The organism is Paenibacillus radicis (ex Xue et al. 2023) (genome assembly GCF_024722015.1).
In the GTDB taxonomy this organism is placed as follows: Bacteria; Bacillota; Bacilli; order Paenibacillales; family NBRC-103111; genus Paenibacillus_S.
Map to the genome: position 1 here is coordinate 1 of NZ_JANQBD010000049.1, position 41,330 is coordinate 41,330.

Sequence of the window (41,330 nt, forward strand, 5' to 3'; positions counted from 1 at the left end):
AACCTTGACATTCGTTTGGTGATGATGGCGGAGGGGAACCACGCGTTCCCATCTCGAACACGACCGTTAAGCCCTCCAGCGCCAATGGTACTTAGACCGCAGGGTCTTGGGAGAGTAGGACGTTGCCAAGCAAACAGGCCCCATAAAGCCTAATTACTATTTACTTTATGGGGACCACATACCTTATATTCCCTGATAGCTCAGTTGGTAGAGCACTCGACTGTTAATCGAGTTGTCACAGGTTCGAGTCCTGTTCGGGGAGCCATATGCTTCCATAGCTCAGTAGGTAGAGTGCATCCATGGTAAGGATGAGGTCACCGGTTCGATTCCGGTTGGAAGCTCCATTGCAAGGCCCGTTGGTCAAGTGGTTAAGACACCTCCCTTTCACGGAGGTAACAGGGGTTCGAGTCCCCTACGGGTCATTGTTATGACACGAGGTTCCATCCTCTCAGCGTCGAGCGTGCCGCTGTAGCTCAACTGGTAGAGCAACTGACTTGTAATCAGTAGGTTGGGGGTTCAAGTCCTCTCGGCGGCACCAGTGATATTCGAATAATGGGGATTAGCCAAGCGGTAAGGCAACGGACTTTGACTCCGTCATGCCTAGGTTCGAATCCTAGATCCCCAGCCATTGTATGAGACATTAGCTCAGCTGGTAGAGCACCTGACTTTTAATCAGGGTGTCGTAGGTTCGAATCCTACATGTCTCACCATTTTTACAGCGCGCGTATGGCGGAATTGGCAGACGCACTAGACTTAGGATCTAGCGGGCGACCGTGGGGGTTCAAGTCCCTCTACGCGCATTCTTTTTTGCGGAAGTGGCTCAGCGGTAGAGCATCGCCTTGCCAAGGCGAGGGTCGCGGGTTCGATTCCCGTCTTCCGCTCCAATCTTTACAATTGAATTTGCGCCCTTAGCTCAGCTGGATAGAGCGTTTGACTACGAATCAAAAGGCCGGGAGTTCGAATCTCTCAGGGCGCGCCATTTTACTTTAAAGATAGTATGCTTATGCAGTGAACTTCTTAGTACACTACATATACCATCGGGATGTAGCTCAGCTTGGTAGAGCACCTGGTTTGGGACCAGGGGGTCGCATGTTCAAATCGTGTCATCCCGACCATTTTTATGCGGGTGTAGTTCAATGGTAGAACTCCAGCCTTCCAAGCTGGTAGCAGGGGTTCGATTCCCCTTACCCGCTCCATATTTAACAATCCAAGAGACCTTAGGGTCTTTTTTTGTTGAATCATCGGTCAGACGCGCCAGTATGGAATTGTATAGGGGACGTCCGGGTTCCGAGTGATTATCCTTAGTTGAATACGATTTGTTTTGTTTTTGCTTACGTAAGTAGCAATCCTTATTGAGTAATATCCTTAAACAATAGCTTAGTATAGCTGATAGTTATAAGGGTTAATAATTTCCTTTATAAAAGTACTGCATGGTAATGCGTTGTTGTGATAAAATGTTCATTATGATCTTAGGTAAGGATGGAGGAAGAATGATGTCGGAATCAGTCAACTTGAATAACAAAAACACGTCGAACAATTTATTGCGTAGAGACGTTCGTTTTCTGGGGCATATTCTAGGAGAAGTACTCGTTCACCAAGGCGGTAATGAGTTATTGGTCATCGTAGAGAAAATAAGAGAGATGAGCAAAAATCTTCGCGATCAGTATGCACCCGAGCTGTACGATGAATTTAAAGAAACAATAATTTCCCTGGTCCCTGAGAAGAGGCATCAGGTTATTCGTGCGTTTTCTATTTATTTTCAACTGATCAATATTGCGGAGCAGAATCACAGGATTCGCCGTAAGCGCGATTATGAACGTTCTGCCGGTGAAAATGTACAACCAGGGTCTATTGAGGATGTTGTGCGTGATTTGAAGAACAAAGAAATTTCCACTTCGGATGTACATAACATCATCCAGGGCATTTCGTTAGAATTGGTTATGACTGCCCATCCTACAGAGGCAACCCGCCGCGCAGTGCTGGATATCCATCAACGGATTGCTAACGATGTTATGGAATTGGACAATCCTAATTTAACGTTCCGTGAGCGTGAGCAGCTTCGTGGCAAGCTATTGGGTGAAGTTATTACTCTATGGCAGACGGATGAGCTTAGAGACCGGAAACCAACAGTTATAGATGAAGTTCGTAATGGCTTGTATTATTTTGATGAAACATTGTTTGATGTGTTGCCTGAAGTGTATCAAGAGCTGGAACGGTGTTTGCAGAAATATTATCCGGAAGAGGCATGGCATGTTCCCGTATTTATGAAGTTCGGTTCTTGGATTGGTGGAGATCGCGACGGAAATCCTTCCGTTACTTCTAAAGTAACTTGGGAAACACTAACGCTTCATCGTGAATTGGCACTTCAGAAATACGAAGAGCTGCTGCGTGATTTCGTACAGCACTTAAGCTTCAGCAAAAATATTGTTGAGGTAACAAGTGAACTGTTGGATTCGATTCAATCGGACCGCGAGTATTTGGATTTGCGTTCACATGAAGTATGGCGTAACGAGAAAGAGCCATATCGAATTAAGGTTACTTATATGATTGAAAAAATATTGAACGCAGCCAATCCAAACATCACTTCGGAACGCAAGTACAATTCTCCTGAGGAATTTATAGCTGATCTGAAAATTATTGAGCGCAGTTTGCGGAATCACTTTGCTGATTTTATTGCTGATTCGTATATTGCCAAATTGATTCGTCAAGTAGAACTATTCGGCTTTCACTTGGCTTCACTGGACGTAAGACAGCACAGTCAAGAGCATGAGAATGCGATGTCAGAGATTCTAGCGAAGATGAGTATTAGTGCTGACTACGCGGCATTAAGCGAGCAAGAGAAGATTGAATTGCTCAGCAGCTTGCTGACGGAGCCTAGACCGATTACTTCGTCTTATATGGACTATTCAGCAGCTACTCTTGAGTGCTTGAATGTGTACCATGTAATTAAGAAGGCCCAAGAGGAATTTGGACGCAACTGTATTTATAGCTACTTGATTAGTATGACGCGTGGCTCAAGCGATCTTCTTGAAGTGCTCGTTTTTGCGAAAGAAGCAGGGTTGTACCGTATTGAGGCCGATGGCTCGATAACATGTACGCTGCAAGCCGCTCCATTATTCGAAACTATAGATGATTTGCATGCTGCGCCTGATATTATGCGTACGCTATATCAGATTCCGGCCTACCGCAACAGTCTGGTAAGTACGAACCATTTGCAGGAAATTATGTTGGGATATTCCGACAGTAATAAGGATGGCGGCGTAATTACAGCTAACTGGGAGCTGAGAGTTGCTCTGCGCAGCATTACTGATGCCGCTAAGGAGCACGGCGTGAAGCTTAAGTTTTTCCATGGCCGCGGCGGAGCATTAGGCCGTGGCGGAATGCCGCTTAATCGCAGCATTCTGGCACAACCAGCGGATACGATTGGCGGGGGCATTAAAATTACGGAGCAAGGCGAAGTATTATCTTCCCGTTATTCCATGAAGGGGATTGCTTACCGCAGCTTGGAGCAAGCTACCTCCGCGCTTATTTCAGCCGCTCTTGGTGCACGCAACCCTCAGAGTGAAGTATCTGAAGAGCACTGGGAAGATATCATGCGGGACATTTCTGAGAAGGCGCAAACGAAGTACCAGGATCTCATCTTCCGTGATCCGGATTTCTTGACCTTCTTCAAGGAGTCTACTCCGTTGCCTGAAATTGGTGAGCTTAACATTGGCTCCAGACCTTCTAAACGGAAAAATAGCGATCGTTTCGAAGATTTACGTGCAATTCCTTGGGTATTCTCATGGACCCAAAGCCGTTATTTGCTCCCCGCATGGTATGCGGCTGGCAGCGGAATGTACAGCTTCCATCAAGGGAATGAAGCAAACCTGGCGGTATTGCAGGAAATGTACAACAACTGGTCTTTTTTCCGCTCGCTAGTTGATAATTTGCAAATGGCTCTAGCCAAAGCAGACCTGCTTATTGCCAAGGAATATGGAAGTATGATCAAGGATAAAGCAATAGCCGAGCGTATTTTCACTGAAATCAGCGAGGAATACGATCGTACCTCCGATCTTATTCTCAAGATTAGCGGACAGCAGGAAATTCTTGACAATGTTCCTGTTATTCAAGAGTCGATCAGGCTTCGTAACCCGTATGTGGATCCGCTTAGCTACATGCAGGTACAGCTTCTTACAGAATTGAGAGCACATAGAGAGCACAGCGAAGAAGAGGATATGATTTTGCTGCGCGAAGTTCTTCTTACCATTAATGGAATTGCAGCAGGTCTTAGAAATACTGGCTGATATGTTATAGGGAGAAACTTCCGTGAAGAAGTCGGGTGGCCTGTTACCAGGCTATCCGGCTTTTTTTGTATGAGAGATCGCTCTAATGAGGGGGGGAGAAAAAATGGGGATTTCTAGATGGCTTGCCGTTCTTCTAGTTATTATTGGCGCATCGAGCTATGGGCTCCTTTCACCGATCATTAAAACAGCTTATAACGCAGGCTGGCAGGAAATGCACATAACCTCAAGCCAAATGACAATGGGAGCGGTAATACTGTGGGTGCTGGTGCTTTTTCAACGAAAAGCTTGGAGCAATCCGTTCAAGGGTCCTTGGATTCAGCTTTCATTGGTTGGCATTTTGGGATTGTCGATGTGTACGTTATTATATAATGCAGCTTTAGCTGAACTCGATGCGACAGTAGCTATAGTCCTATTGTTTCAGTTTACCTGGATTACTATTATAATGGAGTCTATTGCTAACCGCACATGGCCAAGGCGCAATCAATGGCTTGCTGTAGCAATAATTATGATGGGCACCTTATTTTCCGTTGAAATATTTCAAGCTGACTGGAGCCGATTTACGGTTAAAGGGCTATTGCTAGGATTTGGTTCATCTGTCGCTTACAGCTTTTTTTTGTTTATGGCTGGGCGGTTGAAGACCACGATGCACCCGCTAATGAAATCCGCCGTAATGCTCACTTCGGCTTTGCCGCTGTTGTATCTCATATACCCTCCTTTATTTTTTCTCCAGCCAAGTGGAGGATCTCTCATTGCATGGGGATTGCTGCTCGGAGCCTTGGGGCAAGCTATTCCAACTATAACGTTTATGATCGGTATACCGCGAATCGGGAGCACATTGGCAGCAATGCTTGGGGCCATGGAATTACCGGTTGGGATTGTTGCTTCTTTATTCATTTTGGGGGAGACTGTACATGTAGGGCAATGGTTTGGTATGCTTCTAATATTGGCAGGAATTATCCTTGCGGAGAAAAAGAAACCATCTTAACGGCTACGATGCTGTAAAGTTGTAACGGGCGCGTATGTTTGGAGGGAATGTCGGTTGGATCATATAGATGTCAGACTCGCAAAATTGGCCCGAAAAGGTGACAGGGCTGCTTTTGCAGAGTTGGTTGAATTGTATAAGGATAAAATCTTCCATCTTGCTTATCGGATGCTGCATAATCGTCATGAAGCGGAGGAGATTGTGCAAGAAACATTCCTTAGAGTGTACACCAATTTAGAAAGATACGATGAGAATCAAAAATTTTCAACGTGGATTTATAGAATAGGAACCAATCTGTGTATTGACCGTTTGCGGAAACGAAAACCGAATTATTCTTTGGATGCAGAAATGAACGATGGAGAAGGTACCGATTGGTATTCCATGCTGCCGAGTCATGATGATACGCCGGATGATCAGGTTATTTTGTCAGAAACACAAACTGAAATCCGCAAATCCATTGATACCCTTCCGGAGAAATATAAATCGGTTGTTATTTTGCGCTACCTACAGGACCTGTCACTACAGGAAATCAGTGAGGTGCTGTCCATGCCGGTTACAACGATAAAAACGAGACTGCATCGCGGCAGGGAATATTTACGTAAAAAGTTGGAGCATGTTTTGTAGTTTTTTTGAAACATATCTATTTCTGATACGTATGGTATAACAAGCTAAATTGGATTTAGAAAGGAGAGGCTAATATGGAATGTAAGGAAGCCCTCCCTCTGATACACGAGTATTTGGACGGCGGTTTGCGTGGTACGGAAGCCTTAAGCCTGAAAGAGCATTTGCTTATATGTCCGACTTGTCGCGAGCGATTGTCTCAGCTTGAAAGGGTTGAGGCAATGATACAAGCTTGGCCTAAACAGCAGGTATCTCCGGGGTTAACTGAACGTGTAATGCAGTCTTTGCCGCCCGTTAAAAGCTCAAGACCATGGTGGCGCTGGGTAAGGACGCATCCTGCGGCTTCGGTGGCTGCTGTGTTTGTTCTCGTGATGATGGGAAGTTTCATGTCGTTGTGGAATGAAGACTCGGAGCTTCTAGTAAAGGGAACGGATCTTCAATCTGTAGTCATACAAGGGGATACAGTACTGGTACCAGTGGGAAAAACGGTTGCGGGTAACTTGATGGTAGAGAACGGTAAATTGCAGGTTGATGGGGATATTAAAGGGAATATTGTGGTGATTGACGGCTCTGTGAATTTGGCGTCTACCGCTCATATATCAGGCCAGGTTACACAGATTGATGAAGCGTTCGGCTGGCTCTGGTTTAAAATGAACGATTGGGCAGCTAAAATATCGGAGGCCAAATAGGCCAAATGCACCAATTTCAAAAATCCTCCCTAAAAGCATTGCGAAAGGGAGGGTTTTTTGTTCATATTGTGTTATGATTTAATGTATTGAAGTAAAATAGAGATTATAGATAGCTGCGTATCGTTTGGGGGCAGATGTGATGGATTTCATACCAGCCATCAGTATTAAAGATATTATTGATATAGTAATTGTAAGCTACGTTATTTATAAACTAATTTTGCTTGTTAGAGGAACGCGGGCCATCCAATTATTAAAAGGGATTTTTGTGGTGGTCGTGACCTGGGCGCTTAGCACCTGGTTTAAGCTTAACACGCTGCAATGGATGATGAATCAAATGTTCACGTTTGGGGTTTTGGCCGTGATCATTATTTTTCAGCCTGAGCTGCGCCGGGCTCTGGAGCAGTTGGGCCGTGGTACTTTATTTAGCCGTAGCGCTACTGAGGATGACCAAGAGATTAATCGCCGGGTTGGCGAGGTGCTCAAATCGGTCAATTATTTGGCGCGTCGCAAAATTGGGGCTTTGATCGTGTTTGAGCGGGAAACCGGCTTGAATGATTACATAGAGTCCGGTATTTCTATAGAATCCCACATCAGCTCGGAGTTGCTAATCAATATTTTCATACCCAATACACCGCTGCATGATGGAGCTGTTCTGCTTCGCAACAACCAGCTTATGGCGGCCGGCTGTTATTTGCCGCTATCCGAAAATCCTTTTATAAGTAAAGAATTAGGTACGCGTCACCGCGCTGCAATTGGCATGAGTGAGGTATCCGACGCGATTTGTGTAATTGTCTCTGAGGAGACGGGACAGGTATCCCTGGCGATGAATGGGCATGTAATCCGAGATATTAAAGAAGAAACTTTACTTTCCAAGCTGTTCGAGGAATTAAAATCCAAAACCAAAGCCAAGGAAAAGAAAAACTCCATTTGGAAATGGAGGAAGCGATAAATGGATCAATGGCTGCGTAATACAAATGTAGTTAAAGTGCTGGCGCTGATTATTGGTATTCTGCTGTGGGCTGTCGTTCATATGGAGGATAGTACTCTTGCAGGGACAGGCAGCAATGGAGTTCGTGAGGAGCAAATTTCTAATGTTTCTGTAACTCCCAAATATGATAGCAGCCAGTTTTATCTGGAAACGGTCGAACCCGCACAAGTTATTGTAACCATAACAGGAAAAGATGCCGCGCTCAAAAAGGCGATGAATGCGAGCAATTACTCCGTAGAGCTTGATTTAACGAATGTGAGTAAGGGAGAGCACATCGTTCCTCTTACCGCTGTAGGCTTTCCAACGAATGTGACGGTCAAAATCAGCCCATCTAGTGCGAAGGTTATTATAGATGAGAAGTCTAACAAGCAAATGCCGGTAACCGTTAATGTAACAGGGATTCCTGCGGTTGGGTTAAAAGCGGGTCAGCCCATTGTGAAGCCGAACAAGGTGACGGTAACCGTACCGAGTGCAAATATCGAAGCGGTTGAATCGGTAAGAGCAGATGTGAATGTAGAGAAGGCTCAATCCCCGGTTACGAATAAAGCACGCCTCATTGCCTACGACAAGAACGGTAAAGCTATGGAAATGGTAGCTATAAATCCAGCCGTAGTGGATGTAGAGGTTCCGATTACAAGTCCGTTTACAACGGTGCCCCTGCAGCTGAAGCTGGTGGGTGAGCCGCCGCGGGGCTACAGTGTCGCCTCTTTGGTACAGAATACCGATAAAGTAACGGTGTATGGGCCACAGGATGTGCTAAACCGGTTGGAATTCTATGAGGGACCTAGCATAAATCTAGTCGATCTGAAGGAAGAGAAGGAGTATTCGTTCAACTTGGATATTCCGTTACGGAACAAGGTTACACAGTTGGACCCAAGCAAGGTAGAGGTTAAGATTATTATTGTCCCCTCTGTAACGAAGACATTGGAGCAAATTCCGCTGTCCATCGTCGGGCAGAATGACGGCTTTGACACGAAAGTGGTGCTGCCTGAGGGAGGAAAGACAAGTCTAACCATTGAAGGAGCCTCTGCGTTAGTTGAAAAGGTAAAGGCTGCGGATGTTCAAGGGATTCTTGATGTAAGCAACCTGCCCCCGGGACGCCACGAGCTGCCTGTAAGCTGGAACCTGCCTACATTTATAAAAAAAGCACCCCAGCAGGACTTGAAGGCTACCGTTGAGATTAGCGCTCGTCCGGCTAATGCGGCAAAGCAATAGTATTTTATAGAGAAAAGAATTAATGGGGTTTATAAAGTAATTTAAAAAGGGAGATAGAGATATGGGGAAATATTTCGGCACAGACGGAGTACGCGGGATAGCAAACAAAGAGCTTACTGCGGAATTAGCTTATAAAATTGGCCGCTGCGGCGGATATGTATTAGCAGGACAGGTAGAGAAGCCTACTGTGGTTATTGGCCGCGATACCCGAATTTCGGGAAGTATGTTGGAGGCTGCGTTGGTAGCGGGGCTGCTGTCCATTGGCGCTAACGTAGTGCGTTTGGGTGTCGTTTCGACTCCTGGAGTTGCTTATTTAACTCGGCTTATGAAGGCGGATGCCGGAGTTATGATATCTGCTTCTCATAACCCTGTAGAGGATAATGGTATCAAGTTTTTTGGCGGCGACGGCTTCAAGCTGTCCGATGACACGGAGTTGGAAATCGAGAGACTGATGGATGCTGAAGCTGATGAGCTGCCGCGGCCAACAGGCGGAGATCTGGGAACAGCTACCGATGATGATCAAGCTAAATTCAAATATTTGGAATATGTCAAAGCTTCGGTAAAATCCTCATTTAAAGGCTTCAAAATTGTGCTCGATTGTGCTCATGGTGCTGCCTACGAGCTAGCACCGAAGGTGTTCGAGGAACTGGGAGCCGAAGTTATTACAATAGGTGCCGAGCCCAATGGCCGCAACATTAATGACCATTGCGGATCCACGCACCCTGAGGCTTTGCAGAAAGCCGTAGTAGAGCATAAGGCTGTGCTGGGGCTGGCTTTTGACGGCGATGCGGATCGACTTATTGCTATTGACGATACTGGAGCGGAGGTAGATGGGGATTTCCTATTGAGTATCTGCGGGTATGCGATGAATCAGGCAGGCTTGCTGAAACATAGTACGATAGTAACTACGGTTATGAGCAATATCGGCTTCTTCAAAGGCATTGAAGCAGTGGGGCTGAAGGCTGCCAAAACGGCTGTTGGCGACCGCTATGTGATGGAGGAAATGCGCAAGGGCGGCTACAATCTCGGAGGAGAACAGTCAGGCCATGTGATATTCCTGGATTACAATACAACTGGAGATGGCATTCTTACAGGGCTGCAGCTAATGGATACGTTGGTACAGGCGGGCAAGCCTTTAAGCGAATTGAAGCAAATTATGCGCAAATATCCGCAAAAGCTGGTTAATGTACGTGTAGCGGATAAAAGCAAATGGAAAGACAACCCGACTATTGAGAATGCGATCCGTAAGGTAGAGCAAGAGCTCGGAGATAATGGCCGTGTGCTAGTTAGACCGTCAGGTACGGAATCGTTGATTCGCGTAATGGCTGAAGGTCCTGACAGAGCTCAGGTAGAAGCGTATGTGCAGGATATAGCCGACATTATTGAAAGAGAGCTTTCTTAATAGGTAAGTTATACTGCTGATTAAGGTTCTCAGGCAATGGGTTGTTCTCTGGTAATTGCAATATCCTTCATTCTTACATCCCCCTGAAGCGAGTCAAAGGGGGATTTTTCATGAATTTTGAGTATGAAAACCGTTTGAAAATTGTTGTTGCACTTGGTTATGAAAATGAATAAGATGTTAGTATGCTTTTTTTATTTTGGGATATGGAAAGGTGGGTAGAGGTAGTAATCTTAACAGCGCCAGAGCTTGTGGGGGTGTCGGCCAGGATTACCAGTCCTTTTTGAAAGGATGGCAGGTGATTTTTGTTGTGGCAGCCGCTCGCAAGTTGACGAGGTGAAGGTGTTCGAAACATTCGGCGGGGACCTTCCGGTAGACGAAACTACCGTTAAGTTGGAAAGCAAACCATCTGGGCGACCGGATGCACAAGAGTCCAACATGATCGATCGGTTATTTGTTTTTCTAAATTCAGGAGGTTCTATCCCTTATGTGCGGTATCGTTGGATATGTAGGTAATCGTAATTCTCAAAATATATTAATTGAAGGCTTGAAAAAGCTTGAATATCGTGGTTATGACTCTGCAGGATTAGCTGTATTTACAGATGAAGGCTTGCAAATCAAAAAAGCTAAAGGCAGATTAGTCAATTTGGAAAACAAATTGGACGTAGAGCCTTTGAACGGATTCATTGGTATTGGACACACACGTTGGGCAACTCACGGTAAACCATCGGATGTTAACTCGCATCCTCATACGGATAATTCACAAAAGTTTTCTGTCGTGCACAACGGAATCATTGAGAACTATGTAGCTTTGAAAGAAGAATTAACAGCATTAGGGCATGTATTTGTTTCTGAAACCGATACAGAGGTAATCTCTCATCTTATTGCTAGCTTGTATGAGGGAGATATCGTTAAGGCCGTGCAAAAAGCGGTTACTCGCATGACCGGCGCATTTGCTTTGGGCGTGTTGACGGAATATGAGCCAGAGAAGCTGGTAGCTGTCCGTTTGTCGAGTCCATTGATTATCGGTGTTGGAGAGGGAGAAAATTTCATTGGCTCCGATATCCCGGCTATTTTGGATTATACGCGTAATGTGTATATTTTGAATGACGGTGAGATGGCGGTATTGACGAAAGACGGTGTCGAATTGATGACGCTGGAAGGGAATTTTATTTCCCGGGAATTATTTTATGTCGATTGGGATATTATTACCGCAGAAAAAGCCGGATTCGATCACTTTATGCTGAAAGAAATCCACGAGCAGCCAAAGGCTTACCGTGACACTATGGGCAGTCGGATCGATGAAAGCGGAACTAAGGTTATATTGAACGAAGTTAAGATGACAGCAGAGCAGGTCAAATCGATTCAGCAGGTGCATATTATTGCTTGCGGTACTGCGTATCATGCAGGTTTGGTCGGCAAAAGCATTATTGAGAAGCTCGCACGTATCCCGGTAGAAACGGATGTGGCCTCTGAGTACCGTTACCGTTCTCCGATCATCACGCCTAACACGCTGGTTATCGTTGTCAGCCAATCGGGTGAAACAGCAGATACGTTAGCTGCTCTTCGGGAAGCGAAGCGCTGTGGAGCACATGTTGTTGCTATCACTAATGTTGTTGGCAGCTCAGTTGCGCGTGAAGCGGATGATGTTATCGTAACCTGGGCTGGACCAGAAATAGCTGTTGCTTCAACTAAAGCTTATACGTCTCAGCTGATTGCATTCTACTTGTTTGGTTTGTATTTGGCGCAAACGTTAGGTTCACAAGATGGAGAATATATTGCCAGCGTAGTTACTGAGCTGAAGGAGCTTCCGGCTAAGGTGGAACAAATCCTGGAGCAGGGTGAAGCTTTCAAGGATTGGGCGGAGCAAGTAGCGTCGCATAACAACTTGTTCTTTATTGGCCGCGGATTGGACTATGCGGTAGCATTGGAAGGTTCCTTGAAGCTAAAGGAAATTTCTTACATTCATTCCGAGGCTTACCCAGCCGGTGAATTGAAGCATGGCACATTGGCCCTCATCGAAGAAGGCATTCCAGTCATCGCCTTGGCTACACAGGATGATCTGTTTGAGAAAACAGTGAGCAATATTAAGGAAGTGAAAGCGCGCGGCGCTTACGTCTTCGGATTGCACTCCGAGGGTGAAACGGAATTGGTTAAGGCTGTTGATCAAGTATTCTCGATTCCAAATACACTGCCACTGCTTAGCCCGGCATTATCCGTTATTCCTCTTCAACTGCTTGCTTACTACGCATCTCTTGCACGTGGCAATGACGTTGATAAGCCTCGTAACTTGGCGAAGAGCGTTACGGTGGAGTAAGTTGTAAAGTGTGATTGCAATTATTGTCCAGTGACATTAATCTTGGTAATTGAATGGCCTTAACAAGAAAGGTCCCGATGATATCAGAACTGATATGTCGGGACTTTTCTAACTTATTAGCCTGTAAAAAGAGTGTGTTTTTTGAAATACATGGGGTCAAATATTCGAAAGTTACGAAAACTAAATAATCTTAATCAAGTAGAGTTTTCAAGTTACATAGGTATTTCTCAGGGGAATCTAAGTGAGATTGAGCAAGGCAATTGCAAATCCATCTCTCGATACTTTATTGGCTATAAAAAAGAAATTTAAATGTAGTATTGATGATTTAGTTTCCGATGTTGAAAATAATTTGGGATATTCTTTATTATCAGAAGAGGAAGTGTTACTGCTTAAATTAAATAAATCCTTAACTCAATTTGATCGCAAAGAAGTATTAGAGATAATTAAGCTAAAGATTGAATTGAGGAAAATGGAAAAATGACTATTGGATTATTAATATGTTTTGAAGTAACAATGAAGTCATGAAGTAGACAATAAAGATTTGAAGTAATTAGGCGTTCACTCTACTGGGTGAACGCTTTTTTAGCTGCGTGGAGGAGGTAACGGACAGGATTGTTTAATTCAATTCACGAATCTAATAAACACAACGAATTTACAGCAACTCACATATTTTAGAATAGAGGTGGGTCTTGATGCAAGTTCATGTTAAATCAATTTTTACTATTCGTGGCAAGATAGCGGTTGGGCGAGAATGCAAGCTACCATCATACAATGTTAATCAAGATGGAATGCTTCTAAAAGTCGTTTTATTCCCTGATGAGAATAAAATTGAAGTGTATTATCAATCTGAGATGAACGAAGAAGATTTTGAAAAAAACAACGATAATCAGTTTTCTCTCAAATCACTCAGTCCATACCATGATCGATGTGCCCTAGGAGTTAAGCTCTCACGAAACTGATGACATGCAAAAAGCCATTTGCTATGTCATTTATTATGCGGACGGGATGGCCATGAAGTGGCGGTTTGACCGCGATGATTATTTTTCCACATCAAATGATTATGCTAATATCTGGTTTGCTTGTTTATCAAGCACTCTAAGAATTAAATCGTTATTATTTTCCCAAATAATGATTATATTCAGTTTCATATGGAACAAGGTTAATAGTATATTGATGTTAATATGTTAATAAACGGATATTGACTGGAACGACCTTACCCCAATACATTTATCTTTGTAAGTGCTTTCATTATTGCTAAGAGGGGGGCTATGCAATTGCTCGTTATTTGTTATTGACAAAATTGAAAAAAACGATTGCAGAGAGGCTTTACACGAGTAGGCTTTCATTGAAGAAACGTACCTTTATGGTGTTTACAATGCTTGCCGTTTTTTCTCGAACGTGTTTACGTACCAACAGGCACCCTCAGCTGGTGCACTGCCAAATGAAACACTACCTGGCTGAGTTTTTATTCTTGTGCCGCCAATTCGACAACAGCCATGGTGCCATACTGAAAGAGAACGCTTACAAAATATGAGTGAGGAGAATTTGACTATGGTACTGCGAAAGATGAAAAAGAAAATCTTAGCTGGTATATTAAGTGCTGCCATGATAGTCGGAAGTTTGACTGGGGGATTGATAACGGTGTCAGCGGCTGAACAGGAGGCCAACTTAAGTGTTAAGAGTCAGGAGGCATTCGTTCCGGAAGCAGGGGACTCGCTTTTAGTGACAGCAAATAAGGACACATCATCGACAGTTACTGTGGCTGAATCGGTCTATCCGTCGACAGTTACTGTGGCTGAATCGGTCTACGATGGGCTGGCTTTCCCCAGATACGCCTCGTTAGATCCGAATAGCGCAGAAGCAATTACCTTTGACGGCGCCACGGTAAGCTGGAACGGCAAAACCTGGACGCTGGGGGCCAACACAATCTTTTTGGATTGGCGCTTGACGGACGCGCAGCTGGCGGCGAGCAACGGCCACGCTTTCCGCTCCATACAGGATGCCAAATGGGGCACGACGCTTACGATGGGAACACCTGAAACAACCGACGACGTTGTCATCCCCAAGGGCCTTGTAAACGGCACGGAGGCCAGCCGTATGACGATTCTGACGGCCCCCGGCGTTTACTGGGTTGATAACCCGGACGATAATAACATTCGCCCGCTGCGTAACGCGAATGACCCGGAAACTAATGATACCACTACAATGGGCAACGCCACGCCTATCGGTATGACGCTGACGACGAACTACCTTTATTTCTTCGGATTGAGCAGCGATTACAGCAAAGTGGTATACGCCTCCGCCCGCGGGCAGCAAGCGGGCGCAAACGGAAACTTCACGATGTTTAACCTTACGGGCACAGGCGGCGTGTGGACAGACAACGTCACATTCGCCAACTACACGAACATAGACTTGAACTTCCCGCTTAACAACAAAGCGCAGGCGTGGACAAGCGCGAACCCCACACTTGCCGCCAATATTCTCGGCCTTAAAGACGGCGGATTCAGCCGCCCTATGCGCAGCGAAACGAGGACGCAGGCTCAGCTGTTTATGGGCGCCAACGCTTCGGGCAGAGGCGGCATCTCTGTTAACAGCGCGTTTATGAGCCTCCACAATATGCTGGCCCTCGGCCAAGCCGTAATGATTAATTGCTATATCGTCGCGGGTGGCCATTCGGGCAACCCTTCTATCTATATGAATAGCGAACTGCACTTTTATATGACCCAATTCAACAGCGGCACCCAATTCTATAACAGCGATATCTATGTGGATCCGTTTGAGGTGAGCGTAAACGGCCTTGCCGCGGCGGATACATACATATCCGGGCTTAACGACGCGACTGACGTGAACAACGCGGTTATGGTTGATACGCGGATACATCGCGGCAATACGCTGCTTAACGGAACATCCGCGAACCCTGCGCCGCAAGGCGGTTTCAAAGCCCTGTTTAACTGGGCGGGCAAAGGACCTATGAACCCCGCCAGCCGCAATTACCAATCCAATGTGACGTTTGACGGCGCGCCTTACCTTGTGCAAGAAGCAATAACCCCGGGAGTCGCAATCAATATGACAGGCGACCTGCTTAAGGCGTATAAGCTTGAATCGAACGGTAAAGCTTACTACAACGTAAAAAATATCATAGGCACTACTAACTACACGGCGATTGCCGCTAAAATCGCGGAAGCCGCTTTAGTCGAGAGGAACAGCAACTTAAGGCAAGCTATGTATGATTCGCTTACCGGCGGCAAGAACTATAACACAATCGCCACGAACGCTACGCTGACCCGCAGCGGCAGCGGAAACCTGCGTAAAGGCAGCGGCGCAAACGCGACGACCACGCTCACAGCCGCAGTGGCCACCGGGAAAACCAATCCCGGCGACTGGGAATTTTCCGCGTATTCCTATACCCACGAAGCGACGGGCATAAACAAGGCGACGAGCAAATTAATCACGGGCACGGATGTGATATCGCTCCAATCTACCGGCACAAACACAGCCACGGTCACGGCTAACTTAACAGGCGTTACGGACGATGTGAACCTGTATGTTATAGCGAGAAGCCCTTCCCTCGGAATCGCGCGCGGCATACCCCTGACTGTTGAGGCCGAATACCAAGCGACGCCTGTATTGGCTGCGGGGGTAAGTCTGCTTGACCCTGTGAACGGTGTAGCCAAAGTAAATTACACAATAACCGGCTTCACAGGCACGGGCGCGCAAGCGGGATTACTTGATAGAACCGTTGTTGACTGGTTCCGCGTCAACGCAGCCAACCCGGCAGTTAGAACCCCTGTAGTCGTCTCGCGTGACGGCAGCGGCCCCGTGAAGGATTATGCGGTAAACGAAGGCGACATAGGGTATTACTTGCAGGCCGAAATTTCGCCCAAATATAACCACAGCGAAGTCGGCGCCAAAACTACTTTGACTATGACTCGCGTAATCACGGCGGCGGACGTTAAGACCCGTTATTGGACCGACACAATCAAAGACGGCTTTACGGCCGCAAGCGGCAAAGAAGTGATATGGTATGATCAGCCGCTTCTTGCCAATATTCCCACAGACAATCAAAATACGGCAATTCCCGGCACGATGATGATGGTGAACGGGTGGAGGAACGACGCGAAAGGCGGCAGCAACAACACCGTCACGTGGAATTTCTCCGGCATTGAACCGAAAGGCGGCGCAAGCGGAAACGCTGGACCCGCTGCAGCCACGTCTCGTTTGTTCTACGTGCCGCCCACCTATAGTGGCAAGTTCGGTGATATGATGGAGGAAGTAGGCCTTGTATCCAGCAAGGGCGGCTCCGGCTTCGGCAGCTCGCCAAGTTTCCTGGATATTTATATCAAAGCCGATACATTGAGCAACCCCGACCCCAACAGTTATATGAGGCAGAACAAAGATAATAGGGCTTATTCACCCGGTATTAAGAACGGGTACGGTTTGCGGATACAGCGCATGGACAATGCAGACGGGATTAGTAAATACGCACTGGCAGGCTCGAACACGGGCGGCGCCGGCGCCGGCACAAACGTGTTCCTTATGAAATTTAATAACGGCGAGGCATACGCCGACTCGGCAAGCTCACTCGGTACAGACTTCGGCACTAAGCTGGATCAAACTATTACCGATCTGCAAACCGGCGTAACTTACCCTAAAGGCCCCAGAGGCGCAATGACCAGTATTTATGATGGTATTGAGGGTATGGTTGACGACGTGCGCATAACGATAAGCATGATTCAAAAACCTGATGATCCGACCAAAGGCATTTTAACGGCGATCGTCTATGCCAATGACGCGCAAGACGGCGTAACGCTTGGCGGCGAGGCTTATGGCTATATGAGCAACATAAAGCTGGAAGCGGAAGTTGACTGGAACGATTTCGGCGGCTTCGGCACCACATACGCCAGCAGCACCAACGCGCCTACCTCGCTTAACACCGCTAATATCAACTCCGCCATTTATACATCATGGAGGGCAGAGGCGGTTAAGGTAGTTGACGTGACCAACGTGACCCACAGAAAGTCGAGTCGAAGCACTGGGGGGGGCACGACAACACCTGCGACGCCTACAGAACCAACGCCATCGATAGAAACGACGCCAACAGAAGCAGCACCATCGAAACCATCGACGAATCCTAGCACACAGCCGTCTTCTGAAGGTAAAAAATTCACCGATGTGAGCATAAATTATTCATGGGCAAAAGAAGCGATTGAGTTACTGGCTTCAAAGGGGATCATTCAAGGCACATCTGACACCACCTTTGATCCGGATAAAAAAATAACAAGAGCTGATTTTATCACCTTGTTGGTTAGAGCGCTTGATATGAAAGCTGAGTTTAGCTCTAATTTCAACGATGTGAGCAGTAGTGACTATTATTACCAGCCTCTAGGTATTGCTAAACAACTTGGTATTGCCACTGGAGTAGGGGATAACCTCTTTAATCCAAAACAAGAAATCTCCAGACAAGACATGATGGTACTGTGTGCAAGAGCGCTTCAATTATCAGAGAAGCTCAAGCTTACAGGAAATACCTCGGATCTTGCCAGCTATAGCGATAGAGGATCTGTTGCTTCTTACGCTGAAGAAGGTGTGGCTTCCATGGTGCATCAAGGAATTATAGAAGGAAATGGAGCTGGCCTCAATCCTCTCGGAAATGCTACAAGAGCGGAAACAGCGGTAATCATCTTTAGAATCCTTAAGAAATTGTAAAAAAGAAAGTTATAAACTGTAAGATTAGTTATGAATAGGTGTTTGCATGGTTATGGAGGCTGTCCCGCAAGGTTGGAATGACCTAGGGCAGCCTCTTTGTCTATTTAAAAGTCTTCTTAAGATGTCCAGCACCTCAAAATATTCGAACTGGAGGTAACCAGACCAAATGCGGCGAAGCGCATGGCCTGCTCCTAACGATGCAGTGGATGCCGTTATTTCGATGGATCGCTTGTCGGCTCGAACGTATTTACCGTTACCGATACGGATTTGTAGCCGGTAAAATCGCCCTTGCCTGCGGTTTCGAATGTCGTCGCGGTGAAACTTTCGGCGCTGCCGCTGCCCGTCTGCTTCAATTCCGCCGTACCAAGCGCCTTGCCTGCCGCATCATAGAAGTTCAGCGTGGCATCGTATCGGTAATTGCCCGTATGTTTCAGGCTGACCCAGCCGCGTATTTTCGTAAAACCGTCCTGCGCGGCCATCCGGAAATCGCCGACGCCCAGTCTGTTCGACGAATCGTAGACATCGACGGTAGGCGGAACCGGCAGCCCCATCGGAACCGGACCTACATTAGCCAGCGAAACAAATGCATATCCCGTCACGTCGCGATCGGCAGTCGCCTTGAAATCGCGAATCTGATCGCCCTTGGCGACGAACGCCGCTTGGATCGGCACTTTTCCTATATACTTGCCCTGATCGTCATAGAATAAAAGATCTCCCGTAACCGTAACGTCGCTTCCCGGAGCAATGCCGCTTTTTCGCGAGTTCGCCATCGCTTCCCAGTGATCCTGCCCGACGAACAGCTTGCCTTCGACCGCGGACCCTTCGGCTGTTTTGGTTACCTGCAGATGGCCGGCGCGAATACCGCTGTTCATGTTCGTGACGTGAAAGTCGTTGTCGACTTGGATCGTCGTGCTGTCTTGATCGTAGGCAACTACGGCGCCCAAGCTTTCAGCGACAAAACGGATCGGGACATACGCATGCCCGTCCACATTGATGGTCGAGTAGCCGTCAGGCAGCTGCCTTGCTTCGCCGTTAACCTCATATTTCGCCGGGAATATCACCGCATTAATGGCATTATCCGCATAAACCGCCGTCGCACCGGCCAAAATGGCGCCAACGACGAATCCTATCGCATATTTCCTCATTATACAATCTCCTCCTGATTTGCAAAAATAATGCAACGCACTACCGAGTTTAGACGCAAAAAGACACCGGAAGTTGCAAACCGGTGCCGCACACGTTCTCTGATAATAAAGTTGTTTAAAATCATTGAACTATTGTTTCCTGTTAGCTTAATGGGCTGCAATCCTATAGTATCTACTCTCATCGTGAAATTCAAAGCCTGTCAACACAGCAAAGCCAACCGATCGAAAAAGGCGGCAGCCTCCTGATGATGCTAATACCGTAGCGACGCAACAAAAAAGCCGCCGTTTTTTTCCTCGGCGGCAGTATATATGTTATTCGCGTTCCCGGAGAAGATTGCGCAATCTTCGATCGATTAGCCACAGCGCCCCCCAAGCCAGTATGGCGACATAGACGGGAAACAGCAGATGAGACCACAACGGATTATCCAACCTGAGATGTGCAGCCACCGCGCCTCCTAAGTAACCCGTGAGCAGTAGCGCCCCCAGGAACCGAGTTCGCGGAATGGCATACAGGACGGTGCAGAGCAATACTAATACGCCCAACGTTGCAAGGTGGTGCTCCGCGAATCCAAGCGTGACCGTGCCTTCTACCACTGGTACGGGCTTGGCGAATTTCCCGATCCCATCGAACAGCATGAACAGAATGACAATCCCGCTCATGGCACGCGCTGTCCATAGCCTCGCATTAGAGATTTCTTTTACTGGCGGTGTCCCCGTTTTCATATTCGTCTCGATCATCGGGATTCCTCCGTATATTTCTTGAAATTATCCAAAATCGCCTGCCATCCCGCCTGCTGCATTTCAATGGAATGCGTGCTTTCCGCGCCAAATATTTCAATCACCTTGGTTTCGTTTCCTTGATTCAGGAAGGAGATCTCAACCGTTCTCCCATCTTCCATTGTGTATGAAATCTGCTCATGCAGCTTCACGACATCGTATGTTCCAAAGAAGTCAAACCCCATGCTGCCGTCTTTTGCTTCCATTCGGGTAAGGAATTTGCCTCCAACCCGCAGATCATTCTCCGCCTTCGGTGCGTGCCACGACTCTGAAGCTTGATTCCACTTCTTGATGTGTTCCGGCTCGGACCAGTACCTCCATACCTTCTCTACTGGCGCTTGAATGACGACTTGCACGGTAATTTTCGTCGATTGATTCGTTTCCATTGTAATAACATCCTCTCTTTTTTTGTTTTCACTTCTATAGACGAAGCCAACCGACGAAATTCATCGGTCCAATCTATCCGGAAGTCCGAAACGGGCAAATAATTTTCGATTGATGAAATTTTGGACGTGGAATACTTTGTTGTCTTTCACTTCTAAGAGGTGAATCCCCCAAGGGACCAAGCCGTCCTCTTCCCTGCTCCACATATACTGCGCTAACGCAGGAAAACCGCCATTCGCCGAAACCGGCACAAACCGGGATCCCTCGCAATGCCAACGCGTAAGCGTGAAGAACTTGAACAAATCGTCCTTGCCGCGCACCCACATAGGGAAAGGCGGCATCGACATCCGACCTTCTTCATGAAACAAGGCAACCAGGGCATTGATATCGAATTGCTCGAAGGCTTCCACATAACGCGACAGCAATTCCTGATCAGGTGCCTCTTCGCTCCTATTGAATTCATCGGAACGGAGTTGTTCCCGCTCCAACGTATCTCTGGCTCTCTGCAGAGCGCTGTTTACCGCTGCCGACGACATGCCTAACGTCTCTGCGATCTGCTTTGAAGGCCACTCGAATACATCCTTCAGAATCATCACCGCACGTTGACGGGGAGGTAAGAGCTGTAAAAGTGTAATAAAACAAATATGCAGCGTATCTTTACGGATGAAAATATCTTCCGGATTATTCGAAAATTCAGGGGCTGGCCAAATCCAAGATGAGTCAGGCAACGTCTCGCGAGGTTCAACAATGGATTCCGCTGGGCCGGAGAAGTCTACGGGGCGAATGCGGCGCTTCGTTTGTCTTAGCTTGTCCAGGCATATATTTGAAGCGATCCGGTAGACCCACGTTTTAAACGAGGATTCCTGTCGGAAAGAGCTCCAGCTTTGCCAGACGCGGATGAAAGTTTCCTGCACGGCATCGTCTGCGTCATCGATAGACCCTAGCATCCTATAACAGAACGAGGCTAACCCCGGCTTCAACTCGTCAAATAACTGAAGTTCTGGTGCGGTTACTTTCATTGCGGTGTCCACCCTTCATGGAACGAATTCTTCAATACTATAATACATATTCAAGAATTCGTTTGTATATAAAAAAGAGTAGCGCCACCAGATGGTGAGCAACTCTTTCTTCGTGAGGTATGGTTTACATCTCCGTGTAGATCTGGAAGGTCACGCCGAACTTTATGGCTTAGTCCTGACCCCCGCTATTCATGTTGATTCTACGATCGTCTCACAGGTCGTCGGAAAATGGAGCGAAACCAAAAAGGGCACGTTGATGGAACTGACGCCGATGGTGTCCTGTATCGTGCGGTGTTACTGTTGGCAACTATTTGCTATTGGATCCGGAGCATATTAATTACATAGCAGATAGACAAATTTCAACCGTTTCTTATCAAGTGAATGGAGATACACTGACAATAGCTGAACAAACGTTTACTAGAATAAATTGATAATCAAACACTAGTAGAAGGGCAGACAAGAACTTTTCCTTATTGTTGCGTATCGGTGATAACCGACGAGTAGTGCATAGGTTTTGCAAAAAAAACTAAAACAAACACAACAATAACGTAAATTTTTCCAAGCCAAAAAAATTATCTATAGTATATAATAAAATTTGAAAACGCATTCATTGGAATTGAAGGAATGTTCTTTAAAAAGAATCAATCACAGTAGGGTTTGTAATTATGAAGTTAATTCAAGAAGATATTTATTTATTATTATGGAGAAGGGGCTAGTAACATGCAAAAAAGTAAAATTTTTAATATGCCGATTAGTTTTTTGATTACATTAACACTTGTTTTTCAGGCTTTCGGCGGTATGGTTTTACCCGGTACAACTGTCCGGGCAGCCGGTCCGGATATCTACTCGACTTCGGCGAACCAAACGCTCGACCCGAGCGATCCTTTGGATGTGGTACTCACAAAGCCGTACAGAGGCTCGACGGTAACCAAATCGGGAGCCACGGGTACCATTACTATTGAACTGCCGTACGGCACGTTCTATCAGATGCTGCACCCAGTTGTCAATCCAGGCTCGACTGTCAAGGTTTATAAGAGCGGCGGCACTGAAATCGTCAGTCTCACCGGCATTAACAATGGCGATTACGAGCTGGGGCTAAAGGATTCGCAAGGGAATAGAGTAGTGCCGGGCTGGACCGGCGGAACCTATTTCCTAGACGTTACAAATGGTCCAAACACAAGAAGATACACAATCACCGTAACCATACAGCCAATATCGGATTTTAAAATAACCCGAAGTTTACAAGGCGGGGGAACCGAGGCCGTGAATAAGCCGGGCCAGTTGGTCGCACCGATGAACATCCGCGCGAACGAGAACGGCATGGACACTTGGGGCTCCACTTATATCGGCTATGGGGATACCGGCTTAAACTCCTTGGAGGGGCCGATGAGGCCGTCCTCATACAGCGGGAAGAATTGGTACGACTCGTTCTGGGGGTCGGATATCTACGTCCATACGACGAACGACGTCAATAAATTCAAGCCCGCCGGCGTTTCGAACGATCTGCCCAAGGATGGCAGAGGGATTCCGCTCCGTTGGTACGGCGATAACATGTACGTGCAGACGATCGCCAAGGACAATTCCGACGGCAGGATTGACGCCTATGGGGTGGACGTAAAATACGACGGCACGATGACCGCGAGCGGCAAAATCTCCGGGTTTGACAAACTCCAGTCGGATATTATCCGTATCCACAAGTTTGACGCGCCCGTCAACGCGCCCGGGCATGAGGACGGCGACCGCGGCGCGGCCAGCAGCACGACCCAGCGGCTGGAGATGAAAACCAACTACACACCGGAAAACGTGGTCGCCAACGACGGTCCGGGAACGATATCGACCCATTTCTGGCGGCTGCTGGTTCCCTCGGAAACAGTGAAGCGGCAGAAGAAGGTAGGTAGCAACAACATAGGAACCTGGTCTCCCAACAACTACGGTTTTATCTATCAGATCAAGGAGGCCAAGGGCAACGCGAACGGATCCCCGACTGTAGATATTGCGCTTAACAACGGCAACCTGTCATTTGATCACAGTCGCAACAATTCGACGCCGAGCGGCATGCAATCCGCCGGGGGGATAAACACTGGCACGTTCCTTACTCTTACCAGTGACAAATTCGTCGACCGCTGGATCGATATCGAGTTGACAACCGAAACGGCGGATTTCGGGCATCTTTACGTAAGGGTAACAGATACGGATACAGGCGCCCTGCTCGGCGAGGGAACGCTTAATGAAGCCGATCTGTTAAGGCGCAACATAGAGCTGCAGCTTCCTACACCCCTTCCAGCCCCTGCCCCCGGACCTGTATACAGGGAAGGAAACTACAATACCCTGAAGGACGATCAGGGGCGCAACGTCAATTTCGGGCGTTCCAAGTGGGGCATTTACGGCGCCTTCCCCGCCACCGGCACTGGCCGCGAAGAGTGGCAGCCATCGACGATTTATATGGCGGACATCACGATCATCAAGCGCGACCGTGATACATACGTGTTCCCGAACGGTTACAAGCCGACCGACAGGGACAGCAACCTGCGCATCATGGGCTGGGAGCATCAAAACCAGATGAAAGTGCCTTTGGGTACCAAGATTACAGACCTAACGCTGAAGACCAAACTGGACGTCACCTTATCCAACGGCTTTACAGTTAAAGTACCGGTCAAGTGGGATACGTCCGGCTACAGCCCGACCGTCCCGGGCATCTACAGGATTTTAGGCGAGTTGCAGCCGCCGGGCGGTATCACAATACCCGCCGCCCCTGACAATTATTACCCCGATTATTACAAGCCGTACTTTGAAATCAACAACTCCACGGTGCATGACTGGGGTAAGGCTGTTATGGGCGCGAATATCAAAATTGTTTCGCATAACGAAGAGTCCCGGAAGGAGAACGTCCTTGAGGAAGACCGCACCGCCATGACCACTTCGGAAGGGTACGCGTTCTTCCAAAGCGGCTCGTCGTTTGAGCTGGATGCAGGCAGAACCCCTTGGCGCTATTGGGTTGCCTTGGATTTGGGCCGGCAGATTGATATTTCACGCATAGAAATAGAATTTGGCACGATGGGCTCTCCCGGGCGCTCAAGGAACAGCTCCGCCTGGTGGACGAACGACGCGGCGGCCTATGAGTCACTTATAGAATCCTACAACAAATTCTATGACCCGACAGACCCGGCGCTCGCGGCCGGGCAACCGGAGCCGAATCGCCAGTATTATTTGGCTAACAACTGGCCGACGAAGAATCCTTTTGGCGTTGAGAATTTGGTGAATTACAGCGGTCCATGGAAATACTTTGAAGGCAGCGGGCGCCAGCCTAGTAACGTCAATAGCCAAGGTACATCCACCGCATCAAACTGGAAACCAACAACCCAACCGGCGTTAAAAGGCGGGACTCTCGGAACCAACTACACGCTTGGGCGCAGGGCAACCGACGTCCTCGCAGGCAACGGCGGCCAGCCGATTACCGCGCGGTATGTGATGGTCGTAAACGAGCTTAACTTCTTCTCTTCGGTCACCGGGGCGCCTGGGACAGTAGGCGGTTCTTCACCGGGCCCGATGCAGTTTTTGGACTTCGCCGTCATTGGCGAGTTGCATGACGATCTCACAGATCTGATGGTGCTGGAGACGCTGACGGTCGGTGGCGTGTCGGTTACAGGGTTCGATCCTAGCACCAAGAACTACACGGTGAATGTGGCGGCGAATTATCCAATCCCGACAGTAGCGGCGACGCTCAGCCCGGCTTCGATAGCTGCAGGCGCAGTGGTTGACATTATTCAAGCGACCGACGTCGAAAAAACTGCAGTCGTGCGGATAAGTCGCACGGGCGGGAAAGACGTGTTTTATCTTGTTAAGCTTAATAAAGTGCCACCGGGCCCGACGGGCTTAAGCGCGCAAGCGGGCAACGCACAGGTCGGCTTGTCGTGGAATACGGTGACCGGAGCGACCTACACGTACAACGTGAAGCGCAGCTTGTCGGCAACCGGGCCATTCAGCACCATCGCGTCCAGCGTGACACAGGCGACCTACACCGATAAGTCGGTCGCGAACGGAACGACCTACTACTATGTCGTTACCGCTCTGAACCAAGGACAGGAGACCGCGAACTCGGCCATAGCGAGTGCGAAACCGGAAGCTCCGGGCCCGACGGGCTTAACCGCGCAAGCGGGCAACGCGCAGGTCGGCTTGTCGTGGAATACGGTGACCGGAGCGACCTACACGTACAACGTGAAGCGCAGTTTGTCGGCAACCGGGCCATTCACTACCATCGCGTCCAGCCTGACGCAGGTGACCTACACGGATAAGTCGGTCGCGAACGGAACGACCTACTACTATGTCGTTACCGCTCTGAACCAAGGACAGGAGAGCGCGAACTCGGCCACAGCGAGTGCGAAACCGGAAGCTCCGGTCGTGCCGCCGGCCCCGACGGGCTTAACCGCGCAAGCGGGCAACGCGCAGGTCGGCTTGTCGTGGAATACGGTGACCGGAGCGACCTACACGTACAACGTGAAGCGCAGTTTGACAGAAAGCGGTCCGTTCACGATTGTAGCAACGAACGTGACCGGTTCCAGCTTCACGGATAATAGCGTGGCGAACGGCACTACTTACTATTATGTTGTATCTGCGGTAAACGCAGGCGTTGAAAGCGCGAATTCTTCCGTAGTTGTCGCAGTGATTCCTCTTCACAGAAGCAGCAGCAGCTCTTCGGGAGGCACACCGACCGACTCGGGCAAAAACGAACAGAAGGTAACAACCATCAATCCGTCAGAATGGCAAAAAGCGATTGATGCGTCGAATTCGGCCGCCGATACTCCGAAGATCAAATTAGAAGCTTCGGGCACGGAAAGCTCTGCGCAAGTTCAGTTGACCGCCTCTTTACTTGCCGACGCGCAGTCTAAATTGCCGACAGCGGTTCTCTCGGTGCATTTTGATAATGTCACTTACGACTTGCCGATCAAAGCGCTGAACTTGGACGCAATCGCCAACTCACTCGGAGCTGCGGTTAAAGACATCAAGATCAATGTGCAGATTGAGAAAGTTACCGGTACGACCGCAACGGCCATTGAGAATAAAGCGAAGCAAGCGGGCTTGACCCCGCTTACCGGAGCCCTGGCATTTAACATTACTGCGGAAGCGGGCAATAAGACGATAAGTGTCAATGAGTTCGGGACGATCTATGTGTCAAGAAGCATCGTCATCGGTAAGTCCGTCGATGTCAGCAAAGCAACTGCTGTCATGTATAATCCGGTAACCGGCGAAATGCGCTTCGTACCAGCCGTCTTCTCCGGAAGCGGAACGAATACGCAGGTTACGATTCAACGTCCGGGCAACAGTATCTACATGGTGGTGGATTCCAATAAAACATTCACCGACCTTGACGGACACTGGGCAAAAGATGATGTGGAACTGCTAGCCTCGAAATTGTTGATTCAAGGCATCACGGATACTGGCTTCGCACCGAACAATCAGATTACCCGTGCCGAATTTGCCGCATTATTGGTCCGCGCAATGGGGCTATCGGAGGATAGCGAATCCAAATTCTCGGATGTCAAATCGACCGACTGGTTTGCCGGCTCAGTAAATGCGGCAGCCAAAGCCGGATTGATCGACGGTTTTGAAGGGGGCGTCTTTAAACCGGCTTCCTACATCACCCGCGAGCAAATGGCTGTGATGATTTCCCGGTCACTGAGCCTCGCAGGCAAACATCCGGAAGGGGATGTCAAAGGACTTTTTACCTTTGCGGATAGCCAAATGATCGGAACTTGGGCAAAAGATGCTGTATCGCAATCCGTAAACGCCAAAATCATCAATGGGATGACAGATCAGACCTTTGCGCCAAACGAAAATTCAAGCCGTGCGCAAGCGGCGGTCATGTTGAAGCGTTTGCTGAAATACACAGGATTTATAAATTAATCGATGTATACCTTCGAGAACAGGGGTGGGCTTCCCCTGTTCTTTTTCTTTTTTTCCGGATCAATGACAATAACATACAATAAATGTAACTTAACTTGGAAAATTGTTGAAATATGTTGAAGTATGGGCAATCGAGTGGATCAAGCCTTAACATCGATGGTCAGAACAAGATAGGAGCACCCGCGCACTAAGTTAGGGATAATTCACGAAATTTCGGTTCTTGCAGCGTTTTCATTGGAAGATCACCTATGTTTATTACGATTTTCATTGCTACTCCGGCTTTTTGCCGGAATTTTTCTGTAATTTCATAGGGTTATGTAAAGAAAACACAATATAAACTAAATTTTCTCAATCCCATTATTCCGCAACGTGAACTATAATAGGTCTGTTTGATGAAAGCGCTTTAATTATACTAAAAACTGGAGGACAAGCAATGAACAAGAAGCGCCTTGCGTATATTATGGTCTGCTTATTGTTGCTATACAGCAGCATGCCTTTGAGCACAGGTTACGCCATCAGGTATGACAATTACAGCGGCTTTACAGTCGGTGACCAAGGGAAACTGCCAAGCAGCGAAATACATCCCAAGCTTTGGTTTGGCCAGGATCAATTAGGAACGGTGTATGCCAAGAGGGAGGCTGACTCCTATGCGGCGTCCTTGTGGAACTCCATTGCTGCTAGCTCATATTTGACGGCCGATTTTCCAGCCGTACCGGCTTGCCCGCCAGCACTTACCAGCGATGCAGCAAGCAGCATCCATCGCTACTATGGGGATATGGCGCGGTTTGCCAAGTACAACGCGTTCATGTACATCATGCAAGGCAATGGAAAGTATTTAACTCGTGCGACTGATGCGTTGAAACGGGCATATGACGGTCCGATCTACAGCTGTTCCGTCATCGGCCCCCTCGAATCAAGCAGCCCGGTGGACGAAACTTACCGCGCGAATTGGGCGCAAAATTATGCGGCTGCCTATGACTGGGTACATAATGCGCTTTCGGCGGATGACGATGCATGGATTCGTCAACGTCTCGCCAATGAAGCGCAAGTGACAAGCGATAATCTTTTGGCATGGGGACCAAGAAATCATAACCATCGCTCCAAACCGGCATGGGGACTTGGTTCTATGGCTTTAGCGCTTTCCAGCCATCCAAGCGCATCGACCTGGCTGGACAAAGCAATCGACGCCTTCAATACGAATACGTCCTATTATTTCAGCGAAGACGGCTTATACCGTGAAGGCTCCCACTACTACATTTACTCGCTGATTAATTTCGTTCCTTTCCTGTACAATTACAAAAACGTGTCCGGCATGAACTACTTCCCGCTCTACCGACCGGCATTTCAATGGGAATTGTATACTTCCAACAACAAAGGGTGGATGCCCAACTTCGAGGATTCTTACCTGCACTACAACTTTCTCGGACTCATTGCGGGACAATATATGAGCGATGATGATAAAGTGCCTGTCACCCTGCACCCCGACGCCAAATGGGGCAATATTTTCCAATGGCGTTATCAAAATACCGACAAGTCGCCATGGAGCTTCAAAGCGGCAGACGGCTCACTAGTGGACGGCGAATTCGGGAACAACACCGGTGCTAGCTTGGACGATACGATGGATATAGACAAATACCTGACCTACGATCCGAAGTTGGAGCCGATTGCGCCGACGGGAAGCGGTACCCAGTTTCTCGACAAAGGGGGCGAAACGGTATTCCGCAATAACTGGCTGTATAACGACCCTAGCAGCCGTTACCTCAATTTCCATGCGGTTGCGGAAACCGACAACCACAATCATTTTGATACGCTCAGCTTCTCTATTCATGCAGAAAATCAAATGATGGCAAGCACCTCTGGATATAGCCGTTCTGCTTACGGCGACGAGATTCGCAGGTCTTGGTACCGTACAGCGGAAGCCGACAATATGGTAACGATGGATGTGAAAGATTCGAGGGGCGTTACGCAGCAGACTTGGCCGGTGGAATTTGAAGAAAATGTAACCCCAGTTTCCAAGTATAACATCGACACCGACTATTTTGATTTTCAACAGAAAGAAGCAAGGTTCGTCAATATTGTAAATGATACGACAAAAAGCGAAGTAGCGACGAGTTTTCCGCCGGACAGCGAAAGTCTGGGCTACATTAAACGTTCTGTTGCATTCCCGGGCCAAGACTATTTTGTCGTCATTGACCAATTGAGCAGTAAATCCGGCGCAGCGCAAAATTACAACTTATATTTGCACGGAGGACGAGGCGCGATGACTGGCTCCGACAACCATCGCCTTTGGACCTATGAGGCCGACAACTATGGAGCGGCCGCTAAGTTTTCGACCTGGATTTTCTCCAATGGCGCAACCTTAACGGATAAATCCGGAGAACTCACTTATATAAAAGGCGATTACGCGAATTTCGGCTATGTGCAGGCTCGCAAAAATGCCGTCAACACGAACTTCATGCAAATTTTGATACCACTTGGCAAAAATACGGCGGAGCCTAAGGTGACGGAACTGAGCGACAGCACTCGTGTCGGCGGGACTGTAGTGAAAGATGGAAATCTCGACACGTTCCTTGTTCAACAAGGAACCGGCGTAGTTGCTTTAGACCAATTAACGACCGATGCGGATTTCGGATACGCAAGAGAGAATGGTTCTCTTCAACATTGGGCTGCTCGCCAAGCGACGACGGTAAGCTATAAAGGCATCGAGCTGTTCAGCTCCACGGATCGTATTACGCTCTCAATGGATTTGAGCAAATTGGATCATTCGAAGGCTACCATTTCAACCAATGCCTCGAACTATGCTATAAAAATCAAAAATCCATTCGGCAAAACGGCTTCAAAGGCAACTTGGGTTACCGCTGCAGGGATAACATCGGACATCCCGCTTACATCGGCAAACGGCTACACGCAAATCGCCGGATTAACCGGAGGCGGCGATTTAACCGTAAGTTATACGGAGGATGGTGAACCCGATAACACTGCGCCTGCGGCGATCGTGGATCTGGCTGTTACAGCCGGCAGCTCGAATGAAGTGAACTTGTCCTGGACATCGTCAGGGGATGACGAGAATACCGGGACGGCAGATTACTACGACTTCCGATACAGCATGTCTCCGATCACGGAACAAAATTGGGCGGCAGCGGTGCAAGTGACCGGAGAGCCTGCTCCTGCCACAGCAGGCACAAAGCAATCGATGAAGGTAAGAGAATTGTCCGGAGGTGCGACTTATTATTTTGCCATGAAGACGTTCGACAAGGCGGGTAACGGTTCAAAGCTTTCCAATACAGTTTCCTCATCGACTCAAGTATTTGACCTTTCTCCGGTTAAATTATCGGATTTTGCAGGAAATCCTGTGACGAATTTGGTTGGAGGGGTCTTTGTATCGGCAAAAGTCGACGTTTCGAACCGTTCATTGCTAGCGGCTTCCGCGCAATTGGTTATCGCACTGTACAAAACAGATCATACTCTGATCAAAACAGTTAATGCCGGCAAAATGGTGAACAGCGGAGATACCGATACGTTTCAGGTCGGCATGCTGCTTCCTGACGCTTTGCCGAACGGAAGCATGATAAAAGTGTTTGTGTGGGATGGATCGGATACACTGGAGCCATTATCGAACGTGGTCACATTTCCATACTGACGGATAGCGGGAGGTTGAACAATGAAAAATAGAAAGTGGCAAAAGCATCTGTGCATGTGGCTCAGTTTTATCCTGCTTGTCGGACTTCTCTCAGGATTGCCCGCCGCTTCGGCAGCGACTACACCGTTTACTGATGATTTCGAGGGGATGATGGTGTTTACAGTACCTTCTTCAGCTCCGGGCAACGCCAGGGGTTGGCAGTCCAACACAGGCACTAATAATCCGTGGAGCGTAGCGAAAGACGAAACGTCCAACTACGTTATGAAGGCGACGAACACAACCGCAGGATCGACTTTCACATTATTTAACAACAGCTCCATGTCGTCTGCAGGCATGATTCACACCGCCAAGATGAAAATTAGCAATACGGCGGTCCGGACAGGGATTACAGCAAGATATTTGGACGGAAACAACTATTACGCGGTTACTCTTAACAAATCAGGCAGTAACAGTCTATTTGAAATCCGTAAGAAAACCTCATCGTCAACCACGACGGTAGCATCAGCGCCATTTGCTTACGATACGTCGACTTATTACACCTTAACTATCGCAACTGTAACCTCCGGAAGCGATGTGACGGTTATCGGAACAATAAAAGGCGGACCAACGCTTGTTTACACCGACACGGCTGGACAACCGTCGCCCGGAAGTAAATTCGGTTTCTACATAGCCGGCGTTGCCAGTGAAAATCAAACCGCCTATTTCGACGATGTGTATGCGACCGATAATTTGATCCAGGCGCCGACAAATGTAACGGCATCGCCAGGGGACGGTAAAGTAGCCTTAAACTGGCCTGCTTCTGCGGAGGCTACGAGCTATACGGTAAAAAGATATGTTCCCTGCACTGGCGGCTGCGCTTCGGGACAAGCGGGGTATTATACGACCATTGCCGCTAATGTCATGTCCACAAGCTACGTGGATAAGGGGTTAACGAACGGTACCCCATACGCTTACGCGATAAGCGCAGTCAAAGGGACCGACGATGGTTTGCTTTCCTCTCAGGTCAGCGCAATCCCGCAAGCGGAGGACACGTCGGAGCCCTCGCTGGCCTCGGTCGCTTTGAGTGGATTGACGACGACGCTGAATGTCAACGCTACAAGTCAGGCGGTTGTAAAAGCCGTCTACAGTGACAGCTCGAGCTATTACGTCACAAACGGCGTGATGTTTAACAGCAGCGCCCCATCGGTGGCCGCTATCTCCGCAACCGGCTTGGTAACGGCTAAAGCGCCGGGGATGACTGTTATTACAGCGACTTACAAGGGAATCACCTCACCTGGATTTCCCTTAACCGTGAATGATTCCGGTCCGACTTTGAACTCAGTTTCTGTTACAGGGCCTTCGGTCTTGGACGTGGGAGGCGTCGGACAGTTTTCAGCAACCGCAATCTACAGCGACAGCACGACCCAGAATGTGACTGCAAGCGCCACCTTTGCAAGCAGTTCCGAAGGGGTGATATCTTTCGGGCCAAACGGTTCCGCATCGGCGCTGAATGCAGGGAGTACACTTGTTACGGCTACTTATCAAGGCGTAAAATCATCCGGTCTTAACGTGACAGTAAATCCCGCAAGCGGGCAACCGCTGCTCATCGGTTCGGCAGACGATACTTACGTGGAGTCCAGCAAAGGGAACTCCCCACAGGGTTCACTCAATAATATGAAAGTCAAATTGAACAGCTTGGTGGAGTTTCGAAATGCTTATCTGAAATTCATAATGCCGCAATACGAAGGAATTTTGGACAAAGTGAATTTGAATTTATATTTCGCATTGGACAGTAATACAGCTAGTTATGTTGTTGAGCTTCAAGGAATCGAAGAAGACAACTGGAGCGAGCAAACATTAACTTACAATCAACAACCGGGAACATTAAACGGCGTATATGCCAACGCCCCCGGGGAAAAAGGAACTGTTATCGGACAATACACCATCGACCAATCTGGAAGTTATAGCTTCGATGTTACGGATTTTGTGAAAAATCAATATGATAATTTGATCAGCTTCCGTATCATCGGTGTTACCAACAACAAAGGATCCAGCGTTTTTTCAAAGGAAGCGGCCGATGCCACGAAACGTCCGAGCCTTACGATTATGACTAGGCCGGATACTGGAGAACCGAGAGCTCCAATCAATCTATCTGCCGGAGGAAAATCTTCCACGTCTGTTCACTTAAGCTGGAGTCCGGCGGATGACCGGGCGGATGGATATTACATTAAAAGGGGGACGGAAAACGGCGGTCCGTATGTGAATATCGGCACTTCTCTTTCCGCCAGTTTTACGGATAACGGTTTAGAGCCGGGAACAACTTATTACTACGTTGTATCGGGCTACAACGATAAAGGCGAAAGCCATGCTTCGCTGCAGGTTGCGGCTCTTACTATTCCGGCAGCTCCGGCATCGGTTGCCGCCACTGCAGGTGACCGCCAAATTGCATTGACGTGGGAACCATCGGATGGTGCCAGCAGCTACAACATATACAGGATGGCAAACGGCCAGACCTCGAAAATTGCTTCGAGCGTAACGGCTACTGTATATACCGACATCGGGCTTGTTAATGGCAGTTCTTATCATTACACGGTAACAAGCGTTAATGAAAGCGGGGAGAGCGAAGCGTCTATTTCGGTAGCCACCTCGGCAGTCGTTCCTCTGGTGATCGGCAAGCCTACAATGAGAAACGCAAATAAAGCGACCGTTACGAATCTACAAAACTCCGGTTATGTGGAAGTCGGCCTGACGATTCAAAATAAGAGCAGTCAGAATGTCACCGGTTCCGTCGTAATAGGGCTTTATAATTCAAATGACACTGCCGCATACGAAAATCGAATCATCGCCAAATTCCTGAAAGGCGATCAGAATATTACCGTTTACTCGGCATTTGATCTTCCGTCCGATATCAGCGGGTACACCGTCAAGGCCATGATTACGGATGCAACAGATTCAAACCAACCTTTATCGAATCAAGTGACCATCCCATAACTGAGTACTGACCATATCGGAGTACATCGCCCTGATATATTGCACCCTGGAGGTTAAATTATGAAAAGAAAATATATCACGTTCGTAGCGAGTATGCTGTTAGGCTTGCAGTTGGCGCCGACCGCTTTTGCTGCGAGCAGTGTAAATGCTCAAGCCAACTATATCAGCAGGCAAGTTGTCATCGAAGGCACGGCAAACGCTAATCAGCAAGTTACTGTATATGTAACAAGTCCATCGGGAGGAATTGATTATATTGACCAGACGACTGCAGACTCCGGGGGGCATTATCAATTTAACTATACATCCCGAAGCGGAACCGGTATATTCCAGGTTTCCGTCGGCGGCACAGGCAGCCTCACCCCGATAATGACATCTTTTGCTATAGCGTCGATTGAGACGCCTACGGCTCCTGCGGCCCCAATGGGTGTTACCGCAACAGCAGGAAACGCCCAGATGGCGCTGACCTGGAATGAGGTACCCGGAGCAACCGGTTACAACGTCAAGCGCAGCAGCGTCAGTGGAAGTGGTTATTCGGTAATCGCGGCGAATCTAACGGGCACAACCTACATCGACTACGCGGTAGGCACAGGTATGACATACTATTACGTCGTCACTGCAGTTAATGCAAGCGGTGAAAGCGGGCAGTCGAACGAAGTGAACGGCCTGCTGCTCAAAAGGCACAGCGGCTCATCGGGCAGCAGCTCAAGCAACGGCAGCCCGATGACCGACTCGACGACGACACCGGCAGCCTCTGGGTTGACGACGGACAAAGCAACTGGTGTACAAGTGGACGCGAAAGTCGAAGAAATAACCGAAAACGGCAAGGTAAAGGCCAAAGCATCCATTGATGAAGAGACGCTGAACAAGGCAGTCGAGGCGATCAAAGGGATTAGCGGCGGAACCGCGCAGACCATTACCATTAACGTGAAGGCTGGCGACAGCCCGGTACAAGTGGCTCTCCCGGCCCATGCTATCGCGGAAGCACTGAAGCAAACGCCCAATGCGGTCATCTCTATCCAGACCGATACGGCGAGCTACAATCTTCCGATTCGATCATTGGATATCGCGGGATTGGCGAAAGGCTTAGGCGCGAATAGCAAGGATGTCCAAATCAAGATCGCGATCGGAAAGGTGGAAGGATCGGTTGCACAAACGATTCAACAGAAGGCCGAGGAAGCCGGAATCAAATTGCTTGGGTCGGCCATTGATTTCAATGTGACAGCCGAGGCTAATGGCAAGGAGCAAACGATTAACGACTTCGGAACCACCTATGTATCGCGCACCTTTATCGTAGAGCAAGCCTTGGATACGTCGAAAACGACGGCGGTACTCTTCAACCCGGTGACGGGAGAAATGACCTTCGTCCCTGCCGTCATAGAAATAGTGAATGGGAAAACGAAAGTGACGATCAAACGGGTCGGAAACAGCATCTACACCTTGGTTGAAGCGAATCCAACGTTTACCGATCTGGCAGGCCATTGGGCAAAAGCGGATGTAGAGCTGCTTGCTTCCAAACTTGTCGTAAAGGGAACGTCCGATAAGAGTTTCGAGCCGGACAATAGCATTACGCGGGCGGAATTCGCAGCGCTGCTGGTTCGGGCCATGGGGCTGAATGAGGATATAAGCAACCGTTTCGTTGACGTAAACGCGAAGGACTGGTTCGCGGGAGCTGTAGGTGCTGCGGCAAAGGCGGGTCTCGTAAGCGGATTCGACGTCAGCACATTCAAGCCGAGAGATACGATCACACGCGAGCAAATGGCGGTTATGATAGCGAGAGCAATGAAGATGGCAGGGAAGCTGGAGAATGTCGAACAGAAGCAGCAAGCGTTCCTGGGGCAATTCGCAGATAACCAGCTAATCAGCGAATGGGCAACACCGGCGTTTGCGCAAGCGGTGGAGACTGGAATCATCGGTGGCAAACTGGATCAACAGGCCGCACCTCAAGCCGACGCATCTCGCGCGGAAGCGGCAGTCATGTTGATGCGGCTGCTGAAATATATTCAGTTCATCAATTAACGGAGCCAAGCAGTTTTGCATGGTAATATTTAGTGGTTCCACACTTTGTTATTTTCGTCTTTATCATGTGCCGTGGTAAACCCAGCAAAATCAACAAAATCGGTTCCATAGTTTGTTTTTTATCACCTGACAATTTTATTTTAATTAATTACATTAAAGTGTTGTTCTCAAACATTGTAGGGTCCCGATGATGATTTCGATCTCATCGGGACCCTTTTTATAATGAGAGGTAAATACATAAAAATATTAAAACGGGTCTCAGTTGTTTAATGACAGGTAGTGAACAAGATAACGTCCAAATGATTTCATCCTCAACTGAGCAATTAAAAAGAAATCACATTATTTACGGCGTGATAATATGGAATTAATGTATCAGTAGCTGATAGATACATAACCTGATGGAAGAGGTGTTGAACATGCAAGACCGGAATTACACGATGATGCAAGCAAGTCTGTTCGAGAAGCTGGTAAGCGTTACGGAAGCTCCTTCTAAGGGGAAACTTTTCTTGAAGGAACCACTTGGGTTAACCAGTATGGAGGTGTCGCTGAACCAGCTGCCTCCCGGGGGGGAGGTGCCTTTCTATCACAAGCACAAGGAAAATGAGGAGTTGTACGTGTTTATTCGCGGTCAGGGGCAGGTTCAAGTTGACAGCGACATTCTCGAGGTGACAGAAGGAAGCTCCGTGCGCATCGCCCCGCAAGGAGTGCGTACCCTGCGGAATACGTCCGAGACGGAGGATCTATGCTTTATCGTCATCCAGGCCAAGGAACACAGCTTGACCCAATGGGTGATGACCGATGGTATTATTCTCGAAGAACCCGTAAAATGGTGATTTGAGCGAAGGGAACGAAGTCATCACCGAGTCGCTGACCTTAGGAACGGCACAAACCAGCTGTAACGGTTTTGCTGAACATGTTAGTACAAAGAACAACTAAACCACTGCTGGCAGAGAATGCTCTAGTTCGGACTGATTGAATCTAAATACGTTATATATTAGGGTTACTCCTCAGGTCGTTGAAGAACGGCTTGAGGGGTAGCCCTGTTTTATGACTTCAATGGATAAAAGTTCTGTCTAGAATAATGCCGCATGTGAAGACAGAAAATTATGGTAATATTTATGTTGAGAAATAGCAAGACAAAACCCATTCCTTACCTTAAATATTGAGTATGTGGCATGATGTGCCGGGAATGGACGTATGGGGACATTTTGTTGCTTAATCACTCAGAATTCGGTAAAAGTGTAGGGAGACAAACCATGTTAATACCTTTATTTTAGTAGGTTACAGACTCCATTTTGATGTTTATGAGCAGCGGCGAAAAATATTTTGAAATTTGTTTGTGGTCATGTCGATTTCCTTGTTAGTGGTTCGTCGTCTTAGTAGAAGGCGCGAAGTGTTACAATTAAAGGGGGCATACCTATGTATTCAGTAACTTCTAAAGACGGCACTAAAATCGCTTATGACAAAGTGGGTAAAGGGCGAGCGATCATATTGGTAGCAGGTGCTTTCAGCTATCGAAAATTCCCTGGACAAGTGCAGCTGGCTAATTTGTTGGCGGAGCACTTCATGGTATACAACTACGACCGTCGTGGTCGTGGCGATAGTGGGGACACAAAACCATATGATACAGCGCGTGAGATTGAAGACCTTACGGCGATGATTGACGAAGCGGGTGGATCGGCATATGTTTGGGGGTTGTCTTCTGGCGCGGTTCTTGCCCTACAGGCAGCGGCGAAAGGGGCTAACATTACGAAGCTGGTTCTACATGAACCTCCTTTTGTAGTCAATGCAGCGGATCGCAAGCCTCCTGAAGATTTCGTGCTGCACGTTAAGGAGCTTATTGAAGTTAACCGCCGGGCCGAGGCTATCAAGTATTTTATGACTAAAGGTATGGGGGCCCCCTCAATCATTGTCAGCCTGATGCGCATGATGCCTGGCGTGTGGGCTAACCTCATGGCCGTTGCGCATACTCTCCCTTACGATGCGGCATTATTGGATGGCTTTTTGGAAGGAAAGCCACTTCCAGCTAAACTTTGGAGCACAGTTACAGTGCCCACGCTGGTGCTTGAGGGCACCGAAAGTCCAACTGCACTGCGACATGGCGCTCAAGCTCTGGCAAACGTGCTGCCCAATGCGCAGCTGTTGAGTAAAAAGGGACTTGGACATACCAAGAAACTCGATGCAAAACGAATTTCGGCGGAGCTTGCAGCATTTTTTATGAGCAATCCCTAAGTAACTTTTTTGTTAGGCTATCGATTGATTTATATACCATGGATTTATCGAATACGTAGAAGTGGAGTTGTGGACGCGTTCATATCCATTAAGATTCATTAAAAAATAGGAGGAATACAAATGAGATTTATGATGATTGTGAAGGCTACAGCAGATTCTGAGGCGGGGGTTATGCCCAGTCAGGAGCTTATTAATGCAATGCAGAAGTATAACGAGGAATTGGTGAAGGCCGGTGTTTTGCTCACCGCCGACGGATTGCAGCCAAGCTCAAGCGGACTTCGGATTTCTTATCCGGAACCTGGAGGCAAACCGAAGCTTGTTGACGGGCCGTTCACGGAGGCCAAAGAAATAATTGCCGGTTATACGTTGATTGAGGTCAAATCCAGGGAAGAAGCTATTGAATGGGCTCTGCGCATGCCTGACCCTCATGGATTTGGTCAAGGGGAGATCGAACTCAGACAAGTATTCGAGATGGAAGACATAATGGTCAATCCCCAAACACTTGCAAAGGAAGTGGAGCTTCGTAAACAAGTTGAGGAGCAGAAGAAGGCGTGAGTTTGTCCCCTACCCATCGAACCATTAATACGATATGGAGAATAGAGTCGGCAAAGCTTATCGCGGGATTAACGAGAATGGTGCGGGATGTCGGTATCGCAGAGGATCTTGCACAAGATGCTTTGGTAATCGCCCTTGAACGTTGGCCAGAGGGCGGAATACCGGATAATCCGGGCGCCTGGCTGATGACGACGGCGAAGCGGCGTGCGATTGACAATATACGCAGAGCGAAGCTGCGCGATCAGAAGTACATAGAGATCGCCCATAGTATGGATTTATATACAGAGGACGACATAAATCAGGTTTTGGATGGGGAGATCAGTGACGATCTCCTTCGTCTGATCTTTATGACTTGTCATCCCGTACTATCGCAGGATGCCAGAGTCGCTTTGACGCTTCGCCTGTTATGCGGGCTCTCGACAGAGGAAATCGCGCGTTCCTTCCTCGCCGCCGAATCCACGATTGCCCAGCGGATTGTCCGTGCCAAGAGAACTCTTAACGCCGAAAAAGTTCCCTTCGAGATACCCGCCGGGGAGGAACTCAAGGACCGTCTGTCTGCGGTACTCGAGGTGATTTACCTTTTGTTCAATGAAGGTTATTCAGCAACATCCGGAGCTCAATGGATTCGTCCGCTGCTGTGTCAGGAAGCGCTAAGACTGGGGCGTGTACTTGCCGAGATCGCACCTCAAGAATCGGAGGTTCACGGATTGGTTGCCCTCATGGAGATTCAATCCTCGAGGCTGAAAACACGGGTGAATTCCAAGGGTGAGCCAGTTCTTCTAATGGATCAAAACCGGGCGCAATGGGATCATCTGCTAATCCGCCGCGGCTTGGCGGCACTGGAACGCAGCCGGAAGCTCGGAAGACCACTTGGGCCATACTCGTTGCAGGCCGCGATTTCTGCGTGCCATGCGCAGGCACCCTCTGCAGACGAGACGGATTGGATCCGAATTTCCGCTCTTTATGAAGCTCTTTCAAGAGTATCTCCTTCGCCAATTGTGGAATTGAACCGGGCGGTTGCCATATCCATGGCATTCGGCCCGGCTTATGGACTCCAGATTATCGACGAGCTGAATGCTGAGCCTGCTTTACAGGGGTATCATCTGCTGCCGAGCGTTCGCGGCGATTTTCTACTAAAGCTAGGGCGTCAGGATGAAGCCTGTATGGAATTTAAACGTGCCGCAGCTATGACCCGGAACGAACGTGAACAGGCGTTTTTGCTAAAACGTGCTGCTGAATGCAAGACTGAACCATTGTAAATTTTTATAACCACCTTGTCGATTACTTGGTTTCCCATTCGTTGATTAAGTGAGGGAAGAGTAACGGCAGCTCATCCTGCCACATGTCTTATTCCCACAAGGGGAGGAACGATAATGCGATTTTTGTTAATTATCAAGGCGACAGGGTATTCGGAGGCTGGAGTAAATCGCAGTCGAGAGCACAACGATGCAATGAAAGAGTACAAGCAGCTTCTGGCCAAGAACGGTACGCTCCTTGCTGCAGAGAAGCTTCAGCCAAGTTCAACCGGAGTAAGGATCACGTACCCATCGCTTGGTGGAGAACCTGAAATACTGGTGGGGCCCTTTCCACATCAAGAGCTCATATCCGAATATACTCTGATTGATGTGAATACGGAGAGCGAGGCACTGAAATGGGCGCTCTGTGTGCCGGTTCCGGAAGGCCGGGGCGGGTTCGAAATCGAATTACGGCGTCTCGAAGAGGAAAGCTCGGATGTTTTACGTGTACCAAGAAACCAGGCTATGGAAGCCGATTTGCAGGACCAGCTCGACATGTTCAATAAGATTGCCAAACCGTAATCTATCGATAAGGGGGAATATAAAATGAACCAAGAAATAACCGATTTTATTGAAGCTATAAAGGAACCTTGGCAGGCTGAACTGTCCGCTCGGCTTCGCGACATTGTCCATCAGGCCATCCCGGATCTGCAAGAACGCATTCAGTATCAAAAGCCCCATTTTTTGAAAAATGGGAAATATGCCGCAGTCATCTCGACATCGAAAGAAGCAGTCAGCTTTACCATCTTTAATGCTGCCAAGTTGGAGCTTCCAGAGGGAATATTCGATGGCCCCCCGGAAAGAAAAACATTGAAACTGCGTAAAGGGGATTCGTTTGACCCCAACCAGCTGGTATCATGGCTCAGCCAAGCATCAAGCACACTATAATAGAGGGCTATCCTATCCCAAAAGTCATTTTTTGAGGAGCTGTTACGGCATTTCATGGCAGCCTGGCAAACTCACCACAAATATCAGGAAATTGTCGGGTTAATTTCTCCGAAAAAAACGTTCCTAGCCCTATAGCTGGAATTTCTCATGCTAATTCTAAGGATTTTGGCTGATATCAGACGGTGTAAAATTGTTTGTGTACCACAATTTGGAGCCTAGTCAGGCAACAAAAAAGTAGGGTATTCTCGGGATTAGTGAAGTCACCAAGAAAGGAACCCTACTCATGGCAACTATACACGAAACAA

26 protein-coding genes, 11 tRNA genes and 1 rRNA gene are annotated in these 41,330 nt (G+C 48.1%); 34 read left to right on the top strand and 4 right to left on the bottom strand.

Annotation, left to right across the window (positions count from 1 at the left end):
- The first annotated feature begins 14 nt into the window (after positions 1–14).
- The 24 genes from rrf (at position 15) to NV381_RS36270 (ending at position 18,203) form a co-directional block, all read left to right on the top strand.
- A 5S ribosomal RNA gene (gene rrf / locus NV381_RS36160) occupies positions 15–131 on the top strand.
- A gap of 58 nt (positions 132–189) precedes the next feature.
- Positions 190–265 (top strand) — tRNA-Asn (locus tag NV381_RS36165).
- A 3-nt stretch (positions 266–268) separates the two neighbouring features.
- Positions 269–344 (top strand) — tRNA-Thr (locus tag NV381_RS36170).
- A gap of 6 nt (positions 345–350) precedes the next feature.
- Positions 351–422: transfer RNA gene (locus tag NV381_RS36175), tRNA-Glu, on the top strand.
- Positions 423–462: 40 nt separating this feature from the next.
- Positions 463–538, top strand: a tRNA-Thr gene (locus tag NV381_RS36180).
- A 15-nt stretch (positions 539–553) separates the two neighbouring features.
- Positions 554–628, top strand: a tRNA-Gln gene (locus NV381_RS36185).
- A 6-nt stretch (positions 629–634) separates the two neighbouring features.
- Positions 635–710: transfer RNA gene (locus NV381_RS36190), tRNA-Lys, on the top strand.
- 10 nt (positions 711–720) lie between these two features.
- Positions 721–800, top strand: a tRNA-Leu gene (locus NV381_RS36195).
- Between the two features lie 9 nt (positions 801–809).
- A tRNA-Gly gene (locus tag NV381_RS36200) sits at positions 810–884 on the top strand.
- Between the two features lie 18 nt (positions 885–902).
- A tRNA-Arg gene (locus NV381_RS36205) sits at positions 903–979 on the top strand.
- A gap of 59 nt (positions 980–1,038) precedes the next feature.
- Positions 1,039–1,115: transfer RNA gene (locus tag NV381_RS36210), tRNA-Pro, on the top strand.
- A 7-nt stretch (positions 1,116–1,122) separates the two neighbouring features.
- Positions 1,123–1,196 (top strand) — tRNA-Gly (locus NV381_RS36215).
- 297 nt (positions 1,197–1,493) lie between these two features.
- Complete coding sequence (gene ppc, locus NV381_RS36220; RefSeq protein ID WP_258218146.1) at positions 1,494–4,286, top strand: phosphoenolpyruvate carboxylase; 2,793 nt, start codon at positions 1,494–1,496, stop codon at positions 4,284–4,286.
- 103 nt (positions 4,287–4,389) lie between these two features.
- On the top strand, positions 4,390–5,271 hold the full coding sequence (locus tag NV381_RS36225; protein WP_258218122.1) for an EamA family transporter: 882 nt from the start codon (positions 4,390–4,392) through the stop codon (positions 5,269–5,271).
- Between the two features lie 54 nt (positions 5,272–5,325).
- Entirely contained in the window at positions 5,326–5,892 is a 567-nt protein-coding gene (sigW, locus tag NV381_RS36230) for an RNA polymerase sigma factor SigW (RefSeq protein WP_258218123.1), read from the top strand.
- A 74-nt stretch (positions 5,893–5,966) separates the two neighbouring features.
- Complete coding sequence (locus NV381_RS36235; protein ID WP_258218124.1) at positions 5,967–6,578, top strand: zf-HC2 domain-containing protein; 612 nt, start codon at positions 5,967–5,969, stop codon at positions 6,576–6,578.
- Positions 6,579–6,717: 139 nt separating this feature from the next.
- Positions 6,718–7,527: a diadenylate cyclase CdaA gene (gene cdaA / locus NV381_RS36240; RefSeq protein ID WP_258218125.1), complete on the top strand. Its 810-nt coding sequence runs from the start codon at positions 6,718–6,720 to the stop codon at positions 7,525–7,527.
- Positions 7,528–8,781 (top strand): YbbR-like domain-containing protein, encoded by a 1,254-nt coding sequence (locus tag NV381_RS36245; RefSeq protein WP_258218126.1) that lies wholly within the window; start codon positions 7,528–7,530, stop codon positions 8,779–8,781. It begins immediately after the preceding gene.
- Positions 8,782–8,842: 61 nt separating this feature from the next.
- Entirely contained in the window at positions 8,843–10,183 is a 1,341-nt protein-coding gene (glmM, locus tag NV381_RS36250; protein WP_258218127.1) for a phosphoglucosamine mutase, read from the top strand.
- 484 nt (positions 10,184–10,667) lie between these two features.
- Complete coding sequence (gene glmS, locus NV381_RS36255; protein ID WP_258218128.1) at positions 10,668–12,497, top strand: glutamine--fructose-6-phosphate transaminase (isomerizing); 1,830 nt, start codon at positions 10,668–10,670, stop codon at positions 12,495–12,497.
- A gap of 150 nt (positions 12,498–12,647) precedes the next feature.
- Positions 12,648–12,806: a helix-turn-helix domain-containing protein gene (locus NV381_RS38575; RefSeq protein ID WP_419182335.1), complete on the top strand. Its 159-nt coding sequence runs from the start codon at positions 12,648–12,650 to the stop codon at positions 12,804–12,806.
- A complete protein-coding gene (locus tag NV381_RS36260; protein WP_258218129.1) occupies positions 12,739–12,978 on the top strand; it encodes a hypothetical protein in 240 nt (79 codons plus the stop codon). The genes NV381_RS38575 and NV381_RS36260 overlap by 68 nt, the downstream gene beginning before the upstream one ends.
- Positions 12,979–13,189: 211 nt before the next feature.
- Positions 13,190–13,456, top strand: a complete 267-nt coding sequence (locus NV381_RS36265; protein ID WP_258218130.1) for a hypothetical protein — start codon at positions 13,190–13,192, stop codon at positions 13,454–13,456.
- Between the two features lie 592 nt (positions 13,457–14,048).
- Positions 14,049–18,203 (top strand): S-layer homology domain-containing protein, encoded by a 4,155-nt coding sequence (locus tag NV381_RS36270; RefSeq protein ID WP_258218131.1) that lies wholly within the window; start codon positions 14,049–14,051, stop codon positions 18,201–18,203.
- Positions 18,204–18,415: 212 nt separating this feature from the next.
- Here the strand turns inward: NV381_RS36270 and NV381_RS36275 are convergent, their stop codons facing one another.
- The 4 genes from NV381_RS36275 to NV381_RS36290 form a co-directional block, all read right to left on the bottom strand.
- The gene (locus NV381_RS36275; RefSeq protein ID WP_258218132.1) at positions 18,416–19,348 is read right to left on the bottom strand and encodes a copper amine oxidase N-terminal domain-containing protein; all 933 of its coding nucleotides are present in this window, start codon (positions 19,346–19,348) and stop codon (positions 18,416–18,418) included.
- Positions 19,349–19,660: 312 nt separating this feature from the next.
- Positions 19,661–20,086 (bottom strand): DoxX family protein, encoded by a 426-nt coding sequence (locus NV381_RS36280; RefSeq protein ID WP_258218133.1) that lies wholly within the window; start codon positions 20,084–20,086, stop codon positions 19,661–19,663.
- Positions 20,083–20,511 (bottom strand): SRPBCC family protein, encoded by a 429-nt coding sequence (locus NV381_RS36285; protein WP_258218134.1) that lies wholly within the window; start codon positions 20,509–20,511, stop codon positions 20,083–20,085. The genes NV381_RS36280 and NV381_RS36285 overlap by 4 nt, the downstream gene beginning before the upstream one ends.
- A 60-nt stretch (positions 20,512–20,571) precedes the next feature.
- Entirely contained in the window at positions 20,572–21,528 is a 957-nt protein-coding gene (locus NV381_RS36290) for a sigma-70 family RNA polymerase sigma factor (RefSeq protein ID WP_258218135.1), read from the bottom strand.
- 720 nt (positions 21,529–22,248) lie between these two features.
- Here NV381_RS36290 and NV381_RS36295 point away from each other — a divergent pair.
- The 10 genes from NV381_RS36295 to NV381_RS36340 all read left to right on the top strand — a co-directional run bounded on the left by NV381_RS36295 (position 22,249) and on the right by NV381_RS36340 (position 41,025).
- A complete protein-coding gene (locus NV381_RS36295) occupies positions 22,249–27,429 on the top strand; it encodes an S-layer homology domain-containing protein (protein ID WP_258218136.1) in 5,181 nt (1,726 codons plus the stop codon).
- A 433-nt stretch (positions 27,430–27,862) separates the two neighbouring features.
- Positions 27,863–31,069: a heparinase II/III domain-containing protein gene (locus tag NV381_RS36300; protein WP_258218137.1), complete on the top strand. Its 3,207-nt coding sequence runs from the start codon at positions 27,863–27,865 to the stop codon at positions 31,067–31,069.
- 21 nt (positions 31,070–31,090) lie between these two features.
- Complete coding sequence (locus NV381_RS36305) at positions 31,091–34,039, top strand: fibronectin type III domain-containing protein (protein WP_258218138.1); 2,949 nt, start codon at positions 31,091–31,093, stop codon at positions 34,037–34,039.
- Between the two features lie 60 nt (positions 34,040–34,099).
- Entirely contained in the window at positions 34,100–36,055 is a 1,956-nt protein-coding gene (locus tag NV381_RS36310; RefSeq protein ID WP_258218139.1) for an S-layer homology domain-containing protein, read from the top strand.
- 416 nt (positions 36,056–36,471) lie between these two features.
- Positions 36,472–36,888, top strand: a complete 417-nt coding sequence (locus NV381_RS36315) for a cupin domain-containing protein (RefSeq protein ID WP_258218140.1) — start codon at positions 36,472–36,474, stop codon at positions 36,886–36,888.
- 586 nt (positions 36,889–37,474) lie between these two features.
- A complete protein-coding gene (locus NV381_RS36320; RefSeq protein WP_258218141.1) occupies positions 37,475–38,287 on the top strand; it encodes an alpha/beta fold hydrolase in 813 nt (270 codons plus the stop codon).
- A 120-nt stretch (positions 38,288–38,407) separates the two neighbouring features.
- On the top strand, positions 38,408–38,842 hold the full coding sequence (locus NV381_RS36325) for a YciI family protein (protein WP_258218142.1): 435 nt from the start codon (positions 38,408–38,410) through the stop codon (positions 38,840–38,842).
- Positions 38,839–40,101 (top strand): RNA polymerase sigma factor, encoded by a 1,263-nt coding sequence (locus tag NV381_RS36330; RefSeq protein ID WP_258218143.1) that lies wholly within the window; start codon positions 38,839–38,841, stop codon positions 40,099–40,101. Before NV381_RS36325 ends, NV381_RS36330 begins: the two co-directional genes overlap by 4 nt.
- Positions 40,102–40,215: 114 nt before the next feature.
- Complete coding sequence (locus NV381_RS36335) at positions 40,216–40,659, top strand: YciI family protein (protein WP_258218144.1); 444 nt, start codon at positions 40,216–40,218, stop codon at positions 40,657–40,659.
- Positions 40,660–40,683: 24 nt separating this feature from the next.
- A complete protein-coding gene (locus NV381_RS36340; RefSeq protein WP_258218145.1) occupies positions 40,684–41,025 on the top strand; it encodes a DUF1801 domain-containing protein in 342 nt (113 codons plus the stop codon).
- Positions 41,026–41,330 lie beyond the last annotated feature (305 nt).

Excerpts from the sequence above, each read along its gene's own strand:
- ppc (WP_258218146.1), top strand. The coding sequence starts at position 1,494 with ATGTCGGAATCAGTCAACTTGAATAACAAAAACACGTCGAACAATTTA.
- NV381_RS36225 (WP_258218122.1), top strand. The coding sequence starts at position 4,390 with ATGGGGATTTCTAGATGGCTTGCCGTTCTTCTAGTTATTATTGGCGCA.
- NV381_RS36235 (WP_258218124.1), top strand. The coding sequence starts at position 5,967 with ATGGAATGTAAGGAAGCCCTCCCTCTGATACACGAGTATTTGGACGGC.
- cdaA (WP_258218125.1), top strand. The coding sequence starts at position 6,718 with ATGGATTTCATACCAGCCATCAGTATTAAAGATATTATTGATATAGTA.
- NV381_RS36245 (WP_258218126.1), top strand. The coding sequence starts at position 7,528 with ATGGATCAATGGCTGCGTAATACAAATGTAGTTAAAGTGCTGGCGCTG.
- glmM (WP_258218127.1), top strand. The coding sequence starts at position 8,843 with ATGGGGAAATATTTCGGCACAGACGGAGTACGCGGGATAGCAAACAAA.
- glmS (WP_258218128.1), top strand. The coding sequence starts at position 10,668 with ATGTGCGGTATCGTTGGATATGTAGGTAATCGTAATTCTCAAAATATA.
- NV381_RS38575 (WP_419182335.1), top strand. The coding sequence starts at position 12,648 with ATGGGGTCAAATATTCGAAAGTTACGAAAACTAAATAATCTTAATCAA.
- NV381_RS36265 (WP_258218130.1), top strand. The coding sequence starts at position 13,190 with ATGCAAGTTCATGTTAAATCAATTTTTACTATTCGTGGCAAGATAGCG.
- NV381_RS36270 (WP_258218131.1), top strand. The coding sequence starts at position 14,049 with ATGGTACTGCGAAAGATGAAAAAGAAAATCTTAGCTGGTATATTAAGT.
- NV381_RS36275 (WP_258218132.1), bottom strand. The coding sequence starts at position 19,348 with ATGAGGAAATATGCGATAGGATTCGTCGTTGGCGCCATTTTGGCCGGT.
- NV381_RS36280 (WP_258218133.1), bottom strand. The coding sequence starts at position 20,086 with ATGATCGAGACGAATATGAAAACGGGGACACCGCCAGTAAAAGAAATC.
- NV381_RS36285 (WP_258218134.1), bottom strand. The coding sequence starts at position 20,511 with ATGGAAACGAATCAATCGACGAAAATTACCGTGCAAGTCGTCATTCAA.
- NV381_RS36290 (WP_258218135.1), bottom strand. The coding sequence starts at position 21,528 with ATGAAAGTAACCGCACCAGAACTTCAGTTATTTGACGAGTTGAAGCCG.
- NV381_RS36295 (WP_258218136.1), top strand. The coding sequence starts at position 22,249 with ATGCAAAAAAGTAAAATTTTTAATATGCCGATTAGTTTTTTGATTACA.
- NV381_RS36300 (WP_258218137.1), top strand. The coding sequence starts at position 27,863 with ATGAACAAGAAGCGCCTTGCGTATATTATGGTCTGCTTATTGTTGCTA.
- NV381_RS36305 (WP_258218138.1), top strand. The coding sequence starts at position 31,091 with ATGAAAAATAGAAAGTGGCAAAAGCATCTGTGCATGTGGCTCAGTTTT.
- NV381_RS36310 (WP_258218139.1), top strand. The coding sequence starts at position 34,100 with ATGAAAAGAAAATATATCACGTTCGTAGCGAGTATGCTGTTAGGCTTG.
- NV381_RS36315 (WP_258218140.1), top strand. The coding sequence starts at position 36,472 with ATGCAAGACCGGAATTACACGATGATGCAAGCAAGTCTGTTCGAGAAG.
- NV381_RS36320 (WP_258218141.1), top strand. The coding sequence starts at position 37,475 with ATGTATTCAGTAACTTCTAAAGACGGCACTAAAATCGCTTATGACAAA.
- NV381_RS36325 (WP_258218142.1), top strand. The coding sequence starts at position 38,408 with ATGAGATTTATGATGATTGTGAAGGCTACAGCAGATTCTGAGGCGGGG.
- NV381_RS36335 (WP_258218144.1), top strand. The coding sequence starts at position 40,216 with ATGCGATTTTTGTTAATTATCAAGGCGACAGGGTATTCGGAGGCTGGA.
- NV381_RS36340 (WP_258218145.1), top strand. The coding sequence starts at position 40,684 with ATGAACCAAGAAATAACCGATTTTATTGAAGCTATAAAGGAACCTTGG.